General features: G+C 64.5%; 39 protein-coding genes, 1 other RNA gene and 1 riboswitch. Of the genes, 21 read left to right on the forward strand and 19 right to left on the reverse strand.

The genetic code is table 11. The features are described 5' to 3' along the window. Window positions 1-4: 4 nt before the first annotated feature. Both FFS21_RS22325 and FFS21_RS22330 read right to left on the reverse strand, forming a co-directional pair. The gene (locus FFS21_RS22325; RefSeq protein WP_137926915.1) at window positions 5-1060 is read right to left on the reverse strand and encodes a M48 family metallopeptidase; all 1056 of its coding nucleotides are present in this window, start codon (window positions 1058-1060) and stop codon (window positions 5-7) included. A gap of 14 nt (window positions 1061-1074) precedes the next feature. Beyond that, complete coding sequence (locus tag FFS21_RS22330) at window positions 1075-2139, reverse strand: YjgN family protein (RefSeq protein WP_137926916.1); 1065 nt, start codon at window positions 2137-2139, stop codon at window positions 1075-1077. A gap of 752 nt (window positions 2140-2891) precedes the next feature. Between FFS21_RS22330 and FFS21_RS22335 the strand changes: the two genes are divergently transcribed. The 5 genes from FFS21_RS22335 (at window position 2892) to FFS21_RS22355 (ending at window position 8584) form a co-directional block, all read left to right on the forward strand. Continuing rightward, window positions 2892-3602, forward strand: coding sequence for a GntR family transcriptional regulator (locus FFS21_RS22335; RefSeq protein WP_137926951.1), 711 nt, complete (start codon window positions 2892-2894; stop codon window positions 3600-3602). Window positions 3603-3641: 39 nt separating this feature from the next. Then, window positions 3642-5066 (forward strand): malonyl-CoA decarboxylase domain-containing protein, encoded by a 1425-nt coding sequence (locus FFS21_RS22340; RefSeq protein ID WP_137926917.1) that lies wholly within the window; start codon window positions 3642-3644, stop codon window positions 5064-5066. A 123-nt stretch (window positions 5067-5189) separates the two neighbouring features. Further along, entirely contained in the window at window positions 5190-6200 is a 1011-nt protein-coding gene (locus FFS21_RS22345) for a Bug family tripartite tricarboxylate transporter substrate binding protein (protein ID WP_137926918.1), read from the forward strand. After that, entirely contained in the window at window positions 6200-6982 is a 783-nt protein-coding gene (locus FFS21_RS22350; RefSeq protein WP_137926919.1) for an enoyl-CoA hydratase/isomerase family protein, read from the forward strand. Before FFS21_RS22345 ends, FFS21_RS22350 begins: the two co-directional genes overlap by 1 nt. A gap of 60 nt (window positions 6983-7042) precedes the next feature. Beyond that, a complete protein-coding gene (locus FFS21_RS22355) occupies window positions 7043-8584 on the forward strand; it encodes a malonate--CoA ligase (RefSeq protein WP_137926920.1) in 1542 nt (513 codons plus the stop codon). A 170-nt stretch (window positions 8585-8754) separates the two neighbouring features. Here the strand turns inward: FFS21_RS22355 and FFS21_RS22360 are convergent, their stop codons facing one another. The 5 genes from FFS21_RS22360 to FFS21_RS22380 all read right to left on the reverse strand — a co-directional run bounded on the left by FFS21_RS22360 (window position 8755) and on the right by FFS21_RS22380 (window position 11416). Next, on the reverse strand, window positions 8755-9447 hold the full coding sequence (locus tag FFS21_RS22360) for an SIMPL domain-containing protein (protein WP_137926921.1): 693 nt from the start codon (window positions 9445-9447) through the stop codon (window positions 8755-8757). A gap of 190 nt (window positions 9448-9637) precedes the next feature. Beyond that, on the reverse strand, window positions 9638-10111 hold the full coding sequence (locus tag FFS21_RS22365) for an EVE domain-containing protein (RefSeq protein WP_137926922.1): 474 nt from the start codon (window positions 10109-10111) through the stop codon (window positions 9638-9640). Window positions 10112-10199: 88 nt separating this feature from the next. Beyond that, window positions 10200-10419, reverse strand: a non-coding RNA gene (ssrS, locus tag FFS21_RS22370) — 6S RNA. 353 nt (window positions 10420-10772) lie between these two features. Beyond that, window positions 10773-11096 (reverse strand): cell division protein ZapA, encoded by a 324-nt coding sequence (locus tag FFS21_RS22375; protein ID WP_137926923.1) that lies wholly within the window; start codon window positions 11094-11096, stop codon window positions 10773-10775. Continuing rightward, window positions 11093-11416: a hypothetical protein gene (locus FFS21_RS22380; RefSeq protein ID WP_137926924.1), complete on the reverse strand. Its 324-nt coding sequence runs from the start codon at window positions 11414-11416 to the stop codon at window positions 11093-11095. The genes FFS21_RS22375 and FFS21_RS22380 overlap by 4 nt, the downstream gene beginning before the upstream one ends. A 216-nt stretch (window positions 11417-11632) precedes the next feature. Then, a riboswitch (cobalamin riboswitch) is annotated at window positions 11633-11899 on the forward strand. Between the two features lie 77 nt (window positions 11900-11976). On the opposite strand from FFS21_RS22380, the gene FFS21_RS22385 reads away from it, so the two are divergent. The 7 genes from FFS21_RS22385 to cobC all read left to right on the forward strand — a co-directional run bounded on the left by FFS21_RS22385 (window position 11977) and on the right by cobC (window position 18906). Then, window positions 11977-13917 (forward strand): TonB-dependent receptor domain-containing protein, encoded by a 1941-nt coding sequence (locus FFS21_RS22385; protein WP_137926925.1) that lies wholly within the window; start codon window positions 11977-11979, stop codon window positions 13915-13917. A gap of 3 nt (window positions 13918-13920) precedes the next feature. Beyond that, window positions 13921-14928 carry a FecCD family ABC transporter permease gene (locus FFS21_RS22390; RefSeq protein WP_137926926.1) on the forward strand — a complete coding sequence of 336 codons (1008 nt, stop codon included), beginning with the start codon at window positions 13921-13923 and terminating at the stop codon, window positions 14926-14928. Then, window positions 14925-15734 (forward strand): ABC transporter ATP-binding protein, encoded by an 810-nt coding sequence (locus tag FFS21_RS22395; RefSeq protein WP_137926927.1) that lies wholly within the window; start codon window positions 14925-14927, stop codon window positions 15732-15734. The genes FFS21_RS22390 and FFS21_RS22395 overlap by 4 nt, the downstream gene beginning before the upstream one ends. Next, the gene (gene cobO, locus FFS21_RS22400; protein ID WP_137926928.1) at window positions 15731-16360 is read left to right on the forward strand and encodes a cob(I)yrinic acid a,c-diamide adenosyltransferase; all 630 of its coding nucleotides are present in this window, start codon (window positions 15731-15733) and stop codon (window positions 16358-16360) included. Before FFS21_RS22395 ends, cobO begins: the two co-directional genes overlap by 4 nt. A gap of 131 nt (window positions 16361-16491) precedes the next feature. Continuing rightward, complete coding sequence (gene cobT, locus FFS21_RS22405) at window positions 16492-17556, forward strand: nicotinate-nucleotide--dimethylbenzimidazole phosphoribosyltransferase (RefSeq protein ID WP_137926929.1); 1065 nt, start codon at window positions 16492-16494, stop codon at window positions 17554-17556. A gap of 7 nt (window positions 17557-17563) precedes the next feature. Then, the gene (locus tag FFS21_RS22410; RefSeq protein ID WP_137926930.1) at window positions 17564-18340 is read left to right on the forward strand and encodes an adenosylcobinamide-GDP ribazoletransferase; all 777 of its coding nucleotides are present in this window, start codon (window positions 17564-17566) and stop codon (window positions 18338-18340) included. Then, on the forward strand, window positions 18325-18906 hold the full coding sequence (gene cobC / locus FFS21_RS22415; protein ID WP_137926931.1) for an alpha-ribazole phosphatase family protein: 582 nt from the start codon (window positions 18325-18327) through the stop codon (window positions 18904-18906). Before FFS21_RS22410 ends, cobC begins: the two co-directional genes overlap by 16 nt. Window positions 18907-19075: 169 nt before the next feature. On the opposite strand, the gene FFS21_RS22420 is transcribed toward cobC, so the two are convergent. Genes FFS21_RS22420 through cobU form a run of 4 tightly spaced genes read right to left on the reverse strand, consistent with a single transcriptional unit; the run spans window position 19076 to window position 22701 of the window. Continuing rightward, window positions 19076-19972 carry a cobalamin-binding protein gene (locus tag FFS21_RS22420; protein WP_137926932.1) on the reverse strand — a complete coding sequence of 299 codons (897 nt, stop codon included), beginning with the start codon at window positions 19970-19972 and terminating at the stop codon, window positions 19076-19078. After that, window positions 19962-20993 carry a threonine-phosphate decarboxylase CobD gene (gene cobD, locus FFS21_RS22425; RefSeq protein WP_137926933.1) on the reverse strand — a complete coding sequence of 344 codons (1032 nt, stop codon included), beginning with the start codon at window positions 20991-20993 and terminating at the stop codon, window positions 19962-19964. The genes FFS21_RS22420 and cobD overlap by 11 nt, the downstream gene beginning before the upstream one ends. Continuing rightward, window positions 20990-21955, reverse strand: coding sequence for an adenosylcobinamide-phosphate synthase CbiB (gene cbiB, locus FFS21_RS22430; protein WP_137926934.1), 966 nt, complete (start codon window positions 21953-21955; stop codon window positions 20990-20992). The genes cobD and cbiB overlap by 4 nt, the downstream gene beginning before the upstream one ends. Further along, window positions 21952-22701, reverse strand: a complete 750-nt coding sequence (gene cobU / locus FFS21_RS22435) for a bifunctional adenosylcobinamide kinase/adenosylcobinamide-phosphate guanylyltransferase (RefSeq protein WP_137926935.1) — start codon at window positions 22699-22701, stop codon at window positions 21952-21954. The genes cbiB and cobU overlap by 4 nt, the downstream gene beginning before the upstream one ends. Window positions 22702-22806: 105 nt before the next feature. Here cobU and FFS21_RS22440 point away from each other — a divergent pair, with 105 nt between their 5' ends. Continuing rightward, window positions 22807-24345, forward strand: a complete 1539-nt coding sequence (locus tag FFS21_RS22440) for a cobyric acid synthase (RefSeq protein WP_249359562.1) — start codon at window positions 22807-22809, stop codon at window positions 24343-24345. Between the two features lie 12 nt (window positions 24346-24357). On the opposite strand, the gene FFS21_RS22445 is transcribed toward FFS21_RS22440, so the two are convergent. Then, window positions 24358-24912, reverse strand: a complete 555-nt coding sequence (locus FFS21_RS22445) for a GNAT family N-acetyltransferase (RefSeq protein WP_171020471.1) — start codon at window positions 24910-24912, stop codon at window positions 24358-24360. A gap of 202 nt (window positions 24913-25114) precedes the next feature. On the opposite strand from FFS21_RS22445, the gene FFS21_RS22450 reads away from it, so the two are divergent. After that, on the forward strand, window positions 25115-26323 hold the full coding sequence (locus FFS21_RS22450) for a PepSY-associated TM helix domain-containing protein (protein ID WP_137926937.1): 1209 nt from the start codon (window positions 25115-25117) through the stop codon (window positions 26321-26323). 111 nt (window positions 26324-26434) lie between these two features. Here the strand turns inward: FFS21_RS22450 and panC are convergent, their stop codons facing one another. The 3 genes from panC to FFS21_RS22465 form a co-directional block, all read right to left on the reverse strand. Then, window positions 26435-27277, reverse strand: coding sequence for a pantoate--beta-alanine ligase (gene panC, locus FFS21_RS22455; RefSeq protein WP_137926938.1), 843 nt, complete (start codon window positions 27275-27277; stop codon window positions 26435-26437). A gap of 170 nt (window positions 27278-27447) precedes the next feature. Continuing rightward, complete coding sequence (locus tag FFS21_RS22460) at window positions 27448-28353, reverse strand: segregation and condensation protein A (protein ID WP_137926939.1); 906 nt, start codon at window positions 28351-28353, stop codon at window positions 27448-27450. Window positions 28354-28390: 37 nt separating this feature from the next. Beyond that, complete coding sequence (locus FFS21_RS22465) at window positions 28391-28582, reverse strand: DUF3460 family protein (protein WP_137926940.1); 192 nt, start codon at window positions 28580-28582, stop codon at window positions 28391-28393. Window positions 28583-28756: 174 nt separating this feature from the next. Between FFS21_RS22465 and FFS21_RS22470 the strand changes: the two genes are divergently transcribed. From FFS21_RS22470 to bamE, 3 genes are read left to right on the forward strand one after another with little or no spacing between them, the layout of a single operon-like run. Next, the gene (locus tag FFS21_RS22470) at window positions 28757-30613 is read left to right on the forward strand and encodes an autotransporter assembly complex protein TamA (RefSeq protein WP_137926941.1); all 1857 of its coding nucleotides are present in this window, start codon (window positions 28757-28759) and stop codon (window positions 30611-30613) included. Next, entirely contained in the window at window positions 30613-34752 is a 4140-nt protein-coding gene (locus FFS21_RS22475; RefSeq protein ID WP_137926942.1) for a translocation/assembly module TamB domain-containing protein, read from the forward strand. Before FFS21_RS22470 ends, FFS21_RS22475 begins: the two co-directional genes overlap by 1 nt. A 58-nt stretch (window positions 34753-34810) precedes the next feature. Beyond that, window positions 34811-35359, forward strand: a complete 549-nt coding sequence (gene bamE / locus FFS21_RS22480) for an outer membrane protein assembly factor BamE domain-containing protein (RefSeq protein WP_137926953.1) — start codon at window positions 34811-34813, stop codon at window positions 35357-35359. Window positions 35360-35437: 78 nt separating this feature from the next. Here bamE and metG read toward each other — a convergent pair whose 3' ends face one another. Beyond that, complete coding sequence (gene metG, locus FFS21_RS22485; RefSeq protein ID WP_137926943.1) at window positions 35438-37504, reverse strand: methionine--tRNA ligase; 2067 nt, start codon at window positions 37502-37504, stop codon at window positions 35438-35440. Window positions 37505-37835: 331 nt separating this feature from the next. Beyond that, the gene (locus FFS21_RS22490; protein WP_137926944.1) at window positions 37836-38471 is read right to left on the reverse strand and encodes a YiaD family glycine zipper/OmpA-like lipoprotein; all 636 of its coding nucleotides are present in this window, start codon (window positions 38469-38471) and stop codon (window positions 37836-37838) included. Between the two features lie 362 nt (window positions 38472-38833). Here FFS21_RS22490 and apbC point away from each other — a divergent pair, with 362 nt between their 5' ends. From apbC to FFS21_RS22510, 4 genes are all read left to right on the forward strand, one after another. Then, entirely contained in the window at window positions 38834-39922 is a 1089-nt protein-coding gene (gene apbC / locus FFS21_RS22495; RefSeq protein WP_137926945.1) for an iron-sulfur cluster carrier protein ApbC, read from the forward strand. A 103-nt stretch (window positions 39923-40025) separates the two neighbouring features. Further along, window positions 40026-40613 (forward strand): superoxide dismutase family protein, encoded by a 588-nt coding sequence (locus tag FFS21_RS22500; protein ID WP_137926946.1) that lies wholly within the window; start codon window positions 40026-40028, stop codon window positions 40611-40613. A 146-nt stretch (window positions 40614-40759) separates the two neighbouring features. Beyond that, a complete protein-coding gene (gene dcd, locus FFS21_RS22505; protein ID WP_137926947.1) occupies window positions 40760-41326 on the forward strand; it encodes a dCTP deaminase in 567 nt (188 codons plus the stop codon). Window positions 41327-41506: 180 nt separating this feature from the next. After that, window positions 41507-43771, forward strand: coding sequence for an arginine/lysine/ornithine decarboxylase (locus tag FFS21_RS22510; protein ID WP_137926948.1), 2265 nt, complete (start codon window positions 41507-41509; stop codon window positions 43769-43771). Window positions 43772-43919: 148 nt separating this feature from the next. Here FFS21_RS22510 and FFS21_RS22515 read toward each other — a convergent pair whose 3' ends face one another. Together FFS21_RS22515 and FFS21_RS22520 are read right to left on the reverse strand one after the other, a co-directional pair. Continuing rightward, the gene (locus FFS21_RS22515) at window positions 43920-45647 is read right to left on the reverse strand and encodes a TRAP transporter large permease (protein WP_137926949.1); all 1728 of its coding nucleotides are present in this window, start codon (window positions 45645-45647) and stop codon (window positions 43920-43922) included. After that, entirely contained in the window at window positions 45647-46189 is a 543-nt protein-coding gene (locus FFS21_RS22520) for a TRAP transporter small permease subunit (RefSeq protein WP_137926950.1), read from the reverse strand. The genes FFS21_RS22515 and FFS21_RS22520 overlap by 1 nt, the downstream gene beginning before the upstream one ends. Window positions 46190-46325: the final 136 nt, after the last annotated feature.

The raw sequence follows: 46325 nt of genomic DNA on the forward strand, positions 1-46325 counted from the left end.
CCCCTCAACCGCCCCCACCCCGAATCGCCTCTATCCGCTCCCTCGTCAACGGGTGCGTCGAGAAGAATCCCGATTTCCCGTCATCGTCCTCATCGCTGGCCGCCTGTTTTGTACGACGGCCGCCGTGCGTATCCTCCAGCTTCTGCAACGCATCCGCCAGCGCCGCCGGCGGTAGTCGGTTGTCGCGCATGACCTGCACGGCAAACGCATCGGCTTCGCGCTCGTGTTCGCGGGAATAGCGCATCGACAGCACAGCGGCCGGCACGGTGGCGAGCAGCACGGAGACATCGCCGAACAGATAGGTCGACATGGCGCCCACGACAGACGCCTGGAACACCTGCTGCAACCCGTGTCGCTCTGCCACGTGTCCGGCCTCGTGCGCCAGCACGCCCGTCATGCCCGCGCCTGTACCGATCAGATCGACCAGTTCGTCGGTCACGACAATCGTGCCGCCTGGCAGTGCCAGTGCGTTGGCGCCAATCCGGCCGCCCTTGCGAAAGAGAATGCGGTAGTTGTGCCCCGCATCCTCGGGCCGGCGCAGCGCGGCGAAGCTGTCGCGAATGCGCTGCTGGTCGGCGGCAGGCAGGGCGCTGGGCCGCACCAGTTCGTCGAGGCTTTGCAGCGTGGCATTGCCTAGCTGCGCTTCCAGCGTGGACGGTATCGTCTTTGCAACCAGTGCGGCCGTCCACGGCAGCAGATAGAAAGACGACACGACGACAAACGCCACCAGTCCCACGAGCGATAGTATCGCCATGCGCCAGCTGTTCTGGGCACGCGACACCATGCCCTCGCGATACCCCGTGGCGGCCAGCATTGCGTCGAAAGCGGCGTGATCGGTGACCTCGCAATAGGCCCCGTCGTCGAACGTCACCAGGCGCGGGCCGCGCCTGATGCGCTCGGAGACGCGCAATGAGGCCAGCGGCGCACGCCGCAGCACGTCGCCCTGGGCGTCGTGCAGTTCGGCGTGGCCTTGCTGCACCTGTATCGTCACAAGGTGGGCGCGCGACGACCGGGTATCGAAGTAGCGCGCGGCAACGCGTTCCGGTGTGGCGCCCGGCATGGCCGTTTCCGTCATTACAGTGCGATGTCGATGTCGTACCAGTCGGCGGTCGCGTCGCCCAGTGCGCCCACCTGCTGCTGCTCGCCGGCAACGAATTCGTCGAGCGGGCTGGCTGCCAGCATCGTCATCGACGCCACACGATACCTGGCCGTGCGCACACGCGCGAACGGGTAGTACAGGCCCAGGGTCAATGCGGTGAGAACCATATTGCCGATCATGATCCCGAACAGCTTGCGGGCCGAAACATTGCTCTGGAAGCGGTGCGGCGCCAGCGTCGTGCTGTTCCAGATCAGGTTCTGCATCTTGGCCTGGAAGATCGGCAGGATCAGCAGCAGGGCGATGTAGAAGGTGATCACACCCAGCACGATGGCCAGAACCGGGTGGGCCAGCGACCCCACGCTGCCGATCACGGCGCCGGCGATCAGGAACAGCAGCGTCAGGCCGGCTGTCATCAGGTAAACGCGGTAGAACGCGCCCGCCGTGGCGTCAAACGCAAACGGGGTGGTCCCGAAGCGCGTGTTGTTGTGCTGGTATTGCTTGAACCGCTGGTGCGCCAGCGGCCCGAGCAGCAGCAGCGAAAGGGCCGTCAACATCGGCCAGACCAGGAAGACCATGAAGCCGCCCTTGTCGTCGCCGGTAAAGGCGAAGCGCAGGCCGCGATAGCTCGAATTCGCCATGCGGAAGCGCAGCGAGCGTACCAGCAGGTAGGGGAAGACGAGCGTCAGCGCCAGACCCAGCAGTCCGCCCACCACCGGCGAGATGCCAATCAGCACCTGGTACACCATCGCCACGCCGAACACGATGGCGCGACCTTTCAGGATGGCCTGAGGCTTGCCGTGGTAGTCGAACGTCGCACCGTCCAGCTGCGTGCTCCGATAGAAGTACTGCATTGTGCGTACCTTGGCCCACGCGGAATAGATGCCGAGCGTGACAATGGTCAGCAGCGTATTGACGATCCAGATGCGGAAGAATTCGGAACCCGATCCCGTGAACGAGAACGGCAGGCTGCGAGGTTCGGCGGGCTTCTTCGGCGCGAATTCATCGCTGCCGAAGACGGTTTGGTTGACTTCCCAGTTCATTGATTTGACCTTTTCCTGTTTGACGCGCTTTACAAAGTTAACTCGGCTCTCGCGCGAGTTTCACCTTTGCAACCGTTTTGCTCGGTGCTTTTATGTATGGGGCAGCACATTGTCGCATCCACGGGTGATCTTTATTCCACAAAACGCTGTTGTGGAGGCTCAGACACTGTCCGAGTCGATTTCTGAGGCGTAACGATAGGGAAACATCCTGTTACACGCATTGATCTATGTAACAAGTTCTTGATTGTCCGCCCCAATAAAATCAACAGCTTACCTGCACTGGCATGGTCCTCGCTATTAAGCCTGTTACAAGAATGGTCGGGACCTAGGGAGGACCGGCCCGGCGGCGGGAATTCAGGGAAAGTGCGTCCGACGAGGCGCGCAGATACCGCGGCACGATCGAAACAAGGCCGAACGGGAAAAGGCACGGGAAAGTCTGCACCCTGCGATGGGTGCTTGTACGGGGCAGGCGCAGGTTGGCGCCGGCATTGACACCAGCCTACGCACGCTCTCGCAAATCTCGCAGGGCGTCGATGACAAATCGCCACAGCGTTTCTTTCATGCGCGGGCAATCTTCTGCAGGGAGGCAGGGGATTGTCCGCTGCACCTACTTCTACTTCCGCATCCTGAATCTTTGTTGACGCCGCGCTGCGCGGGGTTAACCCCGCTTGCGGCGCGCCCGTCGCACTCCATAATTATGAATTATTGAGGCGTATGCGCCTCTCACGGTGGCTCCTGGATCAGGGGGTGTGATGCGTATCGTTCGGCAGGCGATGTACCTGGAAGTTGCCGACCGTCTGCGGGCGATGATCGACGACCGCACGCTGACGCCCGGTGCGTGGATCGACGAGGTGGCGCTGGCCGCGTCGCTCGGCACGTCGCGCACCCCGATGCGCGAGGCGCTCAAGCTGCTGGCCGCCGAAGGGCTGGTGCGCCTGGAGCCCCGGCGCGGCTGCTTTGTGAATGCGCTGAGCGAGCAGGACCTCGACGAGATTTTCCCGCTGATGGCGTTGCTCGAAGGGCGCTGTGCCTACGAGGCCGCGCGCAACGTCACGGCGACGGACCTCGATGCGCTGGAAGGGATGCACGCCGAGCTGTCGCGCTACGCGCAGGACGGCGACATCGACGCCTATTACGAGACCAACTATCAGATCCACGAGGCCATCCAGCGACTGGCCGGCAATCGCTGGCTGTCTGGCGTGGTGAGCGACCTGCGCAAGGTGCTGCGGTTATCGCGGCACAAGAGCCTGAAGCTGCCGGGTCGCATCCATGAATCGTGCGCCGAGCACCTGTCGGTGTTTTCCGCATTGAAGGCCCATGATCCCGAAGGTGCCGAAGCACTGATGAAGACCCATGTGCTGCGCCAGCGCGGTGCGCTGCGCGCGCTGGATCATGCCGAATCCTTGTCCGAAACTGCTCCCGTCCCTCCGGCGCATCTGCGTCTGGCGGGGCAGGGCGGTTGATGGTTTGCATCCCAGTCGATCCCATCGCCAGGAACGTCCATGACTACTTTCGACCCCGCAGACCAACAGAAAGTCAGTGCGCCGCTGGAGGCGAGCGAACCGGTTGGCGACACGCTGCTCTCGCGCTTTGGCCGCTGGTGGGGCCGCAAGGGCGACGAAGCCCCGGCGCAGAAGCCGGAGAAAAAGGCCGCCGAGGTGCAACCGACACTCTCCGTGCGTGCCATCAAGCGCCAGCGCGAACAGTTGCGCCAGTGCTTCGACGCGCGGCTGACCGATGGCGCGGCGAACGCCGCGGCACAGGCATGGCAAGACGAATACGAAGGGGCCACGGAGCCACTACGCCAGGCCATGCTCGGTGTGCTGGCCGAGGTGGCGGCGGGGCGCGATGCCGATGGCGTGCAGCCGGCCAGTGCCTCGGGTTTGTCGCACGCGCTGTCCAACGCCCGCATCCGCTTCTTCAAACGATTCGCCGCGCAGCATGGCCAACGCGCCAATAGCGCGTGCGGACTGCATTTCCTGATCCAGTTGCGCGCGGACATGCTGCGTTGGCACAAGCGTATTCCGGGCCTGCGCGAACTAGACGAGGACCTCGAAGCGCTGTTCTCGAACTGGTTCGATGTGGGCCTGCTCGAACTGCAGCCGATCACGTGGGATTCCCCCGCGTCCCTGCTGGAAAAACTGATCCGCTACGAAGCCGTTCACGAGATCTCGTCGTGGACTGACATGCGCAACCGGCTCGATTCGGATCGCCGCTGCTACGCGTTCTTCCACCCGCGTATTCCGCGCGAGCCACTGATCTTTGTCGAGGTGGCCTTCGTGCCGGAGATGGCCGCAAACGTGCAGGCGCTGCTCGATGAAGCAGCGCCGCTCGAAGACCTGCGCCGCGTGAAGTGGGCCATCTTCTATTCGATCTCGAATACGCAGGCGGGCCTGCGCGGCGTGAGCTTCGGCAACTTCCTGCTCAAGCGCGTGATCGAGGAACTGCAGCGCGAGTTTCCCAAGCTCAAGCAGTTCGCCACGCTCTCGCCCATTCCCGGTTTTGCGGACTGGCTGCGCAAGCAGGATGGCGACGCGGTGGCACGCATTCTGGGTGACAAGCGGATGTCTCGCTGGAGCGAGCGCCATGGCGATGTGCCAGCGGATGGCGCGGCGTGGTTCGGTGCGTTGCCGGCCGATGCCAGCGACCCGGTGATTCGCGATATCGCGCTGACGCTGGCCGCGCACTACCTCGTACGCGAAGGCGGGAAGGGCATGCCGGCGGACCCCGTGGCGCGCTTCCACCTGGGCAACGGTGCGTGTGTCGAGCGTGTGAACTGGGGTGCCGACCTGTCGCGAAAAGGCCGCGCGCAGGCGTGCGGGATGATGGTGAATTATCTTTACGTGCCCGAGGCGCTGGATGACAATCTGGCTCGCCTCGGTGACGGCAACCCGCGCATGAGCCGCGCGGTGGCCAAGCTGCTTTGAGCCCTGGGTCGGGCAGAGAAATGCGCCGGGCAACCTTTTTTGTCGGGTGTTTTTGCAGTGATATTGGGTAGCAGTACTTCGATTGACTTTCCGTAGTAAGTAGAGAGAAAGAGGAGACAGTACATGTATCGTCAGCGCAGCCTGACCGCGTTCGCTCGCGTGTTGGCAATCACCGGTTTCGTGGCCGGCATCGGGGCCGCAAGCCTCCACGCACCTGCCGCCATGGCAGCGGATCCCTGGCCCAGCAAGCCTGTCACCGTGATCGTGCCGTTCCCGGCCGGTGGCGGCACCGACGCGTTTGCGCGTCCCCTGACCGCGCAGCTCTCGAAGCAGCTCGGCAAGCAGTTCGTGATCGACAACCGCGGCGGCGCGGGCGGCACCGTTGGCGCGAGCCTGGCCGCCAAGGCCGCGCCGGACGGCTACACGATCTTCATCGGCGGCGCACACCACGCTATTGCCCCGTCGTTCTACAAGAAGCTCGACTACGATATCGAGAAGGACTTCATTCCCATCACCGTGATCGCGCAGCCGCCGCAGGTGATCGTGGTGAACCCGACCAAGGTGCAGGCCAACACGCTCAAGGAACTGATCGCGTACGCCAAGCAGCATCCGGGTCAACTGAACTACGCATCGGCAGGCAATGGCTCGGCGCACCATCTGGCGGGCGAACTGTTCAAGCTGGAGACCAAGACCGATCTGGCCCACGTGCCGTACAAGGGTGCGGGTCCGGCGCTGTCGGACCTGATCGCCGGCCAGGTGGACCTGATGTTCGATGGCCTTGGCTCATCCTCGCAACATATTCGTGCGGGCCGCATCAAGGCGCTGGCCGTGGCCTCCAAGACGCGCTCGGCGGCGTTCCCGAACGTGCCGACCGCAGCGGAAGCCGGTGTGCCGAACTACGAAGTGTCCACGTGGTACGCCCTGTGGGCGCCCAAGGGTACGCCGAAGGATGTGGTGGACAAGCTGTACGCCGAAACGGCCAAGGCGCTGAACAGCCCCGAGATGAAGCAGATCTGGCTGCAGAACGGTTCCGACATTCCGCAGTTCACGCCGGAGCAGTTCGCGCAGTTCCAGCGCGCCGAGATCAAGCGCTGGGCCGAAGTGGTGCAGCGCTCGGGCGCCAAGATCGACTGATGGGCGGCACTGTCACGTTCGCGCGCGACGGGGCCGTGGCCCTGGTCACGCTGTCGCATCCGGGCAAGCTCAACGCGATCTCGGCCGGCATGTGGCAGGCGCTGGCCGCCGGGTTTGCAGAGCTGGCTGCGGATACGTCGTTGCGCTGCGTGGTGGTGCGTGGCGCCGACGGCAACTTTGCCGCCGGTGCCGATATCGCCGAGTTTCCGACGGTACGTGGCGACGCGGCTTCCGTGCGCCACTATCACACGCAGACGATTGCCCCCGCGCTGCGGGCCATCGCCGAATGTCCGCATCCCACGCTCGCCGCCATCGAAGGCGTATGTGTGGGCGGTGGGCTGGAGATCGCGTGCCATTGCGACCTGCGCATCGCTGCATCGGGCAGCCGCTTTGGTGTGCCGATCAACCGGCTGGGCTTTCCGATGGCGCCGGGTGAGTTGGGCGGTCTGCTGGCTCTGGCCGGACGCGCCGTGGCGCTGGAAATCCTGCTCGAAGGGCGGGTGTTCGATGCCGACGAAGCGGCCCGCAAGGGTCTGTTGACGCGCGTGGTGCCCGAAGCGGCGCTGCACGATGAAGTTTCCGCCACGGTCCAGCGCCTGTGTGCGGGTGCTCCACTGGCTGCGCGCATCAACAAGGCCACCATCCGCAGGCTCTCGCCCGAACCTGCACCGCTGACGGCCGCCGAGCTGGACGCACATTTCGCCTACGCCACGAGCCGCGACCATGCCGAAGGCGTGGCGGCGTTTCTGGCGCATCGGCCTCCGGATTTCACCGGGGAGTAATATGGCGGCCGGCCCGCTATCATGGCGGGCTGCACGTCATATCCAATCGTTTCCGTATCCATGAACGCCAATCTGTTCGCCCTGTTCGAATCCCGCTTTCCTGCTGACCGTACTGCCTGCTGCATCGAGACGCACGACGGGCTCTACTACACGTGGGACGATCTCGACCGCGCCACGGCGAAGATCGCCAACCTGCTGACCGCGCTGGAACTGCCTGCTGGCGCACGCGTGGCCGTGCAGGTCGAGAAGTCGGTCGAGGCGCTGTGCCTGTACCTGGCCACGCTGCGCGCCGGACTGGTTTACCTGCCGCTGAACACGGCGTACCAGGAAGCCGAGGTCGACTATTTCGTCGGTGATGCCGAGCCAGCCGTGGTGGTCTGCAGCAGCGCGAACTTCGGCTGGGTGTCGAAGGTGGCGTTCAAGCACAACACGCACCACGTCTTCACGCTCGACGAGAACCGCACCGGTTCGCTGCTGCAACGCGCCGCCCAGCAATCGGACGTGTTCACCACGGTCGAACGCCAGGACGACGATCTCGCGGCCATCCTGTACACGTCGGGCACCACGGGCCGCAGCAAGGGCGCGATGCTGACGCACCGCAATCTCGCATCGAACGCGCAGACGCTCCACGAATACTGGGGCTGGCGCAGCGACGATGTGCTGCTGCACATGCTGCCGATCTTCCATGTGCACGGACTGTTCGTGGCATCGCACGGCGCACTGCTGGCCGGCGCCAAGATGATCTGGGCGCCGAAGCTCGACATGGCGCAGATCCTCAAATTCCTTCCGCGCGCCACGGTGATGATGGGCGTGCCGACTTACTACGTGCGCATGGTGCAGGAGCCGCGTTTCGACAAGGAAGTCTGCGCCAACATGCGCCTGTTCGTGTCGGGTTCCGCGCCGCTGCTGCTGGAGACCTTCGACGCCTTCCGCGAACGCACTGGCCACACGATTCTTGAGCGCTACGGCATGAGCGAAACCGTGATGCTGGTCTCGAATCCGTACGACGAGACGCTGGGCGAGCGCATTGGCGGCACCGTCGGTCTGCCGCTGCCGGGCGTGGAAGTCCGCGTGGTGGATGGCGAAGGCCAGGCATGCGAGGCCAGCGTGATTGGCAACGTCGAGGTCAAGGGCCCGAACGTGTTCAAGGGCTACTGGCGCATGCCGGAAAAGACTGCCCAGGAATTCACCGCCGATGGCTGGTTCAAGACTGGCGACGTGGGTCGCTTCGGCGGCGAGGTGGGCGAGCGCAAGGTGCCGGACACCTATCTGACGATCGTTGGCCGCAGCAAGGACCTGATCATTTCGGGCGGCTACAACGTCTACCCGAAAGAGATCGAGAGCTTTATCGATGAAATGCCTGGCGTGGCGGAATCCGCCGTGATCGGCGTCCCCCATGCGGACTTCGGCGAAGCGGTGGTGGCCGTGGTGGTGCGCAAACCCGGCGCCGACATCGACGAAGCCGGCATGATCGGCACACTGAAGGGCCGCATCGCCAACTTCAAGGTACCCAAGCGCGTGCACGTGGTGGACGAACTGCCGCGCAATACGATGGGGAAGGTGCAGAAGAATGTGTTGAGGGATCAGTACAACACGCTTTGATCTGCTTCCCACCTATTGTTGTCTCCCCTCTCCCGCTTGCGGGAGAGGGGCGGGGGTGAGGGCCAGCGGTTCTGCACCGACAAGTCGCAGATTGCACCGCTATGCCCTCACCCCCAACCCCTCTCCCACCCTGTGGGAGAGGGGAGCAACCCAAGCAAACGGGTTGCGCGTTACTTCACCATCTGCACGGCCCCATTCACCGACACCTGTACCTGCGTCTTGCCGCCTTCCACAGGGATCGGTGCGCCGGCGTCGGCGGACATGGCCTTGGCGGCGTACATGCGCGGCATCGGGGGCACCATGCCGCCGCTTTCGTTGACCGAGACTTCGCGGATGGTGTAGCTGGTATAGCCGAACAGCTTCGCGGTAGCCTGGGCCTTGTCGCGGAATGCGGCCACTGCCTGATCCGTCAGTTTCTGTTGCGTGGCCAGGCGGGCCTCGCGCGACAGCGAGAAGGCCACGTTCTGCACCTGCATCTGGCTGGCGAGTTCACCGGCGAGCTTCGACACGGCTGCAAAATCCTTCGACTTCAGGATGACCTCCGAGCGGCCACGCCATGCGCTGATCTTGCCGTTGCGATCGGTGGTGGGGTGAATCGTGAAGCCGCCCGATTGCGCTTCCACGCCCGACGTGCGCTTGGCCTGGTTCAGCACGGCCTGCGTACGGGTGGACAGTGCGTTTGAAATGGCCGACGGCTCCTGGCCTTCCTGCTCCACTGCCAGCGTCAGCTGCACCACGTCAGTCGGCACCTCGGCTACGGCTTCGGCGGACAGTGACAACACGCCCGAGGGCGGCGGCACGGTCTGGGCCGTGGCGATGGCGGCGGTGGTGGACAGCAGCGAGGCAAGCAAGAGTTTCTTCATATTGTTCTCCACATCGAAGTGATGGCCATCTGACGCGCGCCGGGCGGAATTGTTCCTCACGCGGCACAGTGCGCCAGTTTCACGAGATCGCGCAAGACGCGCATGGGGATGAAACGGGAGAGACGACGGGATGGGGTTAAACGGAGTCAAAAAAAACGGCGGACGTTCAGGCTCACCCCCGTGCCAACCTTCACTTCATCAGCTTGCTGGTGATGTAGCGCCACTCGGCGGGCGTGACCGGCGTGATCGAGAGTCGGTTGCCGCGGCGGAGCACGACCATGTCGGCCAGCGCGTCATGCTCGCGTAACGCGGGCAGCGGGATCAGCGCGGACTTGCTGACGAACTTCACATCGACGAGCGACCAGCGCGGGTCTTCCTTCTTCGATGCCTTGTCGAAATAGTCGCTTTTCGCGTCGAACTGGGTGGGGTCGGGGTAGGGCTGCGAGCAGACTTCGGCCAGTCCGGCGATGCCCGGCTCGGGGCATGAGGAATGATAGAAGAGCACGCCGTCGCCGATGCGCATCTGGTCGCGCATGAAGTTGCGCGCCTGATAGTTGCGTACGCCGGTCCAGGGCAGCGTGCCCTTGCTGGCAAGATCGTCGATGCTGGCTTCGTCCGGTTCGGACTTCATGAGCCAGTACTGGCGCGCACGCGTATCGGACATGTGAGGAAGATCAGAAGATTAGCTGATCGAAGGCACAAATGAAAAAGGCGGTGGTTCGTTGAAACCACCGCCTCTTCATCACTTGAAGGGGGTCCCCGCCTCGGCCGCTGGATCGGCATCCTGAACCCAAGTGAGGTTCAGAGTGGCTGCGGAAGTCGTATTTCGGGTACATCGGCCACTCAGGGAGTGTCAGGCAGAACCTGAAACTATGAATGTCGCGACGCGCTCGCCCACACGACATAATCCCGCACCATGCAATGCATATCGGTTCAAGGAGTTTATGACCCTCACGAACCAGGCAGGGAAACTGTCAAACGTCTGACTTTGGTTCCTTCACACAGACACATACAACCTTGTGCTGGGGATGTCAGACGTTTGCCGTTTCAATAGAGATGGGTGGAAACGGCGGCCAGGCACGATAACCCGGCCATTCGGCTGCGTCGGTCGTTTGGGCGCCGCGCAGTGGCTCCACTATACACCGCGCATCTGCGCATACCAAGTCAGACGTGTTGCACCGTTACATTTTCCATCACGACCATGGCAACACTGTCATGGTTGCATGCGAGGCGCGGCATCCGCTTCACATGCACGACATATTGTGGCCACTGCCGCGCAATTCAAGCGCGGTCAGCAGGGTTTTTTGGCACGCTGGCGAATCGCTCTAGCGCGTGCCTACATGTGCGTACTGGCGTAGTGCCTCGTCGGCGCGCTCGTTGAGTTCGCGAATGCGCGCACGCACGGCCTCCACGGGAATGGCGCCTTCCTCGTCCTGCTTGTGGCGCATTGCCAGCAGGTCCGAGGCCAGGCTGATCGCGGCCATCACGGCCACGCGTTCGACGCCCTTGGTGGAGACGGTGCCCTTCAGCTTGTTCATCTTGTCGTCGACCAGTGCCACGGCTTCGAGCAGCGCGGCCTCGTTGTCGGGCGCGATGGCGAAGCGATAAGGCTGGCCGGCGATGTTCACTTCCACTTGCTTGTTGCTCATGCGTGTTCTCCGGGGGCTTGCTGCGAGCCTTCCGATGCGGCGCGCGGAGCGCCTTCGCCGAGGAGGTCGAGCTGGCGCGCATCGCTGGCCGTGGGCAGCTTGTCGAGGATCGACTGGATGCGCAGTTGCGCTTCCTCGATCTTGATGTTGAGCAGTTCGCGGTCGGCCGCCATGGCTTCACGGTCCGCGCGCAACTGGTTCGCCTCGGACTGCAGGCGGTCGATTTCCGCACGCAGCCGCTGGTTTTCCGCCGCCAGGGTGTCGGCGTGATGCAGCACGCGTCCGATCTTGGCGGCCAGTTGTTCGAGTTCGTTGAGCATAGTGCCTGTCGTGTCCGGTAGGAGTAGTGGTCAGGTTTCGGGATTCTAGCCGATGCACGCGCGAGGTTTACCGCCAACGCGCCCGATGAGACTGGGGTGCCGCACGGAAGTTGCGTCGAAGGGTGCCAGATCGCGGCAATTCGGCGCATTTCGGCATGTCATCCACGGTTAACGGCAGCTTGACGTATCGCATTGACGCAAAACTTGAAACTCCCTACACTCGCGCACGTTCCAGGTGCTCGCGGCACCCGCACACGTCGGGGCTGCAGTTCAACGGGAAACAGGGAGCAGGGAGGGGACGCCATGTCGCCGCCGGCCAACCTGTGCTGCCCCCGCAACGGTAAGCGACCGCGAACGCGCTGTCTCATGTTTCAATCCAGCGTCCTTCGCAGGGTTGGCCTAGCGCCACTGACCGGTTCCGGTCGGGAAGGCGGCCAGCCTGATGTCGTCAGCCCGGATACCGGCCTGTAGAACGCGGGCGTCCGCCCCTAACGCGGCACGCCTCATCGCCATAGGGTCCGCGGGGGAACGGATCCGGCCGTTCTCTTCCATCCTGACTCATGCGTTTCACGCCATCCAGGTCGACCGTTGCGGCAAAGCCGTCGGTTCGCCCTTGCGCGCCTGCCATCCTGGCAGCCGTTGCCGTTGTTTCCACTTCGTCCCTGCCGGCCTTTGCGCAGTCCGCTGCCGAAGCCGCGACCCAGACGTCGCCGCAGTCCTTCGCGCCCGTCGTCGTTACTGCCTCGCGCACCGCGCAGAGTGTGACCGAGGCGTTGCCGCATACCACCGTAGTCACCCACGACGATATCGTCAACTCCCAAGCACCTGATTTGCGCTCGCTGCTGCGCGGGCAGGCAGGCATCGAATTTGCCGCCAATGGCGGCATGGGGGCCAACACCACGCTGTTCATGCGCGGTGCAAACTCGAATCAGGTGCTGATCCTGATCGATGGCGTGCGGATTGCAGGCGTGAGCGGCGGTACCGCGCAACTGGCGAACATCCTGCCCGACCAGATCGAGCGGATCGAGGTGGTGCGCGGCAATGTGTCGGCGCTGTATGGCTCGGACGCGATCGGCGGCGTGGTGCAGATCTTCACCAAGAACGGGGTCGGTCAGCCGCCGGCCGCCAATGCGCAGGTGGAGTACGGCAGCAACAACACGCGGCAGGGCACGGTGGGCTACGGCGGCCAGGTGGGCGACACATCGTTCAACGTAACCGGCTCGATCTTCAAGACCGACGGGTTCTCGTCGGTCAACTACCAGCAATGGGCAGCCGCCAATCCTGCAGCCGTGCGTCGCGGCACGGGTCCGAACCCGGGCGACAACCCGTACGAGAACAAGAGCGTCTCGGGGCAGGTGCGCCACAAGTTCACGCAGGACTGGGATGCCGGCTTCGCGGCGTACTACTCGAACAGCCAGCTTTCGTACGACAGTCTCAGCGGAAAGCCCACCGACGACTATCGGATGGACAGCGAGTTGTACACGCTGTCGGCATTCGTCAATGGCAAGGTGACGCGCGACTGGACCACGCACTTCAAGATTGCGCAGAGCGAGGACCGCGCGGAGACCACGAAGAACAGCCTGTTCGATAGCCTGTTCAGCACCCGCTCGCGCCAGTTCAACTGGCAGAACGAGTACGCGCTGACGGCAGATCACAAGCTGTTGTTCGGCACCGATTGGTTGCAGCAGGAACTCGCATCGAGTTCGTACAGCGCACCCACGCGTAACGTGTTCTCGGTCTACGGTGGCTACGAAGGCCGCATCGGCCGGCACCAGTTGCAACTGAACGCGCGCAACGACCACTATTCCGATTTCGGCAACCAGGGCAGCTTCTTCGCGGGCTACGGCTTCAATGTGACCGAGCAGGTCAAGCTGATTGCCAACCTGAGCAACGCTTTCCGCGCGCCGACGTTCAACGAGCTGTATTACCCGGGCTACGGCCAGCCGAACCTGCAACCCGAGCGCGCCAAGTCGGCAGAGGTGGGCGTGCAGGTGGATACGGTGAGCGCCGGCCTGCTGCGCGTGACCGCCTTCGAGACGCGCTACAACGACCTGATCGTCTCCACGCTGCAACCGGGCGGCCTGTATCTGGCGCAGAACGTGGCCAAGGCCAAGGTGCAGGGGATCGAGGCGTCGTGGCGCGCCACGGTCTTCGGCACGGATCTCGGCGCCAGCGTGACGTTCCAGAATCCGGTCGACGAGACCAACAACACGCAGTTGATCCGTCGTGCACGACGCCATGCATCGTTCGATGTGGGCCGCAATATTGGCAGCTGGCGTTTTGGTGGCGAGTGGCTGGTGTCGTCGGAGCGGCTCGACAATGGCTCGCGCACGCTGGGCGGATACGGTATCGTCAACCTCAATGCCCGCTACAACATCGACAAGCAATGGTTCGTTGCCGCCCGTGTGGAAAACCTGTTCGACAAGCAGTACATGCTCGCCTTCCCGTACAACACGCAGGGCCGGGCGGGGTTTGTCACGCTGGGATGGCGGCAGAAGTAAGCCATGTCTGAGTTGCGGCGCGCACTGACCGTTTGGGGCGTCCTGGCCTTGGCCGGGGCGGCCGTGTTTGCGCTGTCGCTGGCCGTGGGCAGCGTGACGCTCGATAGCACGCAGCTATGGCAGGCGCTGACCGGCGCCGATACCGGCACGGCTGGCGCCATCGTGCGCGAGTTGCGTCTGCCGCGCGCCGCCGCCGCGTTTGCCTGCGGCGGCCTGCTGGCGCTTTCCGGCGCGCTGATGCAGGTGCTACTGCGCAACCCGCTGGCCGAGCCTTACGTGCTGGGTGTCTCGGGGGGCGCGTCTACTGGCGCGCTGCTGGCCATGCTGCTGACGCTGCCCTTGTGGACGGTGCAGGCCGGCGCTGCAGGCGGTGCGCTGCTGTCCATGCTGCTCGTGGCCACGCTGGCGCGCCGTGACCTGCTGCATCCGCAAGTGCAGGGCGGCCATCACGAAGCCGGTGCGCGTCTGCTGCTGACCGGGGTCATCCTGGCGGCTGGCTGGGGTGCGCTGATCACGCTGATCCTGGCCGTCGCGCCCGAGTCGCGATTGCGCGGGATGCTGTTCTGGCTGACCGGCGATCTGGGTGGTACATCGAGCTACGGCTGGGCACTGGGCATGCTGGTGGTGGCAATGGCGCTGACCTTGCCGATGGCGCGCGCGCTGAACGTGATGCTGCTTGGCGAGACCGTGGCGCAGTCGCTCGGTGTGCGCGTGGGACGCGTGCGGCTGGCCACCTTCCTGATTGCATCGTTCTCGATTGCGGCGGCGATCACCACGGCGGGATCGATCGGCTTTGTCGGCCTCGTGGTGCCGCACATGGTGCGTCTGGCCTGGGGCAACGATCAGCGCATGCTGTTGCCGGCTGCCGTGCTGCTGGGCGGCATGCTGCTGATGGCAGCGGACCTGATCGCGCGCACGGTCATCGCGCCTGCGCAGTTGCCGGTGGGCGTCATCACGGCGCTGCTCGGTGTGCCAACCTTCCTCTACTTGCTGTTGCGGAGGCCGCGATGAACCCATGGCATGAGCCACTCGCCGCATGTCCGCAACTTGCATTGCGCGATGTGAGCCTGCGCGCGGGAAGCCGCGTACTGATGCAACGGCTCTCGATGTCGATTGGCGCGGGGCAACTGTGGTGCATCGTCGGTCCCAATGGCGTTGGCAAATCCACGCTGATGGGTGTGCTGGCGGGCCTGCGCGCGCCCGATGGTGGTGCGGTCGAGGTGGATGGTGTCGCGGCCACGCATGTGCCGCCTGCCACGCTGGCGCGGCAGCGCGCGTATCTGCCGCAGGCCGTGCATGACACGTTCCCGATGAGGGTCGAGGATGCCGTGCGCATCGGTCGTCATCCGCATTTGAGCGGCTGGGGTTGGGGCCGCCGCGACGACGACAGCGTGGTGCGCGACCTCATGACCGCGCTCGATCTCGACGCATTGCGTGGTCGCGATGTGCTGACCCTGTCGGGCGGCGAGCGGCAGCGCGTGTCGTTGGCCGCTGCACTGGCGCAGCAGGCGCCGCTGCTGATGCTCGACGAGCCGGTGGCGCATCTGGACCTGCGCCACCAGATCCAGGTGCTGGAACTGCTTCAGCGTCTGACGCGCGCGGGTCGGCATGCCGTCGTGGTCATCGTGCACGATCTCACCTTGGCGCAGCGCTATGCGAGTCATGCGCTGCTGATGTCCGAGGACGGACAGGCGCTACATGGCCCGGCCTCCGACGTCCTGACTCCCGCGCAGTGCTCCCGTGCACTGCGCACCCCGATTATCCGAATCAGCGATGGCACGCACGCCGCGCTGATTCCAGATGGAAATCCGCAATGAGCGATATCGAAAACAACAATGCCGACGATGGACGCGACGAGCGTCACAAGGCGCGCATGGTGCGCAAGAAAGAAGTGGTCGACGCGAAGATCGCTTCGGCACAGGCCGAGCGCGGCGTGATGGTGATTACCACCGGCAACGGCAAGGGCAAGTCGAGTTCGGGCTTCGGCATGGTGGTGCGCGCAATGGGCCACGGCATGCAGACCGGCGTGGTCCAGTTCATCAAGGGCGCGATCCCGAGTGGCGAGGAAATGTTCCTGCGCCGCTTTCCTGAGCAATGCGAGTTCCACGTGATGGGCGAGGGCTACACCTGGGAAACGCAGGATCGTGCCCGCGATGTCGCCAAGGCCGAGGCCGCGTGGGAAGTGGCGCGCCGCATGCTGCGCGATCCGGCCATCGGCCTTGTGCTGTTCGATGAACTGAATATCGCGCTGAAGCTGCACTATCTCGATGTGGAAACCGTGATCGCCGATCTGCGCGCGCGTCCGCCGATGCAGCATGTGGTGATCACAGGCCGTGGCGCGCCGCCCGCGCTGATCGAGGCGGCGGATACGGTGACGGACATGACCCCGGTGAAGCATGCGTTCCAGCAAGGGATCAAGGCCCAACGCGGCGTGGAAATGTAGGAAAACGCCATGAAGCCGACTCTGGCGTCGTTGCGCGGCCTTGTCGTACCTGTTGTACTGCCTGCGGCCGCGCGCCTGGCCAGAACCGCTGCGCTTCGCCTTCCTGGCGTTTTCCAAAAGATTTGAAACATATGACCCATTTCCCCGACTACGCCCTGACACTGCCGCCCATCGATGCGCCCGACGAAGCGGTGCGCGCGACGCTGCAGGCAGCTATCGACGACAAGACCAAGCCGCTGGGTTCGCTCGGACGGCTGGAAGCGCTGGCGCTGCAGATCGGCATGATCCGTGGCGGCACGACGCCTGAACTGACGCGGCCTGCAGTGATCGTGTTTGCTGGCGACCACGGTGTGGCTGACGCGGGTGTCAGTGCCTACCCGGCCGAGGTCACGGCACAGATGGTGCTGAACTTCCTGAACGGTGGCGCGGCGATCAATGTGTTCACGCGGCTGCACGGGCTGGCGCTGGAAGTGGTGGATGTTGGCGTGCGTGCGCCGCTGCCAGCATCGCCGGGACTGGTCAACTGCCGCGTGGCCAATGGCACGCGCAACTTTGTCGAGCAGGCCGCGATGACGCCCGCCGAGACCGGCGCGGCCATCAATGCCGGTATCGTCCGCGTGCTGCGTCATGCGCAGCTGGGTACCAACGTGATCGGATTCGGCGAGATGGGTATCGCCAATACGTCTGCGGCGGCTTGCGTGATGAGCCGTCTGACGGGGTTGCCGCTGGAAGCGTGCACAGGGCGTGGCACCGGGCTCGACGACGCAGGCGTCACGCGCAAGCGCGAGATTCTGGCGTGTGCGCTGGCACAGCATCCCGACGTCACGGCGCCGCTCGATGTGTTGGCGACGTTCGGTGGTTTCGAGATCGCGGCGATGGTGGGTGCGTTCCTTGCTGCCGCCGCAAGCCGCATGGTGATACTGGTTGATGGATTCATCGCTTCGGCGGCGCTGCTGGTGGCCGCGCGCATCGATCCGAACGTGTTGCACTACTGCGTGTACTCGCATTGTTCGCACGAGCAAGGGCACCGCGCGCTGTTGGCCGAGTTCGGTGGTGAACCGCTGCTCGCACTCGACCTGCGGCTGGGCGAGGGCACCGGCGCCGCGCTGGCGTGGCCGCTCGTGGCATCGGCTGCCGCATTCCTGCGCGAGATGGCGACGTTCAGCGGCGCAGGCGTGACCAACAAATCGGCATAACAGACAGATGGCCGACGAACTCCGCTTCTTCCTGACCGCCCTCGGCTACTTCACGCGCGTGCCGCTGCCGCAGCGGGTGGCCGGATGGGTGGGGTTCGCACCGCACTATCTCAACGCCGCCGCGCGTTACTTTCCGCTGGTAGGACTGCTGGTGGGATTGGTCGCTGCTTTGGTGACGTGGGGCGCGTGGCAGTTGTGGACGCCGTCAGTGGCTATCGTGCTGGGCATGGCTGCGACGCTGCTGCTGACAGGCGCATTCCACGAAGACGGGCTGGCCGATTGCGTCGATGCATTCGGTGGTGGCTATCGCACCGAGGACGTGCTGCGGATCATGCACGATTCGCGCGTTGGCGCATTTGGTGCCATCGCCATCGTGGTGGCACTGCTGCTCAAGTGGCAATTGCTGGTAGCGGTGGGTGAGGGTGGCGGCATCGTGAGGCTGCTGGCCGTGTTGATCGTTGCGCATGGCGCGAGCCGCGCGATGGCGATCACGTTCCTCGCCACGCATGAATATGTGCGGCCCGAAGGCAAGGCCAAGCCCGTCGCGCAGCGTCTGGCGGGCAAGGGGTTGGTGTTTGCGCTGGCATGTGGCGTGTTGCCGCTGCTGTGGGTGTCGCCGCTGTTCGGGGGCGTGGCGCTGATCGCGCTGGCTGTGCTGCGCACAGTGCTAGGCGCGTACTTCGTGCGACGCATCGGCGGTTATACGGGCGATTGCCTGGGCATGGCCCAGCAACTCGCGGAACTGACGATCTACCTCGTGGCGGCCGCATGGAAGTGGTACTGATCCGCCATGCACAGCCGGCAGTTGATCCCGGCATCTGCTATGGCAGCCTGGAACTGGCACTGATGGAGCCGATGCAGCCGGCGGCATCGCTGATCGTTGGAGGCATGGGCACGCCGGTTGGCATCATCACCAGTCCTGCAGCGCGAGCACGCGACACGGCTTCGGCCCTGCGGGCCTGTCTGCCGACGCAACCGCCGTGCGAAATCGAACCGCGTCTGCGCGAGATGGATTTTGGAAGTTGGGAAGGCCAACGCTGGGACGCCATCCCGCGCGAGGCGCTGGACCTCTGGGCAGGCAATCTCATGACCGCTCGACCCCACGGTGGCGAAACCCCTGCCGAGATGCTGGAGCGAGTGGGAAGCTGGGCGGATTCGCTCGATACGCAATCTGACGCGCGCCTCTGGGTGGTCAGCCACGCGGGCACCATGCGCATGCTCGCCGCGCACTGGCTGGGCGTGCCGCTGTCGCAAACCCTGCAGTGGTCGCTGGGATTTGGCGCGACGTGCAAGTTTGTGCTGGAGAGGGGAGGGGTCAGGTTGGGGTGGTGGAATCGGGTGGTGACGTAGCTGGCTTCCCGCTGGTTTTCTCCCCTCTCCCGCTCGCGGGAGAGGGGCGGGGGTGAGGGCAAGCGGTTCTGCACCGACAAGTCGAAGATTGCACCGCTGTGCCCTCACCCCCAACCCCTCTCCCACTGTGTGGGAGAGGGGAGCTAAAACAACAGCGGGAGAGAAACACCTAACTCCGCCGCGACCTCGCCACCTCCAGATCCTTGCAGATCTCCGCCGCCCCCTTCACCACCCGTGGCCCGGCGCGATTCACCAGGTCGCCGTCGATGATGAACAGGTTGTTGCGCGCAACCGCCGTGACCTGCTTCCACTTTTCCCACATCGAGAAATCCGCGAGTGGCTTGTCCGGGCGGGTGGCGCCCATGCCCGCTGTCAGCATGACTTCGGGATTGCCGGCCACGACCGATTCCACCGATACCGTGGGCACTAGCGGGGTTTCCTTCGCAAACAGATTGCGGCCACCGCACAGGGTCAGCAGGTCGCTGATCAGATGCTCGCCGTTGAGCGTCATCAGCGGCTGCTGCCAGACCTGATAGAACACGGTCACGGGTGGACGCGCGGCGTAGGTCTTGCGCAGCGTCTCCACCTGCTGCCGGAAATCGGCGGCGGCACGGTTGGCTACGGTCTCGGTGCCCATCAGCGCGCCGAGCTTCTCGATGTTCTGGGGAATCGATTCGAGCTTGCGGGGTTCGCTGAAGAACAGTGGCATGCCGAGTGCGCGCAGGCGGTCGGTCTGCTTCTGCGCATTGCCATGGCGCCAGACCACGATCAGGTCCGGCTTCAGTGCGGCGATGCGTTCAAGGTCCAGCGACTTGTTGTCACCCACGCGCGGGATGTCCCGCGCTTGCGGTGGATAGTCGCTGTAGCTCACGGTGCCGACGATGCGGTCACCGCCGCCTGCCGCGTAGATCAATTCGGTCACATGCGGTGCCAGCGAGACGATGCGGCGCGCCGGAGCGTTGAGCGTGACGGGCTGGCCGCTGTCGTCGGTGATGGTGATGGCCGCGTGGGCGGAGCCGAGCGTAAGGCACGCTGCGGCGATCAGGAAAGCAAATCTAGTAGCCATCTGGGTTCATGACTTGGGACAGGGTATCGAATGCCTTGGAAATCTGCGCCCAGGCGCGTGGGGAGCCGGGCGGCAGTCCGAAGCGAAGGCCGGGCGGGGAGCCGCCTGCCGCCGGGAAGTAGCGCGTCCAGACCTGATCTGCGGCGAGAACAGTCTGTATCCATTCAGCATCGGGATGCGGCACCCAGCAGAACAGCGAATGGCGCACGGGCTCGAAGCCGCACTCGACCAGGAACTGGCGCAATTTTTCCGAGCGATGGATCAACTGTGCGCGCGTGATCGATTCCCACGACACATCGTCCAGCACGATTCGTGCGACGGCGCGGGCCGGGCCGGACACCGTCCAGTGACCGAGCACTTCGGACAGCGCCGTCAGCAGCGCAGGCGCAGCGAGCACGAATCCGCAACGCACACCGGCCAGCCCGAAGAACTTGCCGATGGAGCGCAGCACGACGAGCCCCTTCAGATGACTGTGCGGTGCAATGGTCTGGTCGGGCGTGCAGTCCATGAACGCCTCGTCCACGAGCAGCGTGCCGCCACGTTTCGCAAGGTCCGCATGCCACTGCAGCAGTGTCTCGGGCGGCAGTTGCCGTGCAGTCGGGTTGTTCGGATTGACGACGACCAGATGGTCGAGCGATGCGCCAAGATCGTCGCGCAGGAAATCGGCTTCGTCGAGCAGCACAACCTCGTGCCCTGCGCGGGCGAATGCCGGGGCGTATTCGCTATAGCCGAGCGCGGCAACGCCTACGCGTCCACGCTTGAGCAGCGTGGGCAGCGCGCGGATGGCCGCTTGCGAACCCGCCACGGGTAATGCGTGTTTGGCATCGTAGTAATGCGCGGCGAATGCGGCGAGGCCGTCTTCATCCTCGGGCAGTCGTTGCCACGCAGAGGCGGGGAGCTGCGGCACGGGATAGCCGTCGGGATTGATGCCGGTGGAGAGATCGACCCAGTATTGGGCGCGACCTCCATACTCCTTCATCGCACGCTGGAGATCCCCGCCGTGTCGAATGGTGTTCGTCATGATGTCGTTATCAGGCTGGTCAGTGGCACGCTCAACATCGCCACACCGAGCCACAGCCACAGCGTGCGTTGCACGAGCCGCAGGCACGCATGCACATGCGTGGCCGCCGGTGTCGCGCCGATGCCGAGCGGCGGTCGTTCTTCCCATTCGCCGTGGTAGCGCGCGCCGCCACCGAGCGCCACGCCCACGGCGCCGGCGCCCGACGCCATCACGGGGCCGGCGTTCGGGCTTGACCATCCGGGTGCCTGCGTACGCCAGCAGCGCAGTGCTTGCGCCGTGGCGCCGAGCAGTGCGTAGGACAGCGCGGTGAGCCGGGCCGGTATCAGGTTAAGCAGATCGTCTATGCGGGCGGCGGCCCAGCCGAACATTTCCCAGCGCGGCGTGCGATAGCCCCACATCGCGTCGAGCGTGTTGGCGAGGCGGAACACGATCACGGCCGGCGCGCCACCCACGAGAAACCAGAACAGCGCGCCGAAGATCGCGTCGTTGCCGTTCTCAAGGGCGGATTCGCAGGCCGCGCGCGCCAGCGCCTCGGTGTCGGCATCGGCGGTATCGCGCGAGACGATACGCGCGGTCAGCGTGCGGGCGGTGGGCAGGTCATCGCGATCCAGCGCATCGGCAATCGGCGCGATGTGTTGCGCGAGACTCTGCGCGCCCAGCGCGAAGTAGAGTGCCACGGCGTTCAATATCCACGCGAGCAGGGGATGCACGGCGTTGGCCCGCGCGACAATCCACCACGCCAGGGCGGCAGGTCCCAGCACGATCAAAGTCCACGCAAACAATCCGGCAAGTCGTTGTCGAGGCGCGCTGCGTGCGGGACGATTCAGGGCATTGGCGACGGCGGTGGCCACGCGACCAAATCCGACGAGCGGATGCCAGCGGCGTGGCTCGCCAAGCCAGCGGTCCAGCAGCACGCCGGCGAGTGCGGCCGCCACGCAGGCGGCCCAGGACAACATGATCATCGCGCGTGATTGCCGCGGGCAGGGGAAGTGGGGGAGGCAGGATCTTTGACGGCCACCGGGATGCCGGCTACGAGCAGGCGCACGCGATCGGCGGCGGCGGCCAGCTTCTGGTTCAGGCGTCCCAGCTCATCGACATAGAAGCGCGTGATGGCACCCATCGGCACCACGCCGAAGCCGATCTCGTTCGAGACTAGGATCACGTGGCCGGGCAGCATCGGCAGCGCGGTCATCAGCGCGTCGATTTCCTCGGTGAACGCAGGCGGCGGCGTGATGACGCCGTGGTCGGGATACTCGCGGCCATCGCCGAAGATCAGGTTGTTCAACCACAGCGTTACGCAATCCACGAGGATGCAGCCATCGTGCCGCGCGTGGGCGTAGAGCGCGTCCGCCAGATGGACCGGCTCCTCGACGAGCGTCCAGTCAGCCGGACGACGCGCGCGATGCAGTGCGATGCGCAACTCCATCTCCTCGTCGGCGGGTTCGGCATCGTGGCGCGCGGTGGCGATGTACGTGACCGGCCCGCGCATCAGGGCGGCGTGGTCGGTGGCAAGCTGCTCGGCGAAATGGCTTTTGCCCGAGCGCGCGCCGCCTAGTACCAGCGTCAGTTCGCGCGCCGGCCCCGGGTTGGACGACTGTGGTTGCGCGGCGGTCTCGGTGACCGGATCGCTGGCCGTGGCGGCGCCTGCCGCAGCCGGTTCGGCGGCAGCCGTGATATTGAGCGCCTGAGGGGGGGCCTGGGTGTTCATCCGGCGTATTGTAGCCGTCGCATCGCGCCGCCGCATGCACGGAACTTGCAGGCTGGCGATCCATTTCGCCACGCCGTAAGCCGGGGCTGCTGCGATAATCTCGCGATGCGAAACGATCCCGCCGCCAACTTCCCGATTCCCGATGCCGCGCGTGCCCTGCGCGGCACGCTGATGGTCCAGGGCACCACATCCGATGCCGGCAAAAGCACCATCGTGGCCGGACTGTGCCGCGTACTGGCGCGTGCCGGGGTGCCGGTGGCGCCGTTCAAGCCGCAGAACATGGCGCTCAACAGCGCGGTGACCGTCGACGGCGGGGAGATTGGCCGTGCGCAGGCGCTGCAGGCGCAGGCGGCCGGGCTGGCACCGCATACCGACATGAATCCCGTACTGCTCAAGCCGAGCAGCGACATCGGCGCTCAGGTCATCATTCACGGCCGTGCCCGTATGGACCTCGACGCACGCGCGTATCACGCCTACAAGCCGCAGGCGATGGCGGCGGTGCTGGAAAGCCATGCGCGGCTGACCGGGGCCTACAACGTGGTGATGGTGGAGGGCGCGGGAAGCCCCGCCGAAGTGAATCTGCGCGACCGCGACATCGCCAATATGGGTTTCGCGGAGCGCGTGGATTGTCCGGTCGTGATCGTGGCAGATATCGACCGGGGCGGCGTGTTTGCCCATCTGGTGGGCACGCTCGATTGCCTGTCCGAATCCGAACGGGCGCGCGTGACGGGGTTCATCATCAACCGCTTCCGGGGCGATATCGCGCTGCTGCAACCGGGGCTGGACTGGCTGACTGCGCGCACGGGCAAGCCGGTGTTCGGCGTGCTGCCCTACCTGCACGGCCTGCACCTCGATGCGGAAGACGCCATTGCCAGCGGGCAGGTGGCGCGTGGCGATGGCGATGCCGAGGTGCTGCGCGTGATCGTGCCCGTGCTGCCGCGTATTTCGAACCATACGGATTTCGATGCGCTGCGCGCGCATCCGCAGGTGGACCTGCGTTTCATCGGACCCGGCATGCCGATTCCGCCTGCGGACCTGGTGATCCTGCCCGGCAGCAAGAGCGTACGGGCCGACCTGGCATTCCTGCGCGAGAATGGGTGGGATCGCGCCTTGCAGCGGCACTTGCGCTATGGCGGCAAGCTGGCGGGGATCTGCGGTGGCATGCAGATGCTGGGTCGCCTGATCCACGATCCCGATGGACGCGAAGGTCCGGCGGGCACGAGCGAAGGGCTTGGGCTGCTGGACTTCGAAACGACGTTGGCGTCTGACAAGCAGCTGCGGCGGGTCAGCGGGCGGCTGGCGCTGATGGAGGGCGAGGGCGCGGCTGTGCAAGGCTACGAGATCCACCTCGGCGTGACCGTCGGCGCCGCGCTCGATCGTCCTGCGCTTTGGCTGGACGATGGCAATGGCGGCAACCGTGCCGACGGCGCGGTGTCCGCCGACAACCAGGTGCTGGCTACCTATTGCCACGGCCTCTTCGACCAGCCGGATGGATGCGGTGCGCTACTGCGCTGGGCCGGGCTGGCGCATGCCGAAGGGGTGGACCTCGATGCACTGCGCGAGGCATCGATCGAGCGGCTGGCCGATAGCATGGCCGCCAACCTCGACCTTGGCGCGATGTTCGCGCCGCTGGTGCAGCCTTAACGGGACAGGTCGTCAGGGTCCCGGCGCAAGCCGGCTGACCAGCGCGTCCACATCCTCCCAGGTCACGCGGCGCACGGCCACCATGAAGTCGGTGCCGGGAAACGGGTCGTTGAACATGTCCGATTCCACGCCGCCGAGCCGACGATAAAACTCGCGCGCCTGGACATTGCCATCGAGCACGTAGAGAAACAGCGCCTTGCCCGGCCACTGGCTGGCCGCGCGGCAAGCGCAATGGGACATCAGCGTCTTGCCGTAGCCACGTCCGTGATACTGCTGCATCACATGAAGGTTGTCGACGTAGATGCCATAGCCGGGTTCGGCAAGCGGCATCAGGCATGAGAAGCCAGCCGGCTGGCCGTCCACGCGCAGGATCGTGACTTCGATGGGCGCTTCGGCACCGTCCAGCATGCGGGCACGCCAGGTGGCCAGGCGTTCGTTCACGGCGTGGACGTCAAGGTATTCGTTGGGAATCAGGCCGGCGTAGGCATGGCGCCAGCTATCCGCGTGCATCGAGGCCAGCAGGTCGGCATCGGCCGACGTGGCAGGAACCAGTTCAATCAGGGGCATGACGGAGGCGCGCAACGCGCCGGATAGAGGAATCAGGGGGCGAAGCCGATCTTAACAATGCACTGTTAGAATCGCGAATTCTTCGCATTTGCATTTGCGCGCTGGCGCACAGATGCGACGCCGAATGCCCTCAAAAAAGGGCGCTGCAGGGGGCAACCGGCCTCAGCGGCCAGAAAAACGCCTTTCAACAATTGCCCTCGCCATGGTCTCCGGCCGACTTCGCACCGTACTCCGCAAGCTACACCTTTACATCGGGCTGGTCTTCGGACTGCTGTTCATCATGCTGGGCCTGACCGGTACGGCGATTTCCTGGCGTGACGAACTCGACAGGTGGCTCAACCCCGATCTGCTGCAGGCTGTTTCCGCCACGCGCATTCCCGTGGGCGCGGCCACCGTGGAAACGGTGACCGCGAGACTGCTGGCCGATCCCAAGTACGGCAAGCCGAACCTGCTGATGCTGCCGGTGGACGAGCATGACGTGTTCATCGCCTATTACCCCATCCATGGCGAACAGGCGGCGGTGGGACGCTCGCGGCAGGTCATGATCGATCCCATCACGCTGGCCGTGAAGGGCGAGCGGCTCTGGGGCGTGCCGGGGCTTTCGCGCCCGCAGTTGCTGCCGACGATGTTCCATCTTCACCGTTACCTGCTGTCGGGCGATACCGGCAAGACGATCATCGGCGTGACCGGGATGATGCTGCTGTTGTCGGTCCTGCTGGGCATTGCGCTGTGGTGGCCCAAGGCCACCCAGCGTGCTTGGAAGCAGGCGGTGCGGATTACCCACGGTGGTTCGTGGTCGCGGTTCAACTATTCGTTCCACCGCGCCGCCGGGATTTTCGTGGCGCCGGTGCTGGCCATCACCGCGTTTTCGGGCTGGTATCTGAACCTGCCGAAATGGGTCACGCCGATCATCGCAAGCGTGGCCACGGTGAGTCCCCAGGTGAAGCACCAGTCCGAGACACCGCCGCCCGGCACCCGCGCAATCACCCCGGCCCAGGCCATGACCGCCGCGCAGCAGCAGTTTCCCGACGCACTGGTGACGCGCGTGGGCCTGCCGCGCAAACCTGGCGATGCGTATGAGGTGCGCCTGCGGCAGAACGCCGAGATCCAGGGCGGCAGCGGCGCTACGCGCCTGTGGCTCGACGCCTATACCGGCCGCCCGCTTGGCGTGCGCGACCCGCTCAATGGCGCGTCCGGCGATACGCTGATCAGCTGGCTCTTTCCGCTCCACACCGGCGAAGCGTTCGGCAGCTACGGCCGTGCGTTCATCACCGTGTTCGGCTTGATGCCGCTGGCGTTTGCCGTGACGGGAGTGCTGATCTGGTGGAAACGCCGCAGCGGACATCGGCGGCATCTGGAGAGGGAGCGGGGGAGAATTGTTCCCCTCTCCCGCGGGCGGGAGAGGGGTTAGGGGAGAGGGCCGGAGGGTCTGCTTGCCGACCGCTCGCAATTTGCACGGCTGGCCCTCTCCCCCGCCCCTCTCCCACTTCGCGGGAGAGGGGAGCAAACAAGCTGGAGCGAGTTAGATCTCGAGGTTATCAATCAACCGCGTATTCCCCAGCTTCGCGGCCGTCAGCACCACCAGCGGTTCTCCTGCCGCGAATTCCTCGCGCGTCGGAGGTTGCAGGTTGTCCTGCTTGCGGATCGACACATAGTCAGCCTGCCAGCCACGGCCCTGAAGCTTCGCCAGCGCATCGGCTTCCACCTTGAGCAGGTCCACATTGCCGTTGCCGAGCACGGTGTCGCGCACTTCGTGCAGTGTCTTGTAGAGGATGGGGGCCTCGGCGCGTTCGGCTTCGGTCAGGTAGCGGTTGCGTGACGATAGCGCCAGGCCGTCTTCCGCACGAATGGTCTCGGCCGGGATGATGTCCACGGGCAAGGCGAACTGCTTGGCCATGCGGCGCACGATCATCAACTGCTGGTAGTCCTTCTTGCCGAACACGGCCACGCGCGGCTGCACGCAGCAGAACAGTTTCATGACCACGGTGCAGACGCCCTTGAAGAAGCCGGGGCGGAACTCGCCTTCCAGGATATCGCCCAGATCATGCGGCGGATCGACGCGGTATTCCTGCGGCACCGGGTACATGTCGCGCTCGGTCGGGGCAAAGAGTACGTAGACGCCTTCGCTCTGCAGCTTCTCGATATCGTCCTGCAGCGTGCGCGGGTACTTGTCGAAATCCTCGTTCGGGCCGAACTGCAGCCGGTTGACGAAGATCGACGCTACCACCGGGTCGCCGTGCTGGCGCGCCAGACGCATCAACGACAGGTGGCCCTCATGCAGGTTGCCCATGGTGGGAACGAATGCCACGCGGTTCTGGCCGCGCAACTGGTCCCGTAGCGCCTCGATCGAAGAAATGACTTTCATGAATGTGGTGAGCGGTCGTGGTAGGAGCGTCCCGGCCGCCGTGCTTCGGGGCGGGGCCGGGTATGCCGGACTCTCATGTGGGTGCGTGGGCCGGCTGTCGGCGGATTGTAGAGCATCCGCGCCGGTTCAGGCCTGGGGATGGGCCTCGGTACGTCCGCCAGGCGGGACAGTCAGGCCGGCGTGTACGCCAATCGCACATAAACCGGTGCGAACGGCTCGGCCTGGGTGATTTCCACAAGCGACTCGCGCGACAGTTCGAGCATGGCGATGAAGTTGACCACCACCACGGGCACGCCCTTGCCGGAACGGATGGCGTCCTCGAACAGCTCGGTGAATTCCATGAACCTTGCGTGTTGCAGCCGCCGCAGGATCTGGCTCATGTGCTCGCGCACGGAGAGTTCCTCGCGCGAGATCTTGTGATGCTGGTTCAGCTTGGCACGCTTGAGCACATCGGCCCAGGCGGCCTTCAGGTCCACGGTTTCCACATCGGGAAAGCGCGGTGCCAGGCTCTGCTCGATGTAGACCTGCGAGCGAAGGAAATCGCGGCCCAGTTGCGGCACGGTGTCCAGCCGCTGTGCGGCCAGCTTCATCTGCTCGTATTCCAGCAGGCGGCGCACCAGTTCGGCGCGCGGGTCCTCGGCCTCGTCGTCGCTGTCCGCCTTCTTGACCGGCAGCAGCATGCGCGACTTGATCTCGATAAGCATCGCCGCCATCAGCAGGTACTCGGCCGCCAGTTCCAGATTGGTCTTGCGAATCTGGTCAACGTACGAAAGGTACTGACGCGTCACCTGGGCCATCGGAATGTCCAGGACGTTGAAGTTTTGCTTGCGGATCAGGTACAGCAGCAGGTCGAGCGGACCTTCGAAGGCTTCGAGGAAGATCTCCAGCGCGTCCGGCGGGATATAGAGATCCTGCGGAAGCTTGAACAGCGGCTCGCCATACAGGCGCGCGAACGCCATGCCGTCGATCATGTCGGCGGGATTGGCGGCGCTGCCCATGGGGGCCACGCTGGGCAGTTCCACCGGCAGGCTCAGCTTGTCCTGCGGGTGCTGCTCCAGCGGATCGCTCGATGGCATGCGGGGAGAGGGCGAGGGACTGACCGGCGCGGGCCGATCAGTTGTCCGACGAGTAGACGTAAGGCTTCTGGGCCACGCGCGATTCGTCGGCGCGGGCGCGTTCCTCGAGGTCGATCGGCGCCTTGTCCCACAGCAGGTTGCGGCCCTGGCGCTGCTCCGCCTCCAGGGCAGGGCGTTCCTGCTTGAGCGTCTTCAGGAACTGGGTGATATCCGATTCGTACATGGCCATGGCGAAACCTGAGCCCTTTCCGGGCGGCGTTGGGGGTAACGGGGCGAGATTTTACCGTATCGGCGCGGCCACCCGCCGTGGCGGCCAATGAATCTTTATTTTTGCGGACGGGAATGGCGTGTCGTCGCCGACGGTGTGGTCAAATAGCGACTTGTTTCTGGACCCCAAGGACGGATGAGCCTGGTTTTTGGCCACATGGCCGGACTGATCGCCGCAGGCAGGACGCGACGCCCCGGCTCGGGTGGCGCTCTCTTCACGCGCGCGTGTTCCTGCCTTGTCACCTTGCTGCTGGCCTGCGCGGTCTGGATACCCGACGCCCAGGCCAAGGACGCCTACAAGGTCGAGATCGACGCCCCCGATCCGCTGAAGGACATCCTCAAGGAACACCTCGACCTCTCGCGCTACCGCGACCGCACCGATATTTCCGACGACCAGTTCCATTACATGGTGGAAACCGTGGGCGACCAGGTGCGCCAGTTCGCGTCCACCGAAGGCTGGTTCGATCCGGAGACCACGGCTACCGTGGAAGGCGAGGGCGACCAGCGCGTGGTCAAGATTAAGGTGGTGCCCGGCGCGCGCACTGAAATCCGGCGCGTGGACCTGAGCGTGACCGGCCCGGCGGCCACACAGTCGCCCAGGCAGATCGAAGAGATGCGCAAGAAATGGGGTCTGCCGGTGGGCGACCCCTTCCGTCAGGCGGACTGGGACAAGGCCAAGGAGGATGCTCTCGTCCAGTTGCAGAGCCACACCTACTACGGCGCGAGGATGACCGCGTCGCAGGCGCGTGTCGAGCCCGAGGAACATGCCGCCGATTTGTCGGCGAAGTTCGAGAGCGGCCCGGCCTATGTACTTGGCCCGCTTGAAATCGAAGGCACGCGCCGCTATCCCGCCCGCATCATTCAGAACGTGAATCCGCTGTCGCAAGGGGAGCCGTACCGCGTGGAGCGACTGCTGGAGTTTCAGCGCGCGGTGCAGAACCAGCCGTATTTCTCGAACGTGCAGGTTGATCTGCTGGAGCCGCCGGCGGCAACCTCCGCCGAGGCCGCCGCGCAGCAGGAGACCGTGATCGCGCCCGTGCGCGTCAGGGTGCGCGAATATCCGACGCACCGGCTCAGTTCCGGTGTGGGCTACACGACCGATACCGGCGCGCAGGTGGAAGGCCGCTATTCCTACTACAACCTGTTCAACCGCGCATGGGTGTTCGATTCGCAGGCGCGGATCGAGCAGAAGCGCCAGTACGCGTTCGTGGAAACGGCGATGCCGCCGGATACCCACACTTACCGCAACAGTATCTACGGCAGCTACGAGCGCACCATCGACATCGAGAGCACCGACCTCACCAGCTGGCGCGGCGGTCTCAAGCGGTCCCGCTCGCGCGAGAAGTACGACACCACGGTCTCGCTCGATTTCTACTACGACAACCTCACGCCATACGGGCAGCCCTCGCAGATATCGAAGGCGCTGGTGCCGGCCTTTGCATGGACGCGCCGCGATGTGGATAACCCGGTCTTCCCGCGCCGGGGCAACGTGATCAACACGCAGGTCGGCGTGGCGGCCAAGAACGTGCTCAGCGATGCCACGTTCCTGCGGCTGTACGGCCGGGTCCGGCAGTACGTGCCCGTGGGCAATCGCGACCTGTTCATCGCGCGGCTGGAACTGGGCGCGAACATCACGTCGAGCGATCCGGCGCTGATTCCGGCGTCGCTGCGTTTTCGCGCGGGGGGCACCGACTCGATCCGGGGCTACAGCTACCAGTCGATCGGTACGCCTAACGGCGCCAGCGTGCTGCCGGCGCGCTTCCTGGGCACGGGTAGCGTCGAATACCAGTACTGGTTCAAGCCCGAGTGGGGCGCGGCGGTGTTCTGGGACATGGGCACGGCCACCAACAACCTGGCTGGCGTGAAGATCTATCACGGCGTGGGTGTTGGCGCGCGCTGGCGCAGCCCGGTGGGTCCGGTGCAGCTCGATGTGGGCTACGGCATCCAGGAGAAGCAGTTCCGGCCGCACATCTCGCTCGGGGTGGCGTTCTGATGAGTATTCCGGACATGCCCCCCGTGCCGCGTGACGACGAGAACACGCCGCGCGCGCCCCGCAAGCCAAAGCGCCACCGCGTCTGGAAGGTCCTGGCGTGGCTCGTCGGCCTGCTTGTGCTGCTGCTGGTGGCGATTGTGGTCACGGTGGTGGCGGCGCTGCGCACGGAGGCGGGTACGCGTCAGGTGTGGAATCTCGCCACGCGTTTCTCGGCGGGCATGCTGGCAGGGCAGCTTGATGGGGGCACCGTGGCCAGCGGGCTGCGCATGCACGATCTGGTGTTTGCCAGCGGCGACACACGCGTGACCATCGACCGCATCGACGCCAAATGGCAGATGTCGTGGTCGCCCCGTCGCCTGCATGTGGAATGGCTCAAGCTCGGCAAGATCGATGCGCGGCTGCCGGCGTCGGCGCCCAGCACCGAGCCGGCGAAGATGCCCGAGTCGCTGGAACTCCCCCTTGCTGTCGATATCGATACGCTGACCGTGAGCGAGTTGTCGCTGCTGCAGGGGCCGGCGGCCACGTCGAGCCCACTCGTGCTGTCGGATCTGGCCGCCACGCTGCATAGCGATGGCCTGCGGCACCGGCTGACCGTGGACCGGCTGACTACGCCTTACGGCAAGCTGCAGGCCAATGCGCAGATTGCGGGGCAGAAGCCGTTTGCGCTGTCCGCCGAGGCACTGCTCGAAGGCAAGTGGAAGGAAGAAGCGTACGCAGTGTCCGCCAGGGCCAATGGCTCGCTGGATCAACTGCGTGCCGATGTCGACGCCACCGGAGACCGTATCCGCGCGCGCGCCAATGCCGATGTCACGCCCTTTGGCCGCGTGCCGTTCACGCACCTGCTGATCGACGGCGAGCGCATCAATCCGCGCCTGTTCAGCCCCACGGCACCGCAGGCCAATCTGACCGTGCATGCGGAATTGCGCCCCGTGGAAGCCGTGGCGCCGCCGCCGCGCGTGGCCGCGCCGAAGCCCGGCGAATCGACCGCCAGCGCGGTGGAGGCGGCCTCGGCAGCTTTGGCTTCCGCGCCCGTGCCGACACCTGCCGCGCCAACGTCGAATCCCCTCGCCGTAGCGGGCGAGGTCACGATACGCAACCTCGATCCCGGCACCATCGACCGCGAGCGCTTGCCCGTCCACAGCGTGACGGCGCGCGTGGAACTCAGCGAGAAAACGCAGACGCTGCGCGACCTGCGCATCGCACTGCCAGGGCGTGCGGAGATCGTCGGGCAGGGCGCGCTGCAGGACGGGCGCGGCGGCTTCGATCTCGACGTGCGGCGGCTCGACGTGGCCGCGCTGTACACCACGCTGGTGAAGACCAATCTGTCCGGCCCGGTGATCCTGCGGCTGGAGCCGGGGCGCCAGAGTGTGGCACTTGACGTGGCGGGCGGCGAGATCAAGCTGTTCGCCGATGCGAAGATCGACGAGGAGTCGGTCACGCTGTCCGCGCTGCGCGCCGGACTGGGTAGCGGCACGCTGACCGCCGATGGCAAGCTCGGTCTCAAGGGCGAGCAGGCTTTCGACTTCAAGGGCAAGCTTGCCAATTTCGATCCGTCGCGGCTCGCCAAGGTGGCGCCGGGGCGTATCAATGCCGATTTCTCGACCAAGGGCTCGCTGGCAAACGTGCTGCGCGTGGCGCTCGATTTCGCGCTGGGCGAGAGTGAATACGCAGGGCTGCCGATGACTGGCAAGGGGCGGGTCCGGCTGGAAGGCGAGCGGTTGCTGCCGAGCGAGGCATCGCTGCTGATGGCGGGCAACCAGGTGAACCTGAACGGCAGCTTCGGGGCGCGTGGGGATCGGCTCAAGGTCAATGTCGACGCGCCGCAACTGGATCGGCTCAAATTCGGCGTGGCCGGCAAGGCCAAGCTCGATGCCGAGGTCACTGGCACGTTGAAGAAGCCCGAGATCGTGGGCGACTACAGCGCGCAGTCTCTGGTCGTAGGTCCGCACAAGGTGGCGAATGCCAGCGGCCACGCCGAACTGCGCGGCGGTCTGGATGGCACCGTCAATGTCCAGCTCGCCGTGCGCGACTATCAGGGTCCGCAGGCATCGGTGCGTACGCTCGATGCCAACCTCAAGGGCACGCAGGCCAATCACGCCTTCGATGCCAAGGCGGCTGGCACGATGAACGGGCAGCCACTGCAACTCTCGCTGGCCGGGCAGGGCGCGTGGCGTGGCGACCAGGGCTGGAACGGCACGATCCAGACGCTGGACGAGCGGGGCACCGTCAACGTGCGCCTCACCGCGCCCGCGCAATTGCTGGTGGCGGAACAGCACATCCGGCTCGGCCAGACGCGTTTGCAGTTTGCCAAGGCCACGATGAACATCGAGGGCTTCGAGTTCGACCATGGCCGCATCCGCTCGCAGGGACGCATGGATGGCGTGGAAGTCGCCAACATCCTCAAGCTGCTGGAGACATTCACGGGAGAGTCGGCACCCATTCGCTCGGACCTTGTGCTCGATGCCAGCTGGAACCTGAGCCTTGCCGAGACGGCCACCGGGTTTGCGGACATCCGGCGCCGTAGCGGCGATGCCTCGATCAACGCGGGCCGTGGATGGACCGCGCTGGGGTTGGGCGAGACCGGCCTTCGCGCCGAGTTCTCCGGCAACCGCGTGACGCTCCGCGGCGGCACCACGGCGCAGCGGCTCGGCAAGCTGGTCGTCGATGCTTCGGCAGGACTCGTCAGCGAGCAGGGACTGCTGACAGTGGGGCCGGCCTCGACACTTGGTGGTACGGTCACGGCCGACATGCCGCGCCTGAAATCCCTGGAGGCGCTGGCGGGGCCGCAGTACGCGCTCGATGGCAAGCTGGCGGCGGCGCTGCAACTCGCCGGTACGGTGGGCAATCCGTTGCTGACGGGTTCGATCGATGGCAGCGGCATCGGCATTACGCTGTACGACCTCGGCATCCGCTTGACCGATGGCGTGGTGCAGGTGGTGCTGGACCAGAATACGGTGGAGCTGAAGCAGGTGCATTTCCGCGGCGGCGACGGCACGCTGACGGCTACCGGCGCCATCAAGCTCGGCGAGACCGATCCCAACCTGACGGGCAAGATCGTCGCGGACAAGCTGCAGTTGTTCGCCAGCCCCGAGCGCACGCTGATCGTCTCGGGCGAGGCAGGCATCGCCAACGAAAACAAGCAGATCGCGATACGCGGCAAGTTCCGCGTGGATCGCGGGCTGTTCGACTTGCCGAAGGCTGGCGCGCCGGTGTTGGGCGACGATGTGGTGGTGGTGCGCCGCAGCGACCAGCGTGAGGTCAAGACGGCCGCTACACCCGTCGTACCCGAGTCGAAACCGGCCAGCCGCTTCAGTCCGTTGATCGACGTGGCGATCGACCTCGGCGACAACTTCCGCTTCCGTGGGGCGGGCGCCGATATCCTGCTGGCCGGCACGCTGGGTATCAAGAGCGAACCGCTGGCGCCGATGCGCGCAACGGGCACGGTGCGCGTGGTGGATGGCACCTACGAGGCGTTTGGCCGCAAGCTCAACATCGATCGCGGCATCATCAATTTCAATGGTCCTGTGGACAACCCGAACATCAACATCCGCGCGATGCGCCGCAACCAGGAAGTGGAAGCGGGCGTGGAGGTGACCGGCACAGTGCGGATTCCGCGTGTGCGACTGGTGTCCGAGCCAAACGTACCCGACGAGGACAAGTTGTCATGGCTGATGTTCGGCTACGGCGCCGAAAGCGCGGGAACAAGCCAGCAGCGGCAGTTGAGCGGGGGCGCACTCGGTGGCGCGGCGCTGGGCATGATCGGTGGGAAGGCGGGAAAAAGCGTGGTCTCGCACTTCGGCATCGACGAATTTTCCATCGGACCGAGTACCGCCGGCCTGAACGACCAGCAGGTGGTCAGCATCGGCAAGGCGGTCTCTGACCAGATCTCTGTGGGCTACGAACAAAGTCTGACCTCGGCATCGAACGTGGTGAAGCTCACCTGGGCGTTCTCGCGGCGCTGGTCGCTGATTGCCAAGGGTGGTTCGATCAATGGCCTGTCCGTCTTGTTCAACCGCCGGTTCAACAACTGGAGTACGCTGTTCTCCGGCGGTTCGGGCCGGCGTACCGCCGACGCCGATCCGGCCGCGCAGGGCGCCAGCGCTCCGGCTGGCGATCCCGTCGAAGCGATCAAACGATAGGCCGATGATGACTCGATTGACCCGATTGACTCATGCGTCCGCGCGACGCCTTACCGCCATGGGACTGATTGCGAGCGTGCTTGCCCTGTTCGGTTGCGACCAGCAGAAGGTGGACGAGACGATGAAGAAAGCCGGTGACGTGGCCCGGAACACGTGGAACAGCGTGAAGCCTGACAGCCAGTTGTTCAAGGGCATCGAGATCGGCAAGTCCACCGAGGACGATATCCGCCGTCAGGCCGGCAAGCCCGAGATCGTGTGGGAGGAACCGGACGGCGGCCGCCGCCTGGAATATCCGCGCGGCCCCGAAGGCACCACGACGTGGATGGTCACCACCAATGCCGATGGCACGGTGCGCTCGATCGAGCAGGTACTGACCGCCGAGAACTTCGCCAAGGTGCGGCCCGGCATGAACAAGGACCAGATCCGTCGGCTACTGGGCAAGCCGACCAAGGTCGAGGCGTTCCGCCTGAAGCAGGAAGAGGTGTGGGGCTACCGCTGGATGGAAACGAGCATCGACCGCGCGTTCTTCAACGTGCATTTCAACCCGGACGGCACGGTGAGTACGACGTCGCGGAGTGATGATCCGTCGCGGAGGCAGGGAGGGTAAGAATCTGCTGAGGGTGTGCTCCCCTCTCCCGCACGGCGGGAGAGGGGAGCAAGAGCAAGTTGGCGATCGATCCGCGAATCAACGAATCCGCATCCCCGGCACCGCGCCACTGTGCGGTTCCAGAATCCACAGCCCCGGATTCGCCTTCTCGTCTGCCGCCGACGCTGCCAGCACCATCCCTTCGGACATGCCGAACTTCATCTTGCGCGGTGCCAGGTTGGCGACGACAACGGTGAGCTTGCCCTTGAGCTGTTCCGGCGTGTAGGCCGCCTGGATGCCCGAGAACACGTTGCGGGTCTTGCCTTCGCCCACGTCCAGCGTCAGTTGCAGCAGCTTGGTCGAGCCTTCCACCTTCACGCAATCGACGATCTTCGCCACGCGCAGGTCGATCTTCACGAAATCGTCGATCGTGATCGTGTCGGCAATCGGTTCGATGGCGGCTTCGGCCGCTGCAGCAGCGGGGACGGCGGCAGCTTGCAGCGAATCGCGGTTGGCGGCCAGCAGGGCGTCGATCTGCTTGGTATCGACGCGCGTCATCAGATGCTGGTAAGGCTGGATCGGACGGTCCGCCGACAGTTGGGTGTCGATGGCGCGCCAGTCCATCGATTCCACGTTCAGGAAGCGCTCCACGCCAGCAGCCATCTCCGGCACCACGGGCTTCAGGTAGACGGTCAGCAGGCGGAAGGCTTCAAGCGAGACCGAACAGGCCGCGTGCAGGGCGTCGCGCTTGGCTTCGTCCTTGGCCAGTTCCCACGGCTTGTTGGTATCGACGAACGCGTTCACGGCGTCGGTCAGGTCCATCACCAGGCGCAGCGCCTTGCTGTATTCGCGGCCTTCGTAGTACGCAGCCACCTGCGGGGCGGCCTGGCGCAGTTGCTCCAGCAGCGGATTGGCCAGAGCGGCCTCATTGACCTTGCCGTCGAAACGCTTGACCAGGAAGCCCGCTGCACGGCTGGCGATGTTCACGTACTTGCCGATCAGGTCGCTGTTCACGCGGGCGACGAAGTCGTCCAGGTTCAGGTCCAGGTCTTCCATGCTCGCGTTGAGCTTGGCGGCGAAGTAGTAGCGCAGCCACTCCGGGTTCATGCCGGTGTCGATATAGCTCTGCGCGGTGATGAACGTACCGCGCGACTTGCTCATCTTGGCGCCATCGACCGTCAGGAAACCGTGCGCGAACACGTTGGTCGGTGTGCGGTAGCCCGAGAACTTGAGCATGGCCGGCCAGAACAGCGTGTGGAAGTACAGGATGTCCTTGCCGATGAAGTGGTACTGCTCGGCGGTGGAGTGCGGGCCGACCCAGGCGTCGAAGTCAATGCCGCGCTTGGCCGCCAGGTTCTTGAAGCTCGCGTAGTAGCCGATCGGGGCATCGAGCCAGACATAGAAGTACTTGCCCGGCGCGCCCGGGATCTCGAAGCCGAAGTACGGCGCATCGCGCGAGATGTCCCAGTCGGACAGCGTCGAGGCTTCGCCTTCGGCGCCCAGCCACTCCTGCATCTTGTTGCTGGCTTCGGGCTGGGCCAGGTCGGCCACCCACTCGCGCAGGAACGTCTCGCAGCGCGGATCGGACAGGCGGAAGAAGAAGTGCGTCGACGACTTGCGCACCGGCGTGGCGCCCGACACCACGGAATACGGGTTCTTCAGGTCAGTGGGCACATACGTCGTGCCGCAAACTTCACACGAATCGCCGTACTGGTCCTTGGCGTGGCACTTTGGGCATTCGCCCTTGATGAAGCGGTCCGGCAGGAACATTTCCTTGACCGGGTCGTAGAACTGCTCGACATCGCGCTCGGCGATCAGATCCTTGTCTTTCAGCGACAGGTAAATCTTCTCGCAGAGTTCACGGTTTTCTTCGGCGTCCGTGCTGTAGTAGTTGTCGAAGGAGACCAGGAAGCTGTCGAAATCGCGCTTGTGTTCGGTCCAGACGCGGTCGATCAACTGCTTCGGCGTGATGCCTTCCTTTTCCGCGCGCAGCATGACCGGCGTGCCGTGGGTATCGTCGGCGCCCACGTAATAGACCTCGTTGCCCATCATTCGCTGGAAACGCACCCAGATGTCGGTCTGGATGTACTCCACCAGGTGGCCGATGTGAATCTGGCCGTTGGCGTACGGCAGGGCAGAAGTAACGAGGATGCGGCGTGCGGTCATGAAAAAGCCGTTCAGAGGGGTGGGAATGCGTGTCCTGCGGAGAGCGGGACGAAGGAACCGGCTATTTTAGCAACTGCGGGGGAGACGTGCCTGTTCCGGGGTGGAACTGGCCGCAATGTCGGCGAAATGACCGCGAAATGGGGGCGTTAGGGAGCGAAATCGGCGCCGATCACCGTGAATTCACTTTGAAAAAGCCAAAAAAAAGCGCCGGTTAGACACCGGCGCAGCTTTCCACAACGGAAAAGGAGGAGAAATCAGGCACCGCCCGGGAGGTCAGCCACCCATCGCGAGCCAGCAACGGTGGCAAGCGGTACCTGAACTCTATGACTGCTTACCCAGAAATTGGTTTCAAGAAAATTTCGACTCGGCGATTCTGGGCGCGTCCCTGCTCCGTGGAATTGTCTGCAACCGGCTGCGTCTGGCCCCGGCCTTCGGCGGTCAGGCGGTTGCGCGCCACGCCGCGATCGCCCAGATAGGCGGCCACGCTCTGCGCGCGGCGCTGGGACAACTGCATGTTGTAGCTCGGGTTGCCGGTACTGTCGGTATGGCCCACGACATTGGCCACCACGTCCTGGTGCTGGCCCAGCGTCTGGGACACCTGGTCGAGCACCGCGCGGAACGACGGCTTGATCGTCGAGCTATCGGTATCGAAAGTCACCTGGCTCGGGATGTTCACCTTGAGCGAGCCATCGGGCTGCTCGGTGATCGTGGTGCCGGTTCCGGCCGTATCCTTGTTCAGTTTGCCGCGGATCGCGTTCCAGTTGTAACCGGTGGCACCGCCCACTGCCCCACCTACGGCCGCGCCGACCAGCGTGCCGGTGGTGTTGCCGCCGATCAGGTTGCCAAGGCCGGCGCCCACTGCCGCGCCCACGCCGGTGCCGACAGCGGTATTGGTGCCTTGTTCGGTAGCACAGCCGGCCAGTGCGGCAGCAGCCACGATCGAAACGGTAACGAGCTTGAAGTTCATGCGTTCTCCTTCTGGAAATTCCCGTAAATGTTCTGCCAACAGCATGCCGCATGGTACTGCCTGGCGCCATGCGCCGGACCCGCTGCAAACAAGTTTCAACATTGTGTTTGAAAACGCGCATGTAGCGGTATCGGACGGCGTCCGATACCGGGCGTTCACGCCGGCCGCTATCGCTGTCCTTCGGGCGGCCGCTGCAAGTTGGCGCACTACAATAGGCAGATGGCGGTAGGGGCACAAGACACAGAGTGTGAGAGATGTAAATGTCTGTAATCCCCCACATCGGGCAAGGTGTGGCGCCGCCTGATACATTACCCCCCACGTTTTCAGAATATTCCCAATCCCCATCCAGAGCGGAGTCCGACTTGAGCCTCACCACTGAACAGGTAACCGAAACCCTGCGCACCGTCATTGATCCCAATACGGGCAAGGATCTCGTCTCCACGCGCTCGGCGCGTAATGTGCGGGTCGACGGCGGCAATGTCTCCGTGGAAGTCGAACTCGGCTATCCGGGCCGCAGCCAGTTCGACCTGATCCGCCAGAAGGTCATCGATGCCGTCCGCGCCTTGCCTGGCGTGGCCAATGTCAGCGTGGCGGTCTCGATGAAAATCGTCGCGCATGCCGTGCAGCGTGGCGTGAAGCTGCTGCCAGGCGTACGCAATGTGATTGCAGTGGCATCCGGCAAGGGCGGGGTGGGCAAGTCCACCACGGCCGTGAACCTGGCGCTGGCCCTGGCGTCCGAGGGCGCACGTGTGGGCATGCTCGACGCCGATATTTACGGCCCGAGCCTGCCGATGATGCTGGGCATCAGTGGTCGCCCCGAGTCATCGGATGGCCAGACCATGCAGCCGCTGGAGGGCCACGGCCTGCAGGCCAACTCCATCGGGTTCCTGATCGACCAAGACAATCCCATGGTGTGGCGCGGCCCGATGGTGACCTCGGCGCTGGAGCAACTGCTGCGCCAGACCAATTGGTCGGACCTCGACTACCTGATCGTCGACATGCCCCCGGGTACCGGCGACATCCAGCTGACGCTGTCGCAGAAGGTGCCGGTCACGGGCGCCGTGATCGTGACCACGCCGCAGGATATTGCGCTGCTGGACGCGCGCAAGGGCTTGAAGATGTTCGAGAAGGTCGGCATCCCGATTCTCGGCATCGTCGAGAACATGGCGGTCTACTGCTGCCCGAACTGCGGCCATACGGAGCACATCTTTGGTGCCGGCGGCGCGGCCAAGATGAGCACCGACTACCACGTTGACGTGCTGGGCAGCCTGCCGCTGAACCTTTCGATTCGCGAGCAGGCCGATTCGGGCCGGCCGACCGTGGTGGCCGAACCCGACGGGCAGATCGCGGAGATCTACCGCGAGGTGGCGCGCAAGGTGGCAATCAAGGTGGCCGACAAGGCGCGCGACATGACCAACAAGTTCCCGAGCATCGTGGTCCAGAACACCTGAGAATCGGGCGTTGTCCGACATTGCCGTCGCGATCACCTGACCTACAATCCACACGGCATACCACGCGAAAATACAACGCGAACACACCAAGGGAGGAAGCGGCATGAAACGGGTACTGTTTGGACTGGCAATCGGCGCGTCGGCCATCGCGATGGCGGGCTGCGCGGGGTCGGACAAGAGCGCGACGGCGGCCACGGCTGCGCCGTCCGCCATGGCAGCTTCGGCGTCCGGTGGCGGCTCCACCAAGGCGGCGGCCACGCTGGCGGCCAAGAGTGGCACCAACACGGCGGGCCGCGTGACCTTCGACCAGCAATCGGGTGGCGTGCTCGTGGGTGTGCTGGTAACCGGCCTGGCGCCGGGTAGCGTGCATGGCTTCCACGTCCATGAGAAGGGGGACTGCTCGGCCCCGGATGGCATGAGCGCGGGCGGCCACTTCAACCCGGGCGGCAAGCCGCACGGCCAGATGACCGGCGGCGGCGACCACCACGCTGGCGACATGAACAACCTGACGGCGGATGCCAGCGGTAATGCCCGCGTGCAGTTCCTGATGCCTGCCGTCACCGTGGCGCCTGGTGCAAACAGCGTAGTCGGCAAGGCCGTGATCGTCCACAAGGACCCGGACGACTATCGCACGCAGCCTACGGGTAACGCGGGCGGCCGGATCGCCTGCGGTGTGATCGCGGCAAGCTGACAGGTAGCTGATCGATGCATGGCCCCCTTTTGCCGGCTTGCGGCAAGAGGGGGAGTCCGCCGGCAATATGGTTGTACAATGCGCCCCAAATCGCATGCGGCGCCCCGATTGGCGGGCCTGCCGTCCGTCCATCCTGCCACGCCCTTATGAGTATCAAATCCGACAAGTGGATCCGCCGCATGGCGGAGCAGCAAGGCATGATCGAACCGTTCGAGCCCGGCCAGGTACGGGAATCGGACGGACGCAAGATCGTTTCCTACGGCACGTCAAGCTACGGCTACGACATCCGCTGCGCCAACGAATTCAAGATCTTCACCAATATCAACAGCACGATCGTCGATCCGAAGAACTTCGACGAGAAGTCGTTCGTGGACTTCAAGGGCGACGTCTGCATCATCCCGCCGAACTCGTTCGCGCTGGCCCGGACGATGGAGTACTTCCGCATTCCGCGCAGCGTGCTGACGATCTGCCTGGGCAAGAGCACGTACGCGCGCTGCGGCATCATCGTCAACGTGACGCCGTTCGAACCCGAGTGGGAAGGCTACGTGACGCTGGAGTTCTCGAACACCACGCCGCTGCCCGCCAAGATCTACGCGGGCGAGGGTTGCGCGCAGGTGCTGTTCTTCGAGTCCGACGAAGTCTGCGAGACCTCGTACAAGGACCGTGGCGGCAAGTACCAGGGCCAGCACGGCGTCACCCTGCCGAAGACCTGACACACCTGTCATCTTCCCGAACTAGAATGCCGGCGTCTCATCCACGCCGGGGGTGCCACCGGCCATGAACCGGTACGGCGCCAGACCTGACGAATGAGCCACATGTCGCCGCTGCGGGAAACTTCCGCCGGCCATGTGGCTCAGTTCTTTCCAAGTACGCTCAACACCCAAGGATTTCCGATGAAATTCCGCTTCCCCGTCATCATCATCGATGAAGACTTCCGTTCCGAGAACATTTCGGGCTCGGGTATTCGCGCACTGGCCGAAGCCATCGAACGCGAAGGCATGGAGGTGATGGGCCTGACGAGTTACGGCGACCTGACGTCGTTCGCACAGCAGTCCAGCCGGGCTTCCACGTTCATCGTGTCGATCGACGACGACGAGTTCGTGCGGGCCGACGACCAGCCCGAAGCCGCAGCCATCGAGAAGCTGCGCGCGTTCGTGTCCGAAGTCCGCCGCCGCAATACCGACCTGCCGATCTTCCTGTATGGCGAGACGCGCACGTCCCGTCACATCCCGAACGACATCCTGCGCGAACTGCACGGCTTCATCCACATGTTCGAGGACACCCCCGAATTCGTGGCGCGACACATCATCCGCGAAGCCAAGGTCTATCTCGACACGCTGGCGCCGCCGTTCTTCAAGGCACTGATCGACTATGCGCAGGACAGCTCGTACTCGTGGCATTGCCCGGGGCACTCGGGTGGCGTGGCATTCCTGAAGAGCCCGGTGGGCCAGGTGTTCCATCAGTTCTTTGGCGAGAACATGCTGCGCGCGGACGTCTGCAACGCCGTGGAAGAACTGGGCCAGCTGCTCGACCACACGGGTCCGGTGGCAGCATCTGAGCGCAATGCCGCGCGCATCTTCAATTCGGACCATATGTTCTTCGTGACGAACGGTACGTCGACGTCGAACAAGATGGTGTGGCACGCCAACGTGGCGCCGGGCGACATCGTCGTGGTGGACCGCAACTGCCACAAGTCGATCCTGCACGCGATCATGATGACCGGCGCGATTCCGGTGTTTCTGATGCCCACGCGCAACCACTACGGCATCATCGGCCCGATCCCCAAGAGCGAGTTCGATCCCGAGACGATCCGCCGCAAGATCGCCGCGCACCCGTTCGCCAGCAAGGCAAAGAACCAGAAGCCGCGCATCCTGACGATCACGCAGGGTACGTACGATGGGGTGCTGTACAACGCCGAGCAGATCAAGGAAATGCTGGCGTCCGAGATCGACACGCTGCACTTTGACGAAGCGTGGCTGCCGCACGCCGCGTTCCACGAGTTCTACCGTGACATGCACGCGATTGGCCGCGACCGTCCGCGCAGCAAGGACGCGCTGGTGTTCGCCACGCAGTCCACGCACAAGCTGCTGGCCGGTCTGTCGCAGGCGTCGCAGATCCTGGTGCAGGATTCCGAGACGCGCAAGCTGGACCGGTATCGCTTCAACGAGGCGTACCTGATGCACACCTCGACGAGCCCGCAGTATTCGATCATTGCCTCGTGCGACGTGGCGGCAGCGATGATGGAAGCGCCGGGCGGCACGGCACTGGTGGAGGAGAGCATCCAGGAAGCGCTGGACTTCCGCCGCGCCGTGCGCAAGGTGGAAGCGGACTACGACGTCGATAACAACGGCGACTGGTGGTTCAAGGTCTGGGGTCCGGATACGCTGAACGAAGACGGCATCCCCGACCGCGACGAGTGGATGCTCAAGGCCAACGAGCGCTGGCACGGCTTCGGCGATCTGGCCGATGGGTTCAACCTGCTGGACCCGATCAAGGCCACGATCATCACCCCGGGCCTGGACGTGGACGGCGAGTTCAGCGAGCGCGGCATCCCGGCCGCCATCGTGACCAAGTATCTGGCCGAGCACGGCATCATCATCGAGAAGACGGGTCTTTACTCGTTCTTCATCATGTTCACGATCGGCATTACCAAGGGTCGTTGGAACTCGCTGGTGACCGAACTGCAGCAGTTCAAGGACGACTACGACCAGAACCAGCCGCTGTGGCGCGTGCTGCCGGAATTCGTCGGCAAGTACCCGCAATACGAGCGGATGGGCCTGCGCGACCTGTGCGACGCGATCCACAGCGTCTACAAGGCCAACGACGTGGCGCGCGTGACCACGGAGATGTACCTGTCGGACATGGAACCGGCGATGAAGCCGTCGGACGCCTGGGCAATGATGGCGCACCGCGAAATCGAGCGCGTGCCCGTGGACGAACTGGAAGGCCGCGTCACCGCCATCCTGCTGACTCCGTACCCGCCGGGCATCCCGCTGCTGATTCCAGGCGAGCGCTTCAACCGCATCATCGTCCAGTACCTGCGATTCGCCCGCGAGTTCAACAAGCTGTTCCCGGGCTTCGAGACGGACATCCACGGGCTGGTAGAGGACGAGGTCGATGGCGTGAAGGCCTATTTCGTGGATTGCGTGAAGCAGTAAGCGTTTCGCTGTTAAAAAGAAAAACCCCCGCTACCGAAAGGTGCGGGGGTTTTTGTATGCCTTTGGTTTCGCTCCCCTCTCCCGCTTGCGGGAGAGGGGCCGGGGGAGAGGGCCGGAGCATCAACAGCCGACCAACTGCACCATTGACCTACTTGCTCTTCTCGAACTGGAACTGTGGCGCCGCCGGCTCGCTGGACTCGCCAGCCCCCGGTAACTCCAGCGTCCCCGGCGTGGAAGCTGCCCCTCCGGGCTTGTCAGCTTCCTGCCCGCCAAGCGGGATACTCACCTCCGCCGAATTGCTGTGTTTCAGCGATCCTTTGTCGAGCAGTCCGGTCACCATGCCCGGCCAGAACATCACCAGCAGCACCATCACCATCTGCAGGCCCACCCACGGGAGCGCGCCCCAGTAGATGTCCGAGCTCTTCACTTCCTTGGGTGCGATGCCGCGCAGGTAGAACAGCGCGAAGCCGAACGGCGGGTGCATGAACGAGGTCTGCATGTTCACGCACAGCATCACGCCGAACCAGACCAGCGCGGCAGTGGCCGCAGCTTCGGGGTTGCCGCCCATCGAATCGAGCACGACCGGTGTCAGCACCTTGACGGCCACCGGGGCCAGCATCGGCACCACGATGAACGCGATCTCGAAGAAGTCGAGGAAGAATGCCAGGAAGAAAATGAACAGATTGACGACGATGAGGAAGCCGATCCATCCGCCGGGCAGCGAGGTGAACAGGTGTTCGACCCACGCGCCACCATCCACGCCCTGGAACACCACCGAGAAGCAGGTGGAGCCGATCAGGATGAACACCACCATGGCGGTGATACGTGCCGTGGACTGGTAAGCGTCGACGATCAGCAGGCGCAGTTCGGTCAACTGTCCGGCGCGGATCAGCAGCCACAGCACCACCAGGTAAGCCACCGCCAGCGGAATGCGGAAGGCATGCGAGCCAAACGCGAACACGCCCACGGCTGCGGCCACGACGGTGGCGGCAATCCCGATGCGGTAGATGTTGCGGTCGATCTTGTTGAAACCCTTGTCGCGGATCACGGCCAGCACCAGCGCGCCGACGGCGCCCATCGCACCGGATTCGGTCGGCGTGGCAATGCCGAGCATGATCGTGCCGAGCACCAGGAAGATCAGCACCGCGCACGGGATGATGCCGCGCAGGCACTTGGCCCACAGCGCCCAGCCACGCAGCGTGCGCGCTTCGGCGGGAACCGGCGGCAGCCAGTCAGGCTTGATGCGGGTCAGCACGAAGGTATAGAGCGCGAACAGTGCGATCTGCACCACAGACGGACCCCAGGCGCCCAGGTACATGCTGCCCACGTCGGCGCTGCCCATCGGCGTCTTGAGCTGGTCGGCCAGCACCACGAGCACCAGTGACGGCGGCACCAGCTGCGTGATCGTTCCCGATGCAGCCAGCACGCCGGTGGCGTACTTCATGTTGTACCGGTAGCGCATCATCACGGGCAGCGAGATCATCGCCATGGCAATCACCTGCGCGGCCACCGTGCCGGTAATCGCGCCAAGGATGAAGCCGACGATGATCACCGAATAGCCCAGCCCGCCGCGCACGGGGCCGAACAACTGGCCCATGGAGTCGAGCATGTCCTCGGCCAGCCCGCATTTCTCCAGGATGGCGCCCATGAAGGTGAAGAACGGGATCGCCAGTAGCAACTCGTTGCCCAGCACGCTGCCGAACACGCGGCTCGGCACGGCCTGCAGGAACTGCATCGGGAAGTAGCCCCATTCGATGGCCAGGAAGCCAAAGGCCAGGCCTACCGCGGAGAGCGAGAATGCGACCGGAAACCCGATCAGCATGAATACCACCAGGCCGCCGAACATCAGCGGCGGCATATATTCCAACGGAATCATTATTGCACCGGCCTTTCGTATTTTGATTCGATGCGCAACAGGCCCTGCAGGGCGGCGAAGCGCTTGATCAGTTCGGAGATACCTTGCAGCGTGAGCAGGGCAAAGCCGAGGGGCACCACGAGCTTGATCGGATACCGGGGCAGGCCGCCCGAGTTACCCGACTGTTCGAGAATGCGCCACGAAGGCAGGAACAGCGATTCCCACGACAGCCACGTGAACAGAATCGTGGACGGCAGCAGGAAAACGAGGATGCCGAAGATGTCGATCCAGTGCTGCGCGCGCTCGGACACGTTGCCGTAGATCAGGTCCACGCGAACGTGTTCATTGCGCTGGAACGTGTACGACGCGCCAAACATCACGGCGATGGCGAACATGTACCACTGGAGTTCGAGCGGCCAGTTGTCGCTCAGGTTGAAGCCGTACCGCAGCAGGGCGTTCCCTGCGCTGATCAGGCACGACAGCAGGATCATGATGTTTGCAAGCCTGCCCGTGTGCTGGTTCAACCTGTCGATCTGTCGTGACAGACCAAGCAAGTAATTCATGGGTGTCTCCCCCTTTTCTAATGCGGCGGTCAGTTTATCTGTAACAAATTATGTGGGGGCTAGGGGATTGTCCTAGAAGGGTTGGTGCATGCTGGGTTTGCTCCCCTCTCTCACAACGTGGGAGAGGGGCTGGGGG

The sequence above is a fragment of the Cupriavidus sp. 2SB genome, from assembly GCF_005503625.1.
GTDB lineage: Bacteria > Pseudomonadota > Gammaproteobacteria > Burkholderiales > Burkholderiaceae > Cupriavidus.

Coding starts and splice junctions, on each gene's coding strand:
- FFS21_RS22325 (WP_137926915.1), bottom strand. CDS start 1,060: ATGCCGGGCGCCACACCGGAACGCGTTGCCGCGCGCTACTTCGATACC.
- FFS21_RS22330 (WP_137926916.1), bottom strand. CDS start 2,139: ATGAACTGGGAAGTCAACCAAACCGTCTTCGGCAGCGATGAATTCGCG.
- FFS21_RS22335 (WP_137926951.1), top strand. CDS start 2,892: ATGCGTATCGTTCGGCAGGCGATGTACCTGGAAGTTGCCGACCGTCTG.
- FFS21_RS22340 (WP_137926917.1), top strand. CDS start 3,642: ATGACTACTTTCGACCCCGCAGACCAACAGAAAGTCAGTGCGCCGCTG.
- FFS21_RS22345 (WP_137926918.1), top strand. CDS start 5,190: ATGTATCGTCAGCGCAGCCTGACCGCGTTCGCTCGCGTGTTGGCAATC.
- FFS21_RS22350 (WP_137926919.1), top strand. CDS start 6,200: ATGGGCGGCACTGTCACGTTCGCGCGCGACGGGGCCGTGGCCCTGGTC.
- FFS21_RS22355 (WP_137926920.1), top strand. CDS start 7,043: ATGAACGCCAATCTGTTCGCCCTGTTCGAATCCCGCTTTCCTGCTGAC.
- FFS21_RS22360 (WP_137926921.1), bottom strand. CDS start 9,447: ATGAAGAAACTCTTGCTTGCCTCGCTGCTGTCCACCACCGCCGCCATC.
- FFS21_RS22365 (WP_137926922.1), bottom strand. CDS start 10,111: ATGTCCGATACGCGTGCGCGCCAGTACTGGCTCATGAAGTCCGAACCG.
- FFS21_RS22375 (WP_137926923.1), bottom strand. CDS start 11,096: ATGAGCAACAAGCAAGTGGAAGTGAACATCGCCGGCCAGCCTTATCGC.
- FFS21_RS22380 (WP_137926924.1), bottom strand. CDS start 11,416: ATGCTCAACGAACTCGAACAACTGGCCGCCAAGATCGGACGCGTGCTG.
- FFS21_RS22385 (WP_137926925.1), top strand. CDS start 11,977: ATGCGTTTCACGCCATCCAGGTCGACCGTTGCGGCAAAGCCGTCGGTT.
- FFS21_RS22390 (WP_137926926.1), top strand. CDS start 13,921: ATGTCTGAGTTGCGGCGCGCACTGACCGTTTGGGGCGTCCTGGCCTTG.
- FFS21_RS22395 (WP_137926927.1), top strand. CDS start 14,925: ATGAACCCATGGCATGAGCCACTCGCCGCATGTCCGCAACTTGCATTG.
- cobO (WP_137926928.1), top strand. CDS start 15,731: ATGAGCGATATCGAAAACAACAATGCCGACGATGGACGCGACGAGCGT.
- cobT (WP_137926929.1), top strand. CDS start 16,492: ATGACCCATTTCCCCGACTACGCCCTGACACTGCCGCCCATCGATGCG.
- FFS21_RS22410 (WP_137926930.1), top strand. CDS start 17,564: ATGGCCGACGAACTCCGCTTCTTCCTGACCGCCCTCGGCTACTTCACG.
- cobC (WP_137926931.1), top strand. CDS start 18,325: ATGGAAGTGGTACTGATCCGCCATGCACAGCCGGCAGTTGATCCCGGC.
- FFS21_RS22420 (WP_137926932.1), bottom strand. CDS start 19,972: ATGGCTACTAGATTTGCTTTCCTGATCGCCGCAGCGTGCCTTACGCTC.
- cobD (WP_137926933.1), bottom strand. CDS start 20,993: ATGACGAACACCATTCGACACGGCGGGGATCTCCAGCGTGCGATGAAG.
- cbiB (WP_137926934.1), bottom strand. CDS start 21,955: ATGATCATGTTGTCCTGGGCCGCCTGCGTGGCGGCCGCACTCGCCGGC.
- cobU (WP_137926935.1), bottom strand. CDS start 22,701: ATGAACACCCAGGCCCCCCCTCAGGCGCTCAATATCACGGCTGCCGCC.
- FFS21_RS22440 (WP_249359562.1), top strand. CDS start 22,807: ATGCGAAACGATCCCGCCGCCAACTTCCCGATTCCCGATGCCGCGCGT.
- FFS21_RS22445 (WP_171020471.1), bottom strand. CDS start 24,912: ATGCCCCTGATTGAACTGGTTCCTGCCACGTCGGCCGATGCCGACCTG.
- FFS21_RS22450 (WP_137926937.1), top strand. CDS start 25,115: ATGGTCTCCGGCCGACTTCGCACCGTACTCCGCAAGCTACACCTTTAC.
- panC (WP_137926938.1), bottom strand. CDS start 27,277: ATGAAAGTCATTTCTTCGATCGAGGCGCTACGGGACCAGTTGCGCGGC.
- FFS21_RS22460 (WP_137926939.1), bottom strand. CDS start 28,353: ATGCCATCGAGCGATCCGCTGGAGCAGCACCCGCAGGACAAGCTGAGC.
- FFS21_RS22465 (WP_137926940.1), bottom strand. CDS start 28,582: ATGGCCATGTACGAATCGGATATCACCCAGTTCCTGAAGACGCTCAAG.
- FFS21_RS22470 (WP_137926941.1), top strand. CDS start 28,757: ATGAGCCTGGTTTTTGGCCACATGGCCGGACTGATCGCCGCAGGCAGG.
- FFS21_RS22475 (WP_137926942.1), top strand. CDS start 30,613: ATGAGTATTCCGGACATGCCCCCCGTGCCGCGTGACGACGAGAACACG.
- bamE (WP_137926953.1), top strand. CDS start 34,811: ATGGGACTGATTGCGAGCGTGCTTGCCCTGTTCGGTTGCGACCAGCAG.
- metG (WP_137926943.1), bottom strand. CDS start 37,504: ATGACCGCACGCCGCATCCTCGTTACTTCTGCCCTGCCGTACGCCAAC.
- FFS21_RS22490 (WP_137926944.1), bottom strand. CDS start 38,471: ATGAACTTCAAGCTCGTTACCGTTTCGATCGTGGCTGCTGCCGCACTG.
- FFS21_RS22500 (WP_137926946.1), top strand. CDS start 40,026: ATGAAACGGGTACTGTTTGGACTGGCAATCGGCGCGTCGGCCATCGCG.
- dcd (WP_137926947.1), top strand. CDS start 40,760: ATGAGTATCAAATCCGACAAGTGGATCCGCCGCATGGCGGAGCAGCAA.
- FFS21_RS22510 (WP_137926948.1), top strand. CDS start 41,507: ATGAAATTCCGCTTCCCCGTCATCATCATCGATGAAGACTTCCGTTCC.
- FFS21_RS22515 (WP_137926949.1), bottom strand. CDS start 45,647: ATGATTCCGTTGGAATATATGCCGCCGCTGATGTTCGGCGGCCTGGTG.
- FFS21_RS22520 (WP_137926950.1), bottom strand. CDS start 46,189: ATGAATTACTTGCTTGGTCTGTCACGACAGATCGACAGGTTGAACCAG.